Origin of the sequence: Tsukamurella spumae, assembly GCF_012396015.1 — a bacterium.
Lineage (GTDB): Bacteria > Actinomycetota > Actinomycetes > Mycobacteriales > Mycobacteriaceae > Tsukamurella > Tsukamurella spumae.
Genome location: NZ_JAAXOQ010000001.1, coordinates 55,549 through 113,219, shown reverse-complemented (window position 1 = coordinate 113,219; position 57,671 = coordinate 55,549). Strand labels below are relative to the sequence as shown.

At 71.4% G+C, this 57,671-nt stretch carries 50 protein-coding genes and 2 pseudogenes (2 of these 52 only partly in view); 20 read left to right on the top strand and 32 right to left on the bottom strand.

All coding sequences use genetic code 11. The features are described 5' to 3' along the window. From HF999_RS23215 to HF999_RS00535, 4 genes and pseudogenes are all read right to left on the bottom strand, one after another. Window positions 1-173 carry the start of a DUF1501 domain-containing protein gene (locus HF999_RS23215; protein ID WP_168543995.1) on the bottom strand. The gene continues 466 nt to the left of window position 1, outside the view, so only the first 173 of its 639 coding nucleotides appear in the window; the start codon lies at window positions 171-173; its stop codon lies off the left edge, out of view. After that, window positions 74-559: a DUF1501 domain-containing protein gene (locus tag HF999_RS23210; protein WP_168543993.1), complete on the bottom strand. Its 486-nt coding sequence runs from the start codon at window positions 557-559 to the stop codon at window positions 74-76. The genes HF999_RS23215 and HF999_RS23210 overlap by 100 nt, the downstream gene beginning before the upstream one ends. A gap of 10 nt (window positions 560-569) precedes the next feature. Further along, a pseudogene (locus HF999_RS00540) lies at window positions 570-1,886 on the bottom strand (DUF1800 domain-containing protein). Between the two features lie 129 nt (window positions 1,887-2,015). After that, on the bottom strand, window positions 2,016-2,747 hold the full coding sequence (locus HF999_RS00535) for an IclR family transcriptional regulator (protein WP_168543992.1): 732 nt from the start codon (window positions 2,745-2,747) through the stop codon (window positions 2,016-2,018). Between the two features lie 88 nt (window positions 2,748-2,835). On the opposite strand from HF999_RS00535, the gene HF999_RS00530 reads away from it, so the two are divergent. Continuing rightward, window positions 2,836-4,218: an MFS transporter gene (locus HF999_RS00530; RefSeq protein ID WP_168543991.1), complete on the top strand. Its 1,383-nt coding sequence runs from the start codon at window positions 2,836-2,838 to the stop codon at window positions 4,216-4,218. A gap of 31 nt (window positions 4,219-4,249) precedes the next feature. Continuing rightward, window positions 4,250-5,254: a dihydrodipicolinate synthase family protein gene (locus HF999_RS00525; protein WP_168543990.1), complete on the top strand. Its 1,005-nt coding sequence runs from the start codon at window positions 4,250-4,252 to the stop codon at window positions 5,252-5,254. An 88-nt stretch (window positions 5,255-5,342) separates the two neighbouring features. Here HF999_RS00525 and HF999_RS00520 read toward each other — a convergent pair whose 3' ends face one another. Further along, window positions 5,343-5,675 carry a DUF6054 family protein gene (locus HF999_RS00520; protein WP_168543989.1) on the bottom strand — a complete coding sequence of 111 codons (333 nt, stop codon included), beginning with the start codon at window positions 5,673-5,675 and terminating at the stop codon, window positions 5,343-5,345. A gap of 73 nt (window positions 5,676-5,748) precedes the next feature. On the opposite strand from HF999_RS00520, the pseudogene HF999_RS00515 reads away from it, so the two are divergent. From HF999_RS00515 to HF999_RS00505, 3 genes and pseudogenes are all read left to right on the top strand, one after another. After that, window positions 5,749-7,750, top strand: a pseudogene (locus tag HF999_RS00515) (S9 family peptidase). Window positions 7,751-7,802: 52 nt separating this feature from the next. After that, entirely contained in the window at window positions 7,803-8,060 is a 258-nt protein-coding gene (locus HF999_RS00510) for a type II toxin-antitoxin system Phd/YefM family antitoxin (RefSeq protein ID WP_168544153.1), read from the top strand. Beyond that, the gene (locus HF999_RS00505; protein WP_168543988.1) at window positions 8,057-8,317 is read left to right on the top strand and encodes a Txe/YoeB family addiction module toxin; all 261 of its coding nucleotides are present in this window, start codon (window positions 8,057-8,059) and stop codon (window positions 8,315-8,317) included. The genes HF999_RS00510 and HF999_RS00505 overlap by 4 nt, the downstream gene beginning before the upstream one ends. A gap of 18 nt (window positions 8,318-8,335) precedes the next feature. Here the strand turns inward: HF999_RS00505 and ilvA are convergent, their stop codons facing one another. Continuing rightward, window positions 8,336-9,658, bottom strand: coding sequence for a threonine ammonia-lyase IlvA (ilvA, locus tag HF999_RS00500; RefSeq protein ID WP_376766464.1), 1,323 nt, complete (start codon window positions 9,656-9,658; stop codon window positions 8,336-8,338). A 118-nt stretch (window positions 9,659-9,776) separates the two neighbouring features. Between ilvA and HF999_RS00495 the strand changes: the two genes are divergently transcribed. Genes HF999_RS00495 through HF999_RS00470 form a run of 6 tightly spaced genes read left to right on the top strand, consistent with a single transcriptional unit; the run spans window position 9,777 to window position 15,341 of the window. Next, window positions 9,777-10,889: a sensor histidine kinase gene (locus tag HF999_RS00495; protein WP_168543985.1), complete on the top strand. Its 1,113-nt coding sequence runs from the start codon at window positions 9,777-9,779 to the stop codon at window positions 10,887-10,889. Beyond that, window positions 10,890-11,570, top strand: coding sequence for a response regulator transcription factor (locus HF999_RS00490; RefSeq protein ID WP_312853959.1), 681 nt, complete (start codon window positions 10,890-10,892; stop codon window positions 11,568-11,570). A 42-nt stretch (window positions 11,571-11,612) separates the two neighbouring features. Then, complete coding sequence (locus tag HF999_RS00485) at window positions 11,613-12,605, top strand: amino acid ABC transporter permease (RefSeq protein ID WP_168543983.1); 993 nt, start codon at window positions 11,613-11,615, stop codon at window positions 12,603-12,605. Beyond that, window positions 12,602-13,372 carry an amino acid ABC transporter ATP-binding protein gene (locus tag HF999_RS00480; protein ID WP_168543982.1) on the top strand — a complete coding sequence of 257 codons (771 nt, stop codon included), beginning with the start codon at window positions 12,602-12,604 and terminating at the stop codon, window positions 13,370-13,372. The genes HF999_RS00485 and HF999_RS00480 overlap by 4 nt, the downstream gene beginning before the upstream one ends. Window positions 13,373-13,419: 47 nt before the next feature. After that, the gene (locus tag HF999_RS00475) at window positions 13,420-14,337 is read left to right on the top strand and encodes an ABC transporter substrate-binding protein (RefSeq protein WP_168543980.1); all 918 of its coding nucleotides are present in this window, start codon (window positions 13,420-13,422) and stop codon (window positions 14,335-14,337) included. Beyond that, complete coding sequence (locus tag HF999_RS00470; protein ID WP_168543979.1) at window positions 14,337-15,341, top strand: LLM class flavin-dependent oxidoreductase; 1,005 nt, start codon at window positions 14,337-14,339, stop codon at window positions 15,339-15,341. The genes HF999_RS00475 and HF999_RS00470 overlap by 1 nt, the downstream gene beginning before the upstream one ends. Here the strand turns inward: HF999_RS00470 and HF999_RS00465 are convergent. From HF999_RS00465 to HF999_RS00450, 4 genes are read right to left on the bottom strand one after another with little or no spacing between them, the layout of a single operon-like run. Further along, window positions 15,338-16,963 carry a class I adenylate-forming enzyme family protein gene (locus tag HF999_RS00465; RefSeq protein WP_168543978.1) on the bottom strand — a complete coding sequence of 542 codons (1,626 nt, stop codon included), beginning with the start codon at window positions 16,961-16,963 and terminating at the stop codon, window positions 15,338-15,340. The two genes, HF999_RS00470 and HF999_RS00465, sit on opposite strands and share 4 nt — an antisense overlap. A 54-nt stretch (window positions 16,964-17,017) precedes the next feature. Further along, a complete protein-coding gene (locus HF999_RS00460) occupies window positions 17,018-18,370 on the bottom strand; it encodes an NtaA/DmoA family FMN-dependent monooxygenase (protein ID WP_168543977.1) in 1,353 nt (450 codons plus the stop codon). Next, complete coding sequence (locus HF999_RS00455; protein ID WP_168543976.1) at window positions 18,355-19,383, bottom strand: MsnO8 family LLM class oxidoreductase; 1,029 nt, start codon at window positions 19,381-19,383, stop codon at window positions 18,355-18,357. Before HF999_RS00455 ends, HF999_RS00460 begins: the two co-directional genes overlap by 16 nt. Further along, window positions 19,383-20,477 carry an LLM class flavin-dependent oxidoreductase gene (locus HF999_RS00450; protein WP_168543975.1) on the bottom strand — a complete coding sequence of 365 codons (1,095 nt, stop codon included), beginning with the start codon at window positions 20,475-20,477 and terminating at the stop codon, window positions 19,383-19,385. The genes HF999_RS00455 and HF999_RS00450 overlap by 1 nt, the downstream gene beginning before the upstream one ends. Window positions 20,478-20,683: 206 nt before the next feature. On the opposite strand from HF999_RS00450, the gene HF999_RS22130 reads away from it, so the two are divergent. After that, window positions 20,684-21,115, top strand: a complete 432-nt coding sequence (locus tag HF999_RS22130; RefSeq protein ID WP_210733312.1) for a hypothetical protein — start codon at window positions 20,684-20,686, stop codon at window positions 21,113-21,115. 68 nt (window positions 21,116-21,183) lie between these two features. Here the strand turns inward: HF999_RS22130 and HF999_RS00440 are convergent, their stop codons facing one another. Further along, entirely contained in the window at window positions 21,184-22,854 is a 1,671-nt protein-coding gene (locus HF999_RS00440; protein WP_312853958.1) for an alpha/beta hydrolase, read from the bottom strand. 219 nt (window positions 22,855-23,073) lie between these two features. On the opposite strand from HF999_RS00440, the gene HF999_RS00435 reads away from it, so the two are divergent. Beyond that, window positions 23,074-24,423: a DUF2252 domain-containing protein gene (locus HF999_RS00435; protein ID WP_168543974.1), complete on the top strand. Its 1,350-nt coding sequence runs from the start codon at window positions 23,074-23,076 to the stop codon at window positions 24,421-24,423. Window positions 24,424-24,436: 13 nt separating this feature from the next. Here HF999_RS00435 and HF999_RS00430 read toward each other — a convergent pair whose 3' ends face one another. Genes HF999_RS00430 through aspS form a run of 12 tightly spaced genes read right to left on the bottom strand, consistent with a single transcriptional unit; the run spans window position 24,437 to window position 41,902 of the window. Continuing rightward, on the bottom strand, window positions 24,437-24,907 hold the full coding sequence (locus HF999_RS00430; RefSeq protein ID WP_312853957.1) for a prepilin peptidase: 471 nt from the start codon (window positions 24,905-24,907) through the stop codon (window positions 24,437-24,439). A gap of 12 nt (window positions 24,908-24,919) precedes the next feature. After that, the gene (locus HF999_RS00425; RefSeq protein WP_168543973.1) at window positions 24,920-25,330 is read right to left on the bottom strand and encodes an acyl-CoA thioesterase; all 411 of its coding nucleotides are present in this window, start codon (window positions 25,328-25,330) and stop codon (window positions 24,920-24,922) included. Next, window positions 25,327-26,148 (bottom strand): shikimate dehydrogenase, encoded by an 822-nt coding sequence (locus tag HF999_RS00420; protein WP_168543972.1) that lies wholly within the window; start codon window positions 26,146-26,148, stop codon window positions 25,327-25,329. The genes HF999_RS00425 and HF999_RS00420 overlap by 4 nt, the downstream gene beginning before the upstream one ends. Next, window positions 26,145-27,401 carry an endolytic transglycosylase MltG gene (locus HF999_RS00415; protein ID WP_168543971.1) on the bottom strand — a complete coding sequence of 419 codons (1,257 nt, stop codon included), beginning with the start codon at window positions 27,399-27,401 and terminating at the stop codon, window positions 26,145-26,147. Before HF999_RS00415 ends, HF999_RS00420 begins: the two co-directional genes overlap by 4 nt. Further along, a complete protein-coding gene (gene ruvX / locus HF999_RS00410; RefSeq protein ID WP_168543970.1) occupies window positions 27,398-27,886 on the bottom strand; it encodes a Holliday junction resolvase RuvX in 489 nt (162 codons plus the stop codon). Before ruvX ends, HF999_RS00415 begins: the two co-directional genes overlap by 4 nt. A gap of 2 nt (window positions 27,887-27,888) precedes the next feature. Further along, on the bottom strand, window positions 27,889-30,561 hold the full coding sequence (alaS, locus tag HF999_RS00405; protein ID WP_168543969.1) for an alanine--tRNA ligase: 2,673 nt from the start codon (window positions 30,559-30,561) through the stop codon (window positions 27,889-27,891). Window positions 30,562-30,604: 43 nt separating this feature from the next. Next, on the bottom strand, window positions 30,605-31,975 hold the full coding sequence (locus HF999_RS00400) for a replication-associated recombination protein A (RefSeq protein ID WP_168543968.1): 1,371 nt from the start codon (window positions 31,973-31,975) through the stop codon (window positions 30,605-30,607). Window positions 31,976-32,000: 25 nt separating this feature from the next. Next, the gene (locus HF999_RS00395; protein WP_168543967.1) at window positions 32,001-33,107 is read right to left on the bottom strand and encodes a hypothetical protein; all 1,107 of its coding nucleotides are present in this window, start codon (window positions 33,105-33,107) and stop codon (window positions 32,001-32,003) included. Window positions 33,108-33,122: 15 nt separating this feature from the next. Further along, window positions 33,123-34,040, bottom strand: a complete 918-nt coding sequence (locus HF999_RS00390; RefSeq protein WP_168543966.1) for a transglutaminase family protein — start codon at window positions 34,038-34,040, stop codon at window positions 33,123-33,125. A gap of 2 nt (window positions 34,041-34,042) precedes the next feature. Then, window positions 34,043-36,613, bottom strand: a complete 2,571-nt coding sequence (locus tag HF999_RS00385; RefSeq protein ID WP_168543965.1) for a circularly permuted type 2 ATP-grasp protein — start codon at window positions 36,611-36,613, stop codon at window positions 34,043-34,045. Next, window positions 36,610-40,056, bottom strand: coding sequence for a transglutaminase family protein (locus HF999_RS00380; protein ID WP_168543964.1), 3,447 nt, complete (start codon window positions 40,054-40,056; stop codon window positions 36,610-36,612). The genes HF999_RS00385 and HF999_RS00380 overlap by 4 nt, the downstream gene beginning before the upstream one ends. A gap of 49 nt (window positions 40,057-40,105) precedes the next feature. Next, the gene (gene aspS / locus HF999_RS00375) at window positions 40,106-41,902 is read right to left on the bottom strand and encodes an aspartate--tRNA ligase (protein ID WP_168543963.1); all 1,797 of its coding nucleotides are present in this window, start codon (window positions 41,900-41,902) and stop codon (window positions 40,106-40,108) included. A 96-nt stretch (window positions 41,903-41,998) separates the two neighbouring features. Here aspS and ypfJ point away from each other — a divergent pair, with 96 nt between their 5' ends. From ypfJ to HF999_RS00360, 3 genes are read left to right on the top strand one after another with little or no spacing between them, the layout of a single operon-like run. Beyond that, window positions 41,999-42,904, top strand: coding sequence for a KPN_02809 family neutral zinc metallopeptidase (gene ypfJ, locus HF999_RS00370; RefSeq protein WP_168543962.1), 906 nt, complete (start codon window positions 41,999-42,001; stop codon window positions 42,902-42,904). 4 nt (window positions 42,905-42,908) lie between these two features. Continuing rightward, entirely contained in the window at window positions 42,909-43,382 is a 474-nt protein-coding gene (locus tag HF999_RS00365; RefSeq protein WP_168543961.1) for a hypothetical protein, read from the top strand. A gap of 10 nt (window positions 43,383-43,392) precedes the next feature. Beyond that, window positions 43,393-45,048: a DUF885 domain-containing protein gene (locus HF999_RS00360; protein ID WP_168543960.1), complete on the top strand. Its 1,656-nt coding sequence runs from the start codon at window positions 43,393-43,395 to the stop codon at window positions 45,046-45,048. 32 nt (window positions 45,049-45,080) lie between these two features. Here the strand turns inward: HF999_RS00360 and HF999_RS00355 are convergent, their stop codons facing one another. The 3 genes from HF999_RS00355 to HF999_RS00345 all read right to left on the bottom strand — a co-directional run bounded on the left by HF999_RS00355 (window position 45,081) and on the right by HF999_RS00345 (window position 48,272). Further along, window positions 45,081-45,593 carry a hypothetical protein gene (locus tag HF999_RS00355; RefSeq protein WP_168543959.1) on the bottom strand — a complete coding sequence of 171 codons (513 nt, stop codon included), beginning with the start codon at window positions 45,591-45,593 and terminating at the stop codon, window positions 45,081-45,083. Between the two features lie 202 nt (window positions 45,594-45,795). Further along, window positions 45,796-46,686: a diacylglycerol/lipid kinase family protein gene (locus tag HF999_RS22900; protein ID WP_168543958.1), complete on the bottom strand. Its 891-nt coding sequence runs from the start codon at window positions 46,684-46,686 to the stop codon at window positions 45,796-45,798. Further along, entirely contained in the window at window positions 46,683-48,272 is a 1,590-nt protein-coding gene (locus HF999_RS00345) for an FAD-binding oxidoreductase (protein WP_168543957.1), read from the bottom strand. Before HF999_RS00345 ends, HF999_RS22900 begins: the two co-directional genes overlap by 4 nt. A gap of 15 nt (window positions 48,273-48,287) precedes the next feature. Between HF999_RS00345 and HF999_RS00340 the strand changes: the two genes are divergently transcribed. Both HF999_RS00340 and HF999_RS00335 read left to right on the top strand, forming a co-directional pair. Continuing rightward, on the top strand, window positions 48,288-48,896 hold the full coding sequence (locus HF999_RS00340; protein WP_168543956.1) for a TetR/AcrR family transcriptional regulator: 609 nt from the start codon (window positions 48,288-48,290) through the stop codon (window positions 48,894-48,896). After that, entirely contained in the window at window positions 48,893-50,446 is a 1,554-nt protein-coding gene (locus HF999_RS00335; RefSeq protein ID WP_312853956.1) for a glycerol-3-phosphate dehydrogenase/oxidase, read from the top strand. The genes HF999_RS00340 and HF999_RS00335 overlap by 4 nt, the downstream gene beginning before the upstream one ends. Here the strand turns inward: HF999_RS00335 and HF999_RS00330 are convergent. The 5 genes from HF999_RS00330 to HF999_RS00310 all read right to left on the bottom strand — a co-directional run bounded on the left by HF999_RS00330 (window position 50,440) and on the right by HF999_RS00310 (window position 55,523). Further along, complete coding sequence (locus tag HF999_RS00330) at window positions 50,440-51,594, bottom strand: GTP-binding protein (RefSeq protein ID WP_168543955.1); 1,155 nt, start codon at window positions 51,592-51,594, stop codon at window positions 50,440-50,442. The genes HF999_RS00335 and HF999_RS00330 overlap by 7 nt on opposite strands. Before the next feature lie 80 nt (window positions 51,595-51,674). Continuing rightward, window positions 51,675-52,718, bottom strand: coding sequence for an Rv2578c family radical SAM protein (locus HF999_RS00325; protein WP_168543954.1), 1,044 nt, complete (start codon window positions 52,716-52,718; stop codon window positions 51,675-51,677). 54 nt (window positions 52,719-52,772) lie between these two features. Beyond that, window positions 52,773-53,465, bottom strand: a complete 693-nt coding sequence (locus HF999_RS00320; protein ID WP_168543953.1) for a hypothetical protein — start codon at window positions 53,463-53,465, stop codon at window positions 52,773-52,775. 7 nt (window positions 53,466-53,472) lie between these two features. Continuing rightward, entirely contained in the window at window positions 53,473-54,789 is a 1,317-nt protein-coding gene (hisS, locus tag HF999_RS00315; protein WP_168543952.1) for a histidine--tRNA ligase, read from the bottom strand. Further along, window positions 54,786-55,523: an MBL fold metallo-hydrolase gene (locus HF999_RS00310; protein WP_168543951.1), complete on the bottom strand. Its 738-nt coding sequence runs from the start codon at window positions 55,521-55,523 to the stop codon at window positions 54,786-54,788. The genes hisS and HF999_RS00310 overlap by 4 nt, the downstream gene beginning before the upstream one ends. A gap of 108 nt (window positions 55,524-55,631) precedes the next feature. Here HF999_RS00310 and HF999_RS00305 point away from each other — a divergent pair, with 108 nt between their 5' ends. Both HF999_RS00305 and HF999_RS00300 read left to right on the top strand, forming a co-directional pair. Beyond that, entirely contained in the window at window positions 55,632-56,759 is a 1,128-nt protein-coding gene (locus HF999_RS00305; RefSeq protein WP_168543950.1) for a peptidylprolyl isomerase, read from the top strand. A gap of 1 nt (window position 56,760) precedes the next feature. Continuing rightward, the gene (locus tag HF999_RS00300; protein ID WP_168543899.1) at window positions 56,761-56,901 is read left to right on the top strand and encodes a hypothetical protein; all 141 of its coding nucleotides are present in this window, start codon (window positions 56,761-56,763) and stop codon (window positions 56,899-56,901) included. A 40-nt stretch (window positions 56,902-56,941) separates the two neighbouring features. Here the strand turns inward: HF999_RS00300 and HF999_RS00295 are convergent, their stop codons facing one another. After that, window positions 56,942-57,671: the 3' end of a RelA/SpoT family protein gene (locus tag HF999_RS00295; protein ID WP_168543949.1), read on the bottom strand. 1,604 nt of this gene lie beyond the right edge of the window; 730 of the gene's 2,334 nt are visible here — the last part of the coding sequence; its start codon lies beyond the right edge, outside the window; it ends in the stop codon at window positions 56,942-56,944.

Here is a 57,671-nt window from a genome sequence, read left to right as displayed (position 1 = left end):
ATCCCGGCCAGCGACAACGCCGCGGCGGAGGCCTTCGCACCGACCGCGAGCGCGGGCACCGTCGCCCCGATGTTCACGGCGCGGACGGGATCGTCCCCGGTCGCGTCGAGCCATCGTCCGATCCACCCGGTCGGCACCGGCTCCGACGGGGAGGCGGTCTGCCAGATGTCCATCGACCGGAAGTGGGATCGGTCGGGGTTCGGTACCCGACGCCGCGCACGATCGCGAGCTTGTTCGCACGGAACAGTCCGGCGAGGCCCTTCATCTCCGGGTTGAGTCCGTATCGATTGTCCAGCCGCTGCACCTGGTCCGCGGTGAAGGCGAGTTCGGGGCGGGCGTCGTGGTACGCCGGGTCCGCGTACGGGACGAGGGTGGACAGGCCGTCGTTCCCGCCGTACAGCGTGACGATCACGACGGTGCCCGATCCCGCGTCCGGCGCGCGTTCCCCCGCCCGACGGTGCAGCTCGTCCCAGGTCAGTACCCCGGAGGCGGCGAGTCCGCCGACCGCGGCCACGGCCGTCCCGGAGACGAGCAGCGATCGTCTGGTCAGCTGCACCATGCGGAACCCTTCATGAGGTGAGGTACTCGGGGGTGAGGAGCGCGACGGCCACCAGCTTCTTCGGTTCGTCGGCGAAGGGCCGCAATGCGCCGGCGCTCACGTCCGACCACGCGCCGATGCCCAGGAGGTGACCCGCGGCGTCGATGCGGTCCGCGCGGGCCGCCTGCTCGACGGCGGAGATGTCGCCCGCCGCGGTCAGCGTCGTCGCCGCCGAGAGTCGGGCCGAGACCGCCGACGTCGAGGCCCACCCGAGACCACTGGGCCACCCGCCCACGTCGGGCGGAAAGAACGGACGCTGCCCGAGCGTGGCCAGGAGGGCCAGCGCACCGTCGACGGTGACGGGCGAGCCCTTCTTCCCCGTGTCCGCCGGGGAGATCCGAAGGGCGCGGAGCGCCCCGACCAGCCATTCGACCGGCCCGCTGACCACGCTCGCGCGACCGTCGAGGAACTCGGGATCGGTCCAGATCGCGGTGGTGAGCGCCCGGAGGTCGCGGCGAGCGCCGTACGCCGTGGTCAGGCGGGCGAGCGCGGCATCGCTGGGTGGGGTGTCGGACGCCAGGCCGTGCCACAGTCGCGTCGCGATGTACGACGGTGACCGCGGGTGCGCCAGGACGGCGTCGCAGAACCCCGTGACGTCCAGCGGTCCCTTCATCCCGAGCACCGTCTTCTCCCCGGTGTCGTGCCGGGAGGGCACGAACTTCGCGGCGCCGGTGTTGTCGATGGTTCAGCCGGTGAGCGCGCGGGCGCCCTGTTTGACGTCGTCCTCGGTGTAGCCGTTGCCGTGGCCGAGGGCGAAGAGCTCCAGGAACTCCCGCGCCAGGTTCTCGTTCGCGCCCTTCTTGGTGTTCTGCTGCGCGTCGAGCCAGTAGAGCATCGCCGGATCGGTGAGCATCCTGAGCGCGAGGGCTCGGAAGTCGCCGAGTGCTCCTGATCGCAGCGCCGCGTTCTGCCGCGCCATGGACTGCGCCTGCCGCACCTTGACCGCCGACGTCGCGAAGTGGTTGTGCCAGGTGAGCGTGAGCCGCTCGTGCACCGGCTCACGCACCGTGACCATGCGCGTGAGCCACCACTGGCTCAGGTCGGTCTGCTGCGCGGAAAGCTTCTGCTGGTAGGCCTTCCGCGCATCCGTCCCCGCCGCCTTGCCCGGGCCCGCGAGGTACGCGGCCGCCGGCGGCGCGGACGGGTCCGGCGCACTGGCCAGCCGCGCCGCGACCAGGTCCGGTATCGCCGTCCCGACGGTGGCGTCCACCTCCGGACCGGTGGCGCCGAAGCCCATGCGGCGCAACACCCTCGCGCGCTGGAGCCACTCGGCGGATTGGTTTCCCATGAGTTCAGCGTAGGAGCGGCGGCCCGGGTCACGCCGATATCGGCAGCGAACCCACAGGTACGAACCGTCTTTGCGAGGTATGTCCGGCTACCGCCCGTCCGGTGGGGGTCGTGCGATGGCGCGTTCGCCTCAGATGCGCTGTCGGTCCGCGGGAGTCAGGCTAGAGGAGATCTGCTTTGCGGCGGCCGCGACCTGGTCCGCGTAGCGCTCGGGGTGGGCGCCCTCGGGCGCGGCGACGACGACGACCGCGACGGGGCGGCCTTCGGGCGTACGGATCGCCGCACCCACGGCGGTGACGCCGCGCACCAGCTCGCCGTGGGAGATCGCGACGCCGGTGGCGCGCACCCGGTCGAGCTCCGCTTCCACCTCGTGATCGAGCGGCGCGCCGTCGATCACCGCGGCGACCTCGCCGGGGGGAAGCCAGGCGAGAGCGGCGCGGCCGATACCGAGGTGCAAGGGGATTCGGCTGCGCTTCGGGTAGCTGACGGCCAGGACGTCCGTGGGGGTGAGAACCAGGACGGGCGACAGCTCCGAGCCGCGCACCCGATGGATCACCGTCGATGCCCGAGTCCGGATCATCAGCTCCTGCGCGACCGGCCTGGATTTGGCGCGCAGCGGATTGCGGGTCTCTGCGAGCTCCCCGATCTCGATCAGGCGGCTACCGAGGTCGTAGGTCCCGCCGGGGCCGGGTTCGATGAGGTCGGCGCGGACGAGACTGGCGAGCAGTCGGCTCACTACTCGCCGCTCCAGTCCGGTCCGGGCGACGATATCGGTGAGTCGGCCGGCGCCCTCGTCCGCGATCGCGTCGAGCACCTCGAACGCGCGATCAGCGGTCTGTGCCGTACTCGGGGCAGGTGCCATGCTCTTGACTCCTCATGTGTCGCAGGTCATAGTGACTAGGCGAATATCATCCATTTAGGGGCGATTATAGCGCATCGAGGAGATCGACATGCGACCCACAGCAGACTCCGACCACGTCCTTGCCACCGGTTCCGCGGCGGCCGCGCCGAACGCGGACCGGGAGGCACGGAGGCGCCCGGCCGCGGTGATGGGCGCACTGTTCACCGTGGTCAGTGACAACTACGACATCGTCCTCCCGGTGATCGCGCTGGCGCCCGCTACGGCGTACTTCTACGCCGACGACTGGAGCGTGAGCACGCGGGCACTGATCTCGTCGTGGGTCTTCGTGGCGACCTTCCTCGGGCGCCCGATCGGTGCCATCGTCTTCGGCGTGCTCGCCGACTGGATCGGTCGCCGGCGTACGACGATCGCCGCAATAGCCGGCTTCGGCGTGACGACGGTGCTCATCGGGTTGCTTCCGGGCAACAGCACCTGGGGCATCGGGGCGCTCATCGCGCTCATCGCGCTTCGGTTCGTCGATGGGATCTTCTTGGGCGGCGGGTACACCGGTGCCAGCCCGTTGGCGATGGAAGCCTCTCCGCGGGAGCGCCGAGGCTTCTTCGGCGGCCTCATTCAGACCGGGAACAACATCGCCTTCGTCCTGGTGTGCCTGATCACTCTGCTCGTGCTGCAGATCGCCGAGCCGGGTGGCCCCGATGCCGCGTACTCGTTGTGGGGCTGGCGGATTCCCTTCCTGCTCTCGTCCGTCCTCACGATCGCGGCGCTGGTGCACTATCTCAAGAACGTCAAGGAATCGGAGGCGTGGAAGGACACCAAGAAGGATGCGTCCCGCACGCCCGGCGTGGGGATCTTCCATCCGACGCACCTCCGTGGACTGATCCAGGTGTTCATCTGGGCTACGGGAGTCTTCCTGGTGATCAACTGCGTCATCGCGTTGATGCCGGGCGTGCTGACGCAGCGAAGCGGTCTGAGCTGGACCACCAGCATCTGGGTCCTGGTGGCCGCGTACGGGCTCGGCGTGCTCTGGTACCCGACGCTGGGAGCGCTCAGCCAGCGGATCGGACGGCGCCGGTACATGATCGGGGTCGCGATCATCTGCGGGACCTGCGGGGCGGGCTGCTATTACCTACTGATCAGGGCCGGCGACAGTTCGGTCTGGACGGTCGCGCTGCTCGCGATCGTCACCAGCCTCCTGGTGACCGCCCCCGGCGCGATTCTCACCGTGTACATCACCGAGCGCTTCCCCACGGCGGTCCGCGGAGTCGGCTTCGGCATGGGGTACACCCTGGCGTTGTTGCCCGCGGCGTTCTACGCCAGCTACCAGCGTTGGCTCGGCGATCTGATCGACCCGGCGTACACCGTGGTCGCCCTCGTCGTCATCGGCGCGATCATCCAGGTGATCGGCGCCCTGATGGGGCCGGAGACATCGGTCCTGCATTTCGCCGACGAGGACGCGCGCGCGGCGGCGTGACCGCGCACCGTCACGTACTGAGAGGAAGACCATGACAACGGAATTCACCCCCTTCGGGAAGCTCTTCGTGACCCCCGTGCTGCCCTACCTGCCCGGCGCGGAGAGGGTCGACGAGGACGCCTACAGGAACCTGCTCCGCATGTTCCTCACGAAGGACAACATCGACGCCGGGCTCGGCATGATCGCCAATCCCGAGGCGAGCGAGATCTTCTACCTTGCGGAGGACGAGAAGGACCGCATCCTCGAGATCACACTCGAGGAGGTCGGTGGCCGCGTCCCGGTCCTCGCCGGCGTGGGCCATCCGACCACCGCGGGCACGGCCGCCGGCGCCGCCCGCGCGGCCGCCGCGGGAGCGGACGGGCTGTTCGTGATGCCGCCGATCGGAATGCTCGACGTGACGACGGCATGGGACGCGGACCGCTACCCGGAGGTCTTCGTGGACATGCTGCAGGCGGTCGCCCGGGTCGCGGATCTACCGATGGTCGTCCACCCGACCGCGGCACCCTCACCCGGGTACGGCATCGGGCTCCCGGGCGGGGCGACCCGGCGGATCATCGAGGACGTGCCGAACGTGGTGGGTTGGAAGATGACCTACAGCTACGACGGCTACCGCCGGATCGCGCGCCTGATCCGCGACTCCGGACGGTCGATAGATCTGCTGGGCGCCGCCGCCAAGTACTTTCACGAGAACCTCGCCTCGCAGGAACTGGACGGCACCGTGACGGGCGCACTGAACTACGCGCTCGAGCCGATGCTCGAGCACATCGCCGCGTGGCAGCGGGACGACCTCGATGCCGCACGTGCCGTGTGGGACGGTGGGCTCGACGCCCTGCAGGACTACATCTACAGCGAGTACTCGCGGCTGCACGTGCGCTACAAGGCGGCCGCATGGATCCGCGGCGCCATCCCCACACCCGAGCTCCGAGCACCGATCCCGCAGCCGCGCCGTGAGGAGGCCGACGAGATCCGGCGTCTTCTCAACGTGATGGGCCTCCCGGTGATCAGTCGGTCGGATCAGGACGCCTACTTCCGCTGAGCGGCGGCCGGGAGTGGGCCCGGTTCATGGTTCGCTCCACGGGCCGGCTCCGCTCACCGGACCCTGTGCGCTCGCAGCACTCCCATGCTCAGAACCTTCCGATCGCCCTCCGCAGCTTGTCGAGGAAGGCGTCCTCGCCGAAGGTGTTGATCTTGAAGAACATCGCCTGGCTTCCGCCGGAGGTGATGCCGCTCAGGTACAGCTGGTCGCCGTGGCCGATGAGGGTCAGGTTCAGGCTCACCCGATTCGACCCGACGTAGCTGTAGCGCTCGTACACCCGCACCGCCACCCGGCAGTCCCCCACCGTGACGTCGCTGCCGTCCTCGTACGTGGCCGACGCACTGCCGCCCACGATCTCGGTGTGGAGCGCCGCCAAGACGTGATCGAAATCCCCGACGAACCCGTGCTCCAATTTCGCCATCGTGCACCTCCTCGACTCATTGTGCACGCCGTGTCGCCCCACCCGGGGCGGAGGTTCGGGCAGACTCGGCGGGGTGGGAACCTTCACCGATCTTGCCGAGTACCTCGCCCTCCCCCGCACGAACGCCCTCGCGGTGTCGCCGGACGGGAAACGCCTCGTCGCCGCAGTCAGCGAATTGACCAAGGAGGGCGCGGAGTTCGCCGGCACGCTCTGGGAGATCGACCCCACCGGGGCGGAACCCGCCCGCCGGCTCACCGACCCCGCGCGCCCCGCATCGTCGCCGGCCTTCGACGGCGATACGCTCGTGTTCGTCCGCGAGCACGGCGACGGCGACGACGCGACCTCCGCGATCTGGGAGCTCCCGGTCACCGGCGAGCCGGTCCTGCGCGCGCAGGCCCCCGGCGGACTCTCGAGCCCCGTCGCCCGCGGTGGGGTCGTGCTCGCCGTGGGTCCGCGGTTCGCCGCGGACGACGATGCCGACGCCCGGATCCGCACCGCCCGCAAAGCCGGGAAGGTGTCAGCGATCCTGCACTCCGCCGCGGTCGTCCGCTACTGGGACACCGACCTCGGTCCGGCGCTCCCGTGGCTGTACCGGATCGACGACGACGGCGCGAAGCCGCTCGCACCCTTACCCTTCGGCGGCTTCAGCGAGCCCCATCCGTCGCTGTCGCCGGACGGCTCGTTCACGATCATCGAGGACGGCGCCGCCCGCGGCACCGCTGTGCGGTCGCGGCTTGTCCGGGTGGACACCACGACCGGCGACGCCCTGCCGATCGTCGACGACGAGGCCTTCGAGGCGCATGCGCCCGCGGTGTCGCCGGACGGCCGGCGCGTCGCCTACGTGCGGGAAGCGATCAGCACCCCGGAGCAGGCCCCGACCATGACCCTGTGGGTCCACGACCTCGCCACCGGCGAGGACACGCGGTGGGCCGAACAGTGGGACCGCTGGCCCGGGGCGCCGGTCTGGATGCCCGACGGCGAGGCCGTCCTCCTCGCAGCCGACGACGACGGCCGTGCCCCGATCTTCCGCGTCGAGGCTGCGGGAGCCACCCGACTCACCGACGACGCCGGCGCGTACTCCTCGCTCCAGATCGCCGACGGCGGAACGGCGTTCGCACTCCGATCGTCGTACCTCGCACCGCCCCACCCGGTCCGGCTGGACGGGGGCACCGTCGTCGACCTCCCGCCCGTCGCGGCTGCGCCGGACCTGCCGGGCACACTGACGGAACTCACGTCCACCGGCCCCGACGGTGCCCGTACCCGGTCCTGGCTCGCCCTGCCGGACGGCGCGGACGCGGAGCACCCCGCGCCGCTGCTGCTCTGGGTGCACGGCGGCCCGCTGGGCAGTTGGAACGCCTGGCAGTGGCGGTGGAATCCGTGGCTGCTCGCGGCGCGCGGGTACGCGGTACTGCTCCCGGATCCGGCGCTATCCACCGGCTACGGGCAGGAACTCGTCCAACGGGGCTGGGGCCGCTGGGGCGGGCCCGTGTTCACCGACCTCATGGCAGCGGTCGATGCCGCCGAGGTCCGCGAGGACATCGACGAGACGCGCACCGCCGCGATGGGCGGCAGCTTCGGCGGCTACATGGCGAACTGGATCGCCGGGCACACGGACCGGTTCGACGCCGTCGTCTCCCACGCCGGGCTGTGGGAGCTCCCCGGCTTCGGTACCACGACCGACGCCCCGTTCTACTGGCGCACCGAGATGACACCGGCGATGGCCGAAGCGAATTCGCCGCACCACGCCGTCGCGGACATCCGCACGCCGATGCTGGTGATCCACGGCGACAAGGACTACCCGGGTCCCGATCTCGGAGGCGCTGTCGCTCTGGACGCAGCTCCTCGCGGACTCCGGGCTACCGGCCGCCCCGGACGGCTCCACGGAGCACCGGTTCCTCTACTTCCCCGACGAGAACCACTGGATCCGCAAGCCCGGCAACGTCGCCGTCTGGTACGAGACCGTGATCGCCTTCCTGGCCGAGCACGTCCTCGCCGAGTCACGGGACATGCCCGAAGTACTCGCCTCCGGCCCCGGAATCTCGGCGCATGACGACGTGGAATCCCTCCTCACGTAGACACCACCTCCCGGAAGACGTACAATATTACGTACGTCGATGGGAGGTCGAGATGAAGACGATGAGCTACTCGGAGTCGCGGAAGCACTACGCAGAGACTCTCGATGCCGTGGTCGACGACCGCGAGGAGGTCGTGATCACCCGCGCAGGGCATGAGCCCGTGGTGATCGTCTCGCTGGACGAGTATCAGTCACTCAAGGAAACCGCGTACCTCTTGCGAAGCCCCGAGAACGCCCGCCGGCTCCTCACTGCCATCGAGCGTCTGGAATCCGGTGACGGAGGGATTCACGCACTCCTCGAGGACGAATGAGCCTGATCTGGGATCCGTACGCGTGGGACGACTACGTCCGATGGCAGACCGAGGATCGGAAGGTCCTCAAGCGGATCAACACGCTGATCAGGGACATCGAGCGAAACGGGAACGAGGGCATCGGGAAGCCGGAGCCCCTCAAGCACGGATTCCAGGGCTACTGGTCACGCCGAATCACCGACGAACACCGGCTCGTCTACAAGGTCGTCGACGGCGACGTCCGCATCGCAGCGTGTCGGTACCACTACCGACGGTGACTGCGGCCGACCGCTCGACTACGTCAGGTAGCGATACGCCGGCGACCCGGGCTCGAGCCGCTCGCAGTGCAGCCGCGAGTCGTTCATCCGCTCCAGCAGCGCACCGAGATCGGCGGCGCGCCCCAACTCCACACCCACGAGCGCCTCGCCGGTGTCGCGGTTGTTGCGCTTGACGTACTCGAACAGGGTGATGTCGTCGTCCGGACCGAGCACCTCGTCGAGGAACCGACGCAGGGCGCCGGGCTCCTGCGGGAACGCCACCAGGAAGTAGTGCTTGAGGCCCTTGTGCACCAGTGAGCGCTCGATGACCTCGTTGTAGCGCGACACGTCGTTGTTACCGCCGGAGAGCAGGCACACGACGGTGGCGCCGGGCTCGAACCGCAGCTGCGCCAGCGCGGCCACGGACAGCGCGCCCGCGGGCTCCGCGATGACGCCCTCGTTCTGGTACAGGTCCAGCATCGCGGTGCAGACGGCGCCCTCGTCCACCTCGATGATGCCCAGTTCCCGAGCGGCGACGTCGTGCACGGAGTGCGCCGGCCACACGACCGCGCCCTCGGACACCGCGACCTCATAGCCGATCCGGCCGATCTTCTTGACCGCGGCACCGTCGACGAACGGGTCGATGGTGGGCAGGTCGACGGGGCCCCCGGCCTCGATCGCCCGGGCGAGCGACGGTGCGCCCGCGGGCTCCGCGCCCACGATGGTGGCGGCCGGGGACTGCGAGCGCAGGTAGCGGGTGACGCCGGCGAAGCAGCCGGCACCGCCGACGGGCATCACGGTCACGTCGGGCACGACGCCGCCGAGCTGCTCGACGAGCTCGACGCCGATCGTGCCCTGGCCGGCGGTGGTGCGGGGGTCGTCGAAGGCGTGCACCCAGGTGGCGCCCGTGGCCGCGACGTCCTCGAAGGCAGCGGCCGCGGCGGCGTCGTAGGTCTCACCGGTGGCGATCAGCTCCACGTAGCGTCCGCCGTGCGCGCGGATGCGGTCCCGCTTCTGCTTCGGCGTTGTCGTCGGCACGTAGATCCGGCCGTGTACCTCCATGGCCCGGCACGCGAACGCGACGCCCTGGGCGTGGTTGCCGGCCGACGCCGCGACCACTCCCGCGGCCTTCTCGGCGTCGGTCAGCTGCGCCATGAGGTTGTACGCACCGCGGATCTTGTAGGAGCGGACCACCTGTAGGTCCTCCCGCTTGAGGAAGACCTTCGCGCCGGTCAGCGCGGAGAGCCGCTCACAGGGCTGCAGCGGACTCACCGAGACCACCCCCGCGAGCCGCGCGCGGGCATCGATGATCGAGTGCACCGTCAGGTCGGCGGCGGCACTGGACATCGATGACGTAGACATGTGGGCCATTTTCCCACTCGCCCCGCGGCGCTGCGCACCCCGCCCTGGTGGGCGCCCATCCGACGCCCCACGCCGTCGGTCCGACGCACAGCGCACGATCGCGTGCCATCATTGCCGAGTGGCGGACGTCTACCGGATGCGGATCGCGATCACGATCGCGCTCGTGGGCATCGTCGTGGCCGCCGCGACCCTCGACTTCCACCGCGACCCGCCCTGGACGATCCTGCTCTTCGCCGCCGTGACCCTCGCCGCGCTGGTCCGGTTCCTTCCCCAGGAGCGGCTTCCCGTGCCCGCCCGGGTCGCGATCGAGGCGGTCTGCGCCGTCGCGGTCGGGATCCTGTTCGGGATCCAGCCGAACGCGGCGGTGGGCGTCCTGCTCTACGCCGGCACGGTCTACGCCGGTGGCGAGTTCCCCGTCCGCGCCTCGATCCCCCTGGCCCTGCTGGCGGCCACGACCGTCACGACGACCTCACTGCTGGTGGGTCAGGCCGAGTTCAACGCCCTCTGGATCGGCATCTCGGTGCTCGTCACCGTCTGGGCCGGTATCGCCGGGCGGGCCCGCCGTGAGCGCACCCGCGCGCTCGAACAGCTCGTGGAGCAGACCCGGCTCACGGCGGAGTCCGAGACCCGGAGCGGTGCGCTCGCCGAACGCGCCCGCATCGCCCGCGACCTGCACGACGTCCTCGCGCACACCCTCTCGGGCGCGGGCATGCAACTCGAACTCGCCGACGCCCTGCTCGAAGCCGGCCGCCCCGACGACGCCCGGGCCGCCGTCCAGCGCGCCCGGGGCGCCATCGCCGACGGCGTCACCGAGGCCCGCGGCGCCGTCCACGCCCTGCGCGAGGACACCGTCGACCTGCCCGCGACCCTCGCCGCGCTTGCGGACGGCCCCCGCGAGAGCGTCGCGACCGAGCCGGTCGAGCTGACCGATCCCCAGGCCCGTGCGGTACTGCGCGTCGCGCAGGAGGCCTTCACGAACGCCCGACGGTACGCGCCCGGCGCACCCGTCACGGCCCGCCTGGTCCGGGTGCCCGACGGTGCCGAACTCACGGTCGTCAACGGCCCGGGCGGTCCCGCCGACGGCGTCCGCGGTTCGGGGATGGGCCTGATCGGGATGCGCGAGCGCGCCGCGGAGATCGACGGCACGCTGCACGCGGGTCCGGACCACGACGGCGGGTGGACGGTGCGCCTGAGCGTTCCCCGGCCCGTCGTTCCGACGAAGGAGCTCTGAGTGAACGACATCCGAGTGGTCGTGGCCGACGACCAGGCGGCCGTCCGCGAGGCGCTGGCCGCGATGCTGGACCTCACCGCGGGCATCGAGGTCGTGGGGGCCGCAGCCGACGGGGTCGAGGCCGTGTCGCTCGTCCGCGAGCACCACCCGGACGTGCTGCTCACCGACCTCCGGATGCCGAACCTCGACGGTGCCGGGGCCACCGAGCGCGTGCTCGCCGAGGCCCCCGACACCGCCGTCGTCCTGCTCACCACCTACGACGACGAGGAGTCCATCCTCCTCGGCCTGCAGGCGGGAGCGCGCGGTTACCTGACGAAGAACGCGGGGCGCGCAGAGATCGCGGCGGCGATCACGGCCGCCGCGGCCGGGCAGTCCGTGCTCGACCCCCAGGTGCAGCAGCGGCTCGTCGCCTCCGCGACGGGCGGCGCGAGCGCACGGCCCGCACCGTCGGACCGGGCGGCGGCACCCGCCCCGGATCTGACGCCCCGCGAGCGGGAGGTGCTGCGCCTCATCGCCGACGGTCTGACGAACCGGGACATCGCGGGTCGGCTGTTCGTGAGCGAGTCGACGGTGAAGACGCACATCAACAATCTGTTCGCCAAGGCCCACCTGCGCGACCGCGCGCACGCCGTGCGGTACGCCTTCGAGACCGGGGTCGTGGCATCCGGTCAGGACGATTGAAACCCTTCTCCCCTGCGCGCCACCGGCTTACGGTCGGACATCATGGCGACAACGATCATCCCCCCGGCACGCGCCGTGCCGACCACGATGCAGGCGGGCACGACCTCCGTTCCGGTGCGGCTCGTCCCGCGCCGACGGCCCGGACGGTGGGCGGGCGCGGCCCTCGTCGTGCTGCTCGGCGCCATGCTGGTCAACACCGTGCTCACCAACGAGCGCTTCGAATGGCCCACCGTGGCGCACTACTTCACGCAGGCCACGGTCCTCAAGGGGCTGTGGCTCACGCTGTGGCTGACCGCCGTCACCTTCGCGGCGGGTTTCGTCCTGGGCATCGGGCTGGCGGCGATGCGGCTGTGGGGAGGGCCACTGCTGCGGGCCGTGTCCTTCGGCTTCGTCTGGCTCGTGCGGTCGGTGCCGCCACTGGTGCTGCTGCTCTTCTGGTTCCAGCTCGCGTCCTTGTACCCGCAGCTGTCGCTGGGGATCCCGTTCGGGCCCGAGTTCGTCACCTTCGACACCACGCATCTCATCAGCGGGATCGTGGCGGCCGTCATCGCACTCACGTTGGACGTGGCCGCGTTCGCCGCGGAGATCGTGCGCGGCGGCCTCGTCTCGGTGCCGCCGGGGCAGACCGAGGCCGCCCGGTCGCTCGGGCTCAGCCCGCGGCGCATCTTCCGGCGCGTCGTGCTGCCGCAGGCGATGCCGGCGATCGTCCCGGGTTCCGGCAACCTGTTGATCGGCCTGCTCAAGTCGACCTCGCTGGTCAGCGTGATCGCGGTGACCGACGTCCTGTACTCGGTGCAGCTGGTCTACAACCAGAACTTCAAGGTGATGCCGCTGCTGTTGGTGGCCACCATCTGGTACGTCGTGATCACCTCCGTCCTCGCCGTGGGCCAGTACTTCGTGGAGCGTCGGTTCAACCGCGGACGGCGCGACGCCCGGCCCTTCGGGGAGATCCTCCGCGACGCCGCACGCCTGCGTCCGCGACTCCCGCGCACCGCCGCGGGCCCCACGGTGCGGGCGGCGGGTGATCCCCGATGAGCGCCATCGAGATCCGGGGCCTGCGCAGGTCCTTCGGCGGCCGCGAGGTACTGCGCGAGGTGGACCTCGACGTCGCCCCCGGCGAGGTCGTCGTGATTCTCGGCCCGTCCGGATCCGGGAAGTCGACACTGCTGCGGTGCATCAACCACCTCGAGCGTCCCGACGCCGGTTACGTCCGCGTGGGCGGCGACCTGATCGGGTATCGCGACGACGGCACTCACCGCGGCGAGAAGGTACTGCGCGAGCTCCCTCCGCGCGAGGTCGCGCGCCAGCGCCGCCACATCGGCATGGTCTTCCAGCAGTTCAACCTGTTCCCGCACTTCACGGTCCTGGAGAACCTCACCGAGGGACAGCTCGCCGACGGTGTTCCGGCCGACGAGGCCGCCCGCCGCGGGCGGGAGTTGCTGGCGCGCGTCGGCCTGAACGGCCGGGAGGACTCGTACCCGTCGCAGCTCTCCGGCGGGCAGCAACAACGCGTGGCGATCGCGCGCACGCTGGCGATGCGCCCCGACGTCGTGCTGTTCGACGAACCCACCTCCGCGCTCGACCCGGAGCTCGTCGGTGAGGTCCTCGCCGTCATCCGCGATCTCGCCGAGTCGGGGATGACGCTCGTCGTCGTCACCCACGAGATCGGCTTCGCCCGCGATGTCGCCGACACCGTGATCTTCATGGACGACGGCCGCATCGTCGAGACCGGCCGGCCCGAGACGATCTTCGCCGACGCCGAACACCCCCGCACCCGCGAATTCCTCGCCGCGGTGCGCTGATCCAGCACACCCCACCATCCGATTCCCCCCTGCACCAGGAGACACCCATGCGCAGCCGCGCCCTGTTCGCCACCGTCGCCGTCACCGTCGCCACCGTGCTCGCGGCGTGCGGCGGACCGTCGGACCCCGCCACCGGGAGCTCCGCGTACCCCGTACCCACCCAGGACCTCGTGTCGGGCATCGCCGTCGATCCCGCCGCGCGGGCCCTGCTCCCAGCGGGGACCATGGAACTGACACTGGGCCTGACCCGGCAACCCGGCATCAACAACCTTCCGCACGCCGGCGAGGTCCCCGAGGGCACCCCCGTGGGCCTCGACGTGGACCTGCGCAATGCCGTGGCGAAGGCCCTGGGCGTCACGTGGAAGCAGGAGATCGGGACCTTCTCCACGATCATCCCCGGGGTGCAGAACGGCCGGTACCAGGTGGGGCAGGGCAACTTCGGCGTCACCGAGCCGCGGCTCGACGTGGTTGACTTCGCGACCTACCTCAACGACGGGCAGTCCTTCGTGGGGGCGTCCAAGTCCGGGCTGACGAGCGTGAAGACGCTCGAGGACCTGTGCGGCAAGAAGATCGTGACCGGGTCGGGCACCACCTTCCAGCAGATCCTGGAGAAGGGCGCGGTGCAGTGCACGTCGAAGGGTAAGCCCGCGTACACCGTGCAGTACCTCGACGACCAGGGTGCCGTCACCCTCAGCCTGCAGAACAACAAGGTGGACGCCTCCTTCGGGCCCACGCTGTCCCAGCGCTACCTCGTCGACAAGGTGCCCGGCACGACCTTCCTCGGCGAGTACTCCACCACCGTCGTCGGATTCGTGACGGCGAAGGGCTCGCCGATCGCTCCGGCGATCTCCCAGGCGATCAACACGCTCATCGCCCGCGGCGAGTACCAGAAGCTGTTCGACAAGTGGAAGGTTCCGACCTCGGCCCTGCCGAAGTCCGAGGTCAACCCGACGGCGGGATTCTGATGACGGTCGAGTCCCTGGCCTTCCTGACGCCCGGCAACTACGCCGACGACGACCCCGCCGCCGGCCTCGAGGACACCCTGCGGCTCATCGCCTTCGGCGAGGGGCTCGGCTATCGCGGCGCCTGGGTGCGCCAGCGCCACCTGGAGCACGGGATCTCCTCGGCCGCGGTCTTCCTCGGCGCGGCCTCCCAGCGCACCACGACGATCGAACTCGGCACGGCGGTCATCCCCATCGGCTACGAGAACCCCTTCCGGCTGGCGGAGGACCTCTCGCTCGCGGACGCCCTGTCGCGCGGCCGGATCCAGGCCGGCTTCTCGACCGGGATGCCGCACGCGGACCTGCTCGCCGACCTCGTCTTCGACGAGCCGCCGACCGAATCCGGATACTCGCGGGTGGCACGCACCGTCGAGCACCTGCGCGGCTCGTACCTCGGCGACGAGGGCACGCGGATCGAGTCGCCCGGGAACGTACAGCGGCCGCGGCTGCAGCCGCACTCCCCCGGCCTCGCGGACCGGTCCTGGTACGGCGGAACCTCGCTCGGCTCGTCGCGGTGGACCGGCGAGGCCGGCCTGCACCTGTTGACCGGGAACATCGTCTCGGCGGTGGGCATCGACTCCGAGGACTTCGGGACCGTGCAGGCCGGCCTCATCGACGCCTTCCGACGGGCCGGCGGCGGCGGGAAGCGGGTCGCCGTCGGGCGCGTGATCGTGCCGACGGACAGTGCGGACCGCGCGACCTCCGCGCGGTACCGGGAGTACGCGCGGTCGCGCTACGAGCGCACCCGGACGGCGCACGGCGACAGGCGGACCCTGTTCGCGGAGGACCTCGTGGGCCCGATCGCCGAGATCGCCGAGCGGCTCGCCGCGGACCCGGCGTTCGCTCCGGAGACGGGGCCGGTCACCGAGTTCCGCCTCGAGCTGCCCTACGAGTTCGACGTGCGGGACTACGAGCAGATCCTCACGGATGCGCTCGGCCTACTCCCGGCGCTCGCCTCCGCCGCCTAGGTTCGTGTCGCACGCAGGGTGCGAACGAGGTTCTTCTGGATCTTGCCGGTGGCGGTCTTGGGCAGCTCGTCGACGAAGACGATCTCCTTCGGCGCCTTGAACCCCGCGAGGTTCGCCCGGGCGTACTCGAGGAGGGCGTCACCGTCGGCCTCGCCCGACGGTGCGGTCACCACGAACGCCGTGACGGCCTCGCCCCAATGCTCGTGCGGGGTGCCGACGACCGCTACCTCGGCGACGGTGTCGTGGCCGAGCAGGACCCGTTCGACCTCGACGGAGGAGACGTTCTCGCCGCCCGACTTGATGATGTCCTTGGCCCGGTCGGTGAAGAAGACGACGCCCTCGTCGTCGATGTAGCCGATGTCGCCGCCGTGGAACCAGCCGTGGGCGAAGGACTCGGTGTTCGCGGCGGCGTTGTTCCAGTACCCCTCCATGAGCTGCGGCGAGCGGTACACGATCTCGCCGACCTCGCCGGGCGGGAGCAGGGCACCGTCGGCACCCATGATGGCGATGTCGGTGGAAACGGTGGCGGGGCCCCAGGAATCGTCCTTGACGCCCTGGTGGCCCGCCCACTGCAGCTCCGAGGCGGGTGTGGTCTCGGTCTGCCCGGACCCGAGAATGATGGCGGCGGAGGCGAACCGCGCCCGCAATGCGGCAAGCAACTCGGCCGGCATCGGCGCCATCGCGTACATCCCGGCGACCAGGGACGCGGTGTTCTCGTCGTTCAGCTCGGGTCGGGCCAGCAGCGCCGCCCACATCATCGGCAGCAGAGTGATGTGCGTGACCCGGTGGTCGACGAAGGCCCGCGCCAGCTTCTCGGGGTCGAATCCCCGCAGCAGCACGGCGGTTCCGCCGGTGATGAGGGTGGGCATGAGCAGCGCGTCGAGCGCGGTGACGTGGAAGAGCGGCAGCGCGAGCGGCTGGACCACGGGCTGCACGTCCGGCCGCAGGCCCAGGCCGAGCGCGGAGGACAGCGCCGAGATGTGCACCGCCACATGGCTGGTGACCACGCCCTTGGGCCGGGCCGTGGTGCCGGAGGTGTAGAGGCAGTGGAGCACGTCGCGGTCCTCCACGATCGTCTCGACGACGGAACCGTCGGGATCCACGACCTCCTGGAAGACGGTCGACGGTACGCCGCCCACCTCGGTCGGCGGCACGCCGTCGCTGTTGGCCACGACATACACCGCCTCCACCCCATTCTCCGCGGCGTCCAGCGCGGCAGTGAGTGCGGGCACGAAGACGTCCTCGGTGATGACGGCGCGGGCCCCGCTGTCCTGCAACTGGTAGGCGACGTCGCCGGGCGGGAGCAGCAGGTTCAACGGCATCGCCACCACCCCGAGCTTCGCGCACGCGAACAGCGAGACCACGAACTCCCAGCGGTTCTGCAGCTGCAGGGCGATGGCGTCGCCCCGACCGAAGCCGCGTGCCTGCAGACCGCGGGCGAGCGCGTTGGATCGGCGCTCCAGTTCGCGGTAGCTGACCTCGTGCTCGCCGTCGACGATCGCGATCCGATCGCCGAAGGTCCGGGCAGCGCGGGTGGGCAGGTCACCCACGCAGACGCGGTGGGTGAGGTTCACCGCCAGGGCGTCGATACCGGACATATCGGGGCGCATCGCTCGGCTCATGGCGGCACCGTAGCCCGTCCGTGCCGGTCGTGCGCGACAAACGGGTCAAGAGCGCTAACCGACGCGGCGGGCGGTCTCGTCGGCCCCGGGAACCGGGAGCCCGAGGTGCTCGCGGAGCGTCGTGCCCGTGTACTCGGACCGGAATGCGCCCCGCTCCTGCAACAGCGGAACCACATCGTCGACGAACTCGTCCAGGCCGGTCGGGGTGAGGTGCGGCACCAGGATGAAGCCGTCGGCCGCATCGGCCTGGACGTAGGTGTCGATCTCGTCCGCGACCTGCTCCGCGGTCCCCACGAACTGTGGCCGGGTGTTGAGCTCGATCACCAGCTCGCGGATGGACAGCCCGCCCGCTTCGGCACGCGCCCGGTAGGTGGCCACGATCTCGCGCGGATCCGCGTGCAGGACCCGCCCCTTCACCGCCTGCTCCTCGAAGACCGGCTCGACATCGGGCAGCGGACCGTCGGGATCGAAGGACTGGAGTTCGCGTCCCCAGACCTGCTCGAGGAAGTTCAGCGCGGTCTGCGGGCCCACCTGGCTGCGGCGGATCTCACGGGCCTTCTCCGCGGCCTCGTCGGCGGTGGCCCCGATGACGGCGGCCGCCCCGGGAAAGACCTTGAGGTGGTCCGGGTTACGCCCGCGGTCCGCGGCGCGGCGCTTGACATCCGCGTAGAAGGCCCGGCCGCTCTCGAGCGAGCCGTGCCGCGTGAAGATGGCGTCGGCCCGCGCCGCCGCGAAGTCACGACCCTCCCCGGAGTCGCCCGCCTGCAACAGGACCGGGTGCCCCTGCGGTGACGGCGGCAGCGGCGACCCGCCCCGCACGTCGAACTGCCTACCGTGGTGCACGATCGGATCGCCGCCCCAGCCGTCCCAGAACCGCTGGGCGACGGTCACGAACTCGTCTGCGCGACGGTACCGGTCGGCGTGCGCCAGAAAGCCGCCGCGACGGAAGTTCTCGCCGGTGAACGCGTCGGAGCTGGTGACCATGTTCCAGGCGGCGCGGCCGGCGCTGAGGTGATCGAGGGTGGCGAACTGCCGCGCCACCTCGAAGGGCTCGTTGAAGGTCGTGTTGATCGTGCCCGCGAGACCGATGCGGTCGGTGACGGCCGCCAGCGCGGCGAGCACGGTGAAGGTGTCCGGTCTGCCGACGACGTCGAGATCGTGGATGCGCCCGAGGTGCTCGCGCAATCGGAGGCCCTCGGCGAGGAAGAAGAAGTCGAACCTCCCCCGCTCGGCGGCGCGGGCGAGGTGCACGAACGAGTCGAACTCCACCTGGCTCCGCGCGGACGGATCGGACCACACGGTGTTGTGGTTCACCCCGGGGAAATGCGCGGCGAGGTGGATCGGCTTGCGGTGCTCGCCCTCCCGCACCGCGATACCGGTGTTTGCGATGCTCACAGGAGTCCCCATTCCTTCGCCAGGAGTTCGTGGCTGCGCAGGCGCGCGAGGTGGTCGTGGGTGACCGAGGTGATGACGATCTCGTCGGCGTCCGTGCGCTCGGCGAGGGCCCGCAGCCCGTCGGCGACGCGCCCCGGATCGCCCACGAACTGCGTCTCGGTACGGTCGGCGACGGCTGCCCGCTCGGCGTCGGTCAGGGCCGCGCTGTCCCGCGGATAGGCGATCGCACCGGCGCCGTACCGGATCGAATGCACCCACGCGGGGAAGCCCGCGGCGAGCTCCCGGGCCTGCGCGTCGGTGTCGCCGACCACGACATCGGCGCTGACGACGACACGGGGCGCCGCGAGTCGCTCGGACGGACGGAAGGCCTCCCGGTAGGCGCGGACCGCGTCGAGAGTCGTTGCGGGGCTGACGTGGTAGTTCGCGACGAAGGGCAGACCGCGGCCACCGGCGACCTGCGCGCTCTCCCCGGCGCTGCTGCCGAACAGCCAGACCGGCGCGTCGTGGGCGGCCTCGGCGACGGGCGAACGCAGCGGGCGGCCGCCGGCGGTGAAGGTGCCGCCGATCAGCGCCAGCACGTCGTCGACCTGCTCCGCGAAGCCGGGCGGCTCCGCGTGCGGGTGATAGAGGGTCTCGTAGCCGGCCACGACGACCGGATTCGGCGCCGGCGCGCCGGGCGGCGGCGTCCGCAGCCGCTGCCCGGTGCGGCCCAGCCCGATGTCGACCCGGCCCGGGTGCAGCGCCGCCAGCACGCCGAAGGCGTCCGCGACCGCGGGTGCGGTGGTGAAACCCACGAGCACCGCCGCCGATCCGACGCGGATCCGGGTGGTGGCGGCGAGGATCTCCCCGATCAGGACCGCCGGGGCGGCGCTGGCGACGTGCGCGAAATGGTGTTCGGCCACCCAGTAGCGGCTGTAGCCCCAGTCCTCGGCGCGGCGCGCGAGCTCGAGGGTGTTGCGGAGCGCGGCCGCGGGGGTGGATCCGTCGGGGATCGGCGCCAGGTCGAGAACGTTCAGCGAGGTCATCAGGCACCCTTCACGGCGACGAAACGGTTGACGGCCGGCGCGAGGCCGAGGATCTCGCGCAGCGAGCCCGTGCGCGGCGAGCCGTGCAGGAGCGGAGTGACGGCGGATCGCAGTCGGGGAAGGTCGACGGCGTTGACGCCGGGGCGCAGACGGGCACCGTCGAAGCCGAGGGCCTGCCACCCGGCGACCGCACGGGCGAGGGACTCCCCCGTCCCGGCGAAGACGAGGGTGTCGTCGTCCGCCGGCTCACGGCGGTCCAGCTTCTCGATCCGGCGCCGCGCGGTCCGTTCGGAATCCGCGAGGTGGACGGTGACGTCGACGAGGACGCGGGCCACCCCTGCGGCGCGGAGCCGGGACACCGTCTCCACCAGGGACTCATCGACCGCGGCGGGCACGATCGCCACGTCCGCGCGGGCGGCGAGCGCCTCGGTCTGAGCGCCGGTGACCCGGACGATCACCGGCGGGCTCCCCTGCGGCGGCCGCGGCGTGATCGACGGTCCCTTGACCGAGAAGTACTCCCCCCGGAAGTCGATGTAGTGCAGGCGGTCCCGGTCGATGAAGCGGCCGGTGGCGCGGTCCTTGATGATCGCGTCGTCCTCCCAGCTGTCCCAGAGATCGCGCAGCACCTCGATGTACTCGCGCGCCTCCTCGGCGCGGGACGCGGGTGTCTGCGGGCCCTTACGCCCGACGAGCGCTGCATCGTCTGCGGCGCCCGTGGTGGCGGCGAGCACACCCGCGCGGCCACCGCTCACGTAGTCGAGCGTCGCGACCGCCTTGGAGGCGTGGAAGGGCTCGGTGTGCGTGGTGGTGATCGTGGGCACCAGCCCGATCCGCGGCACCGACGGCGCCAGCCGCGCCGCCAGCAGCGTCGCGTCGAAGCGGCCGCTCAACCGGTCGCGGGCGGTGAGCGTGAACGAGTCCTCGAAGGTCACGAGGTCGGCGGCGGTCACCTCCGCGGAGCGGGCCAGCCCAACCCAATGCTCCGCGGAGGTGGCCTCCAGTGGGTCCGCGCCGACCTCCGCGAACGCTGCGGGATGCCAGCCGAACGGCTCCAGGGCGATCCCGAGGATAGGGCGAGAGGTTGTCGCAGTCACGGATTCGACGGTAGGCCGCGGGGATTCGCCTGTGACCCCTTGCGCTCACCGTGGATCGAAGGGAATCGAGCCGGCTCGGCCGCAGGCAACGCACACCCCTTCGCGATCTCACAACCTGAGATCCGAACCGCCCAGAACGGTACATACGGCTGCAAACCTGAGTCCCGACTGAACATCACGTGAGAATCTTCGCTAGGTTCAGGCCCATGTCGATGAAGAAGCTCGTCGCGGGCGTCGCCGCGGCCGTCGCGATCACCACCCTCGTCCCCGGCGTCGCGGGGGCCGAGCCCGCCAACGGCCGGTTCTGCGCCAAGGCCGATGCGGGCAAGACCGCTGTGCACAACGGGACGAACCTCACGTGCGTACAGGACGGCAATCGCTACCGCTGGCGGCCCACGAACGGCGCGACCCCCGCCAAGCCCGCCACCCCGGCCGCCAAGCCCGCCACCCCGGCCGCGAAGCCCGCCACCCCGGCGGCGAAGCCCGCCACCCCGGCCGCGAAGCCGACGACGCCCGCAGCGGCGACGACGACCACCACGAAGCCGGCCACCCCCGCCGCGAAGCCCGCAGCCAAGCCTGCTGCGAAGCCCGCCACCCCCGCGGCGGCCACGACGACCACGGCCAAGCCCGCCGCCTGATCGACCCGTAGTCCGACCGCACCCCCGAGGCCGCCCCGCCTCGGGGGTGTCGTCGTCTCCAGCGCCGGTCAGCGACCGTTCATCGTGTCCTCGATCCGCTGGACCACCGGGTGCGGCAGGTCCGAGGCGAGGATGTCGCGCCACAGCCACACCGCATCCGGACCGAAGGAGTGACCGAACCCGTCCGGCACATCGGCGGAGAACACCATGTCCATCGTGACCTGCCAGAAGGTCACCACCGGCAACCAACGCATCAGCGGATCGACATCCGGGCCGAGCGGCTCGCGCAACCAGTCCGGCCGTTGGTACGCCAGCTCCCGGTTCCACCACGTGATCGGGTCACTGGCGTGCTGCCAGTACACGACCCGCGGGAACGACCACGCGGTCGCCGGCTGGTGCACGTCCTGGATCCGCGACGCGAACCGGATGTTGCGGCCACCGTCGACCACCGGCAGCCGCTCCGGCGAACCCGCATCCCGCGCGTCGGTGAGCCCACGCCAGGGTTGCGCGAAGTTCGGCGTGCCGACCAACAGCGCACCGTCGACCTGGGCCAGCATGTCGGGCGCGTCGCGGAAGGCACCCTGGCCGCCGTAGCTGCCGAGACTCTCGCCGAACACCACGAGCTTCGGCCGCGCGCCCTCGGGCAACCGCGACCAGCGATCGCGCACCGCGGTGAACAGCGCCTTCCCCGCGTCGAGCGGCGGCTGTCGGTCCGCGACGAAGGACAGGGCGCTCGGCAGGAACGAGTACTGCATCGCCGCGATCGCGGTATCCCCGCCGTTGATGTACTCGAACGACGACGCCACGTTCGGATTGATCCAGCCGCGGCCGGTCGTGGTGACGACGGCGAGCACCCTGCGCTCGAACGCGTGCGTGCGCTCGAGCTCAGCGACCACGCGCTGCGCGACCCCGTCCACGGAATCGGCGGACACCCGGCCGGCGTACACCCGGATCGGCGTCCTGGCGGGCACGCCCAGGACCTGCGCGATCCGGTCGGCCGACGGTCCGCCGGCGACGAACGTGCGCCCCTCACGGCCGAGTGAATCCCATGCCTCCGCCGACGCCGGCGACCCACTGCGTTCAGGGGCCCTCGGCTGCTCGACGCCGGGCGCGGTGCTCTTGTCCGTCAGTTCCGCGGTGGCCGACGCCGTGCCGATGATCCCGCGGTCGACGACCCCGGAGACCGCCAGGCCGAGTACGACCGCCACCACGACGACCGTGGCGACTCCGGCGACGACCGGCGGCACCACCCGAAGCAGGCCCCGGCGCACCCACCGCGCCAGAACGAGGATCCCCCTACCGATCTGCACCACGATCAGCGCGACGACCACCGACACCAGGACCACCACCGAGTAGAGCGGAGCCGGTTCGCGCGGCACCCCCATGAGATCGCGCACCTCCTGCTGCCAGTGGTGACCGATCACCGTGAACACGGGGATCACGACCACCGCCGCCACCGCGAGCGCCCACCATCCGGTGCGGCGCAATCGGTCCGAGTACACGGGCCGGAAGCCGCCGAGGCGCGCGAGGACGGCGAGGCCGGTCCCGATCCCATAGCCGACCGCGACGGACAGGCCGGTGGCCGCCGACTGCAGGAACCACGGGCGCGGCAGCAGCGAGGGCGTCATCGACCAGGCGAAGAACACGAGCGCGATGACCAGACCCGCCGCGGAGAATCGACCGACCCACCGACGGAGCGCTGCCACCGCCCCGCGCCGAGCGGCCGCACCGTCGCTCACGACATCCATCATCATCACTCACCCCACGGCTCGAGCGCGGACGCCGGAAACCCGGCGTCGGAAAGGCGAACGGTAGCACGCCCGGAGCTCCACCGAGAATGGTGCGATTGCGAATTCTCGAGCCTTCCGTCTCCCATTTTTCGGCAATGCCGTGGGCCGGCGATCGACATTTCTCGAATCGTCGGCACGGCGACATCCCGACTGGTCGATAATCGACCGATGGGCGAACCACGGACGACCGCCGATGCGAGCTCCGCCGTCGGCCGGGCCGCGCGCAAGCGAGTACCGCGAAGCACCATCGGAGACTGGGACCCCGCATCGCGGGGTCACGACGCACTCGAAACGATCCTGGCGCAGAACGATATCCGCGATGAGCGGCTCCTGCCCCTGCGGCACGGACGGATGGCCGCGACGCCGTGGACCTATTACCGCGGCGCCGCGGCGGTCATGGCCGCGGACCTCGCTTCGGCAGCGCACACCGACCTCACCGTGCAACTGTGCGGAGACGCGCACGTGTTGAACTTCGGATTGTGGCGCAGCCCCGAACGGAATCTTCTCTTCGATCTCCGGGATTTCGACGAAACACTACCGGGACCTTTCGAATGGGATCTCAAACGATTCCTCGCGAGTCTGGTCATTCTTGCCGAAACGAATGGATTGCCTCCCGGCGCCACGGCCGACGCGGTCCGGAGCGGGTTCCGCGGCTACCGCGACTGGATCGCGCGCTACGCGACGTGGTCCGAGCTCGACATCTGGTACGACAGCGTCGACATGACGCAGCTGATGGGCTACGTGGCGGCGGACGACGAGCAGCGGCTCGAGCGGTACATCGAGAAGCGGGCCGCCAAGCGCTCCCAGCGCGGTGCCCTCCGGAAGTTCACCCAGGTGGTCGACGGTGATCGCCAGCTCACGGAGGACCCGCCGTACCGCACGCACGCGCTGAGCCACTACGCCGAGCAACTCGACACCGTCTTCCGGCAGTACCGCGACAGCATCGCGGACCACATCGCGCACCTCTGGTCGCGCTACGACCTCGTGGACGCCGTGCAACAGGTCGTCGGCGTCGGCAGTGTGGGCATGCGCGTCTTCCTCACGTTGAGCGAGGAACGACGCACCAGCGACGCGCTGCTCCTGCAGGTCAAGCAAGCCGGGCCGTCCGTGTACGAGCAGTTCCTCGGCCCCAGCCGCTACGCCGCGCACGGCGAGCGGGTCGTCCAGGGGCAGCGACTCATCCAGGCCGCGACCGACATGTTCGTGGGCTGGACCTCCATCGACGGCATGGACTTCTACGTCCGGCAGTTCCGCGACGGCAAGGTCATCCCCGACGGGGACCTCGTCGCGCCGCGCCTGCCGGCGTTCGCCGAGGCCTGCGGACACGTCCTGGCCCGCGCCCACGCCCGCAGCGGCGACGCGACGAAGATCGACGGCTACCTCGGCGGAGCCGCGCGGGTCGAGGACGGCTTCGTCGACTTCGCCGTCGCGTACGCCGAACAGAACCGCCGCGACCACGCGCAACTGGTGGCCGCGATCGCCGCGGGAACCGTGCCCGCAGTGCCCGGATGGCCCTGATCCGCAGCGGATCTCACCCGAGGGCGGGGCCGATCGAGCCGACGACCGGGACGACGAGCGAGAGGCCGAGCACGCACCACGCGGCACCGATCATCGCCGGCCCGTGGGGCACCGTCCGGCGGCGGGCGAGCAGCGCCCACGCCACGGTGATCGCCTGCGCGGCGAGGACCGCGATGAGAACGCCCGGTACCCCGGCCGCTTCGCCGACGACGGCGCCGAGCGTGGGCGCCAGCTTCACATCGCCCGCGCCCATCCCGCGAGCGAGGAACGCCGCGCCGTTCACGGCGGTCCAGAGCGCCGCGCCGAGCAGTGCGGAGGGCGCACCGTCGAACGCCTGCCAGAGGGCGGCGACGAGGGCCAGCGCCGCGGCCGGCAGGGTCAGGACGTTCGGCAGGCGCCGCATCCGCAGGTCGAACCCGCACAGCGCGGCGCACCACGCACCGAACAGCGCCACGGCCGATCCCCCGAAGAGCCCCCACTCCACGGGCCCAGTGTGTCAGGCCTGCAGCGCCGCGCGCAGCACATCCGGGATCGGGACCGATCCCGAGCCGTCGGCGGCGATCACGGCGTACACGATCCGGCCCGAGACGGCCTCGGTCGGCTCGTCGGCGTCGAGGTCGGTGACGAAGACGAACTCGATCGTGAAGCTCTTGGTGCCGATCCGGCCGGTCCGCAGGACCAGCTCGACCTCGCGATCGTCGGTCAGGCCCGCGGCGTAGTCCATCTCGACGTGCACGACCTGGGTGTCGATGCCGGCGGCGAGTACCACCTCGTACGGCGTTCCGCGGTCCGCGTAGAACTCCGTCACCGCCGTGTCGACGTACCCCAGGTACCACATGTTGAACATCACGCCCTGGCGGTCGATCTCGTAGTACCGAGGCCGGAACCGATAGCGGAAGTCCGTCACCGTTGCTCCCGGGCGGTCGCCAGCGCAGCGGACATCGCGGCGCGCGGGGCCGGACGGCCGGTGAACCACTCCGCCTGGCGGTACGCCTGGGCGAGCAGCATCGTCAGGCCGCCCGCGGTCCGGGCGCCCTTCGACTCGGCGGCCGCCACGAGCAGCGTGGGCCACGGATCGTAGGCGACGTCCGCGACGGCGGGCGCCGCCGACGACAGGGCGTCCGCGAGCGGGAAGTCATCGGACTGGGCCGATCCCGGCACCGTCGACACCACCACGTCCGCCGGCGGCACGGAGTCCGCGGCGAGCGGCGCCCAGGACGCGGTGAGCCCGAACGACTCCGCGCACAGCAGGGCGTCCTGAGCCCGCGACTCCGAGCGGGCGAGCACCGTCGCCCTGCGGAAGCCGCGGTCGGCGAGCGCGGCGAACACCGGACGGGCCGTGCCGCCGGCGCCGACGACGACCGCCGACTCCCCCGCCGCGCCGCACTCGTCCAGGAGGCCGGCGGCACCGTCGATGTCCGTGCAGTCGGCCAGCCACCCGTCCTCGGTGCGCACCAGCGTGTTCGCGGAGCCGACGGTGACGGCACGCTCGGTCCGCTCGTCGGCGAGCGCCAGGGCGGCGAACTTCCCGGGCATGGTGACGGACAGGCCCACCCACTCCGGGCCCAGACCCGCGACGAGCCCGGCGAGTCCCTCGGCGTCGCATTCGATCCGCTCGTAGGTCCAGTCCAGCCCCAGCGCCCGGAACGCGGCGTTGTGCAGCACCGGCGAGAGCGAATGCGCGATCGGCCTCCCCACGACCGCCGCGCGGCGGGCCGAGGTCACTTGGCGCAGCCGACCGTGAGGAACTTGGTGTCGCAGGCCTTCTGACGGTTGCGCTCGTGCTGCGCGAAGTCGTCGGTGAACAGCGTCGTCCCCTGGCTGTCGACGGTGACGAAGTACAGCCACGGCCCGGGTGCGGGGTTCTCCGTCGCCACCAGGGCCGGGGACCCCACCGCGCCGATCGGCGTCGCGGGCAGGCCGGTCTTGGCGTAGGTGTTCCACTCGGTCTTCTTGAGCAGCTGCTCGCCCACCACGTCGATACCGGTCACGGCCTCGGTGTAGTTGACGGTCGAATCCATCTCGAGCTTCTGGTTCTTCGCGAGCCGGTTGAGGATCACCCGCGCGACCTTCGGGTAGTCGTCGGCCTGGTTCACCTCACGCTCGACGATCGACGCGGACACCAGCACCTGGTAGGGCGCGAGGTTCGCCGCGGACGAGCGGCTCGCGTCGAGGAGGCCCTGCGCCTCGTACTTCTTCGCCGACGCCGCGATGAGCTCCTTGAGGATCGACAGGGGCGTGCCCGACGGGTCGATCTGATCCCACACGCCCGGCGCGATGAGCCCCTCGATGCGGCGGTGATCACCCTTGAGCCGGTTCACGGTCGCGGCCGCCCAGTCCGGGACCCCGAGATCGGCGACACTCGCCGTCGAAGCCGCCTTGACGAAGTCGGCCTTGGCCGTCTGCTTCTTCACGCCGCCGTCCGTGTGGGCGGTGGCCGCGGACAGCTGACTGAAGATGCCCGGCGCGACCTTGTTGTCCTTGTTGCGCTTGTCGTCGAGGACCGCGCCGGGCGAGACGTTGAGCATGCCCACGCGGTGCGAGCGCGCCGGGTCCACCAGCATGGTGACGGCCTCGGACGCGGGCAGCGTCTTGCGCAGCTCGTAGTACCCCGCGGAGATCGGTTTGTCGCCCGCCGCCCGGTTGAAGGCACCGACCGACTTGACCACACCGGCGTCCACGAGGTTCTGCGCGAAGTCCGAGTTGTTCTCGCCGGTGATGTGCACGACGACCTCGGCGCCCGACTGACCCGACGCGAAGTCCTCGGGAGCGGCCGCGTCGCCGAACAGCGACCCGCGCACCGTCCACAGCACCACGCCGACCACCACGAGGAAGACCATCAGGATCGAGAGCAGCGCGACCCGGCGGCGCCGCTTCACCCGCGCCTGCCGGGCGGCCCTCCGGCGGTCCGCCCGGGTGGTCCGCTGCTCGCCGACCGCAACCGGTTCCGCGCGGTGCCTGTTCCACCCGTCGCTCACTCGCCGACCTCCTCGGGGCCGGGCACCGGCCTCTGCTCGTCGAGCCATCCCTGCAGGATGGCCACTGCGGCGGCCTGATCGATCACCGCTCGCTGCTCCTTCGCCCGCACCCCGTTGTCGCGCAGCGCGCGCTGCGCGGTGACCGTGGTGAAGCGCTCATCGAAAAAACATACCCGGGGCGGTGCGGGGTTCGCGGCACCGAGAACCCCGGCGAGCCGCCGCGCGAAGCCCTCGGCCATCTTCGCCGACGCTCCGTGCTCCCCGCGGAGGGTGCGCGGCATGCCGACCACGATCTCGACCGGCTCGTAGTCGACCACGAGCTGCGCGATCCGGCGCAGGTCGGAGCCGTCCTTCGCGGCGCGGACCGTCTCGACCGGCGTCGCGAGGATCCCGTCGGGGTCGCAGACGGCCACCCCGATGCGGGCCTTGCCCACGTCCAGGGCCAGCCGGCGGCCACGTTCCCACGCGGGCTGCGCGCCGCTCACCGTCAGGCGCCCACCGTCCGCGTGACCTCGGCCCGCACCGCGGCGATGCCGCCGTCGATGCCCGAGGCGTCCGACCCGGCGCCCTGGGCCAGGTCGGCCTTCCCGCCACCGCGACCGCCGACCGAGGGGGCCGCGGCCTTGACCACGTCGCCCGCCTTGACGCCCAGGTCCTGCGCCGCGTCGTTGGCCGCGACCACGAAGGGCACCTTGTCGCCGTCGACCGCGAACAGGGCGATGACGGCCGGCTCCGCGCCGAGGCGGCCCTTGAGCTGCGTGACCAGGCCGCGGAGCTCGCCCGCGGTGACCCCCTGCGGGGCCCTCGCGGCCACGAGGCGGACCGCGCCGACGCGCTCCGGCGACGCGGCCAGCTCGGCCAGCGCCGACAGGGCGGCCTGTGCGCGCAGCTTCTCGAGCTCCTTCTCGGCGTCCTTGAGGCGGGTGACCAGCGACTCGACGCGGGCGGGCACCTCGTCGGAGGGCACCTTGAGGGAGCTGGACAGCGCGGAGACGAGCGCGTGCTCCTTGGCGAGGTACTGCTGCGAGTCGAGGCCGACGTAGGCCTCGACGCGGCGCACGCCCGAGCCGACGGAGCTCTCCCCGAGGAGGGTGACGGGGCCGACGAGGCCCGAGCTGGCGACGTGCGTGCCGCCGCACAGCTCCATCGAGAAGGGCCCGCCGATCTCGACGACGCGCACCCGCTCGCCGTAGTTCTCGCCGAACAGCGCCATCGCGCCGCTCTTCTTCGCGGTCTCCAGATCGGTCACCTGGGTGTGCACCGCGTAGTCGGCCTGCACGGCCTCGTTGGTCACCCGCTCGATGTCGGCGCGCTGCTGCTCATTCAGGCCGCCCGACCAGCGGAAGTCGAAGCGCAGGTAGCCCGGCTTGTTCAGCGAGCCCGCCTGCACGGCGTTGGGGCCGAGCACCTGGTGCAGCGCGGCGTGCACCAGGTGGGTGCCCGAGTGCCCCTGGGTGCTGCCGTGCCGGTGCGCCGGGTCGACCGCGACGGAGACTGTGTCGCCCTCGGCGACCTCGCCCGCGGCGACGGTGCCCTGGTGCCGCCACACGGTCTTGGCGACGCGCTGCACGTCGGTCACGACGATCTGCGCACCGGCGGCGGTGGTGATGGTGCCGATGTCGGCGAGCTGGCCACCGGCCTCGGCGTAGAGGGGGCTGCGGTCCAGCACGATCTCGATGTCGTCGCCCTGGTGCGCGACGGGTACGCGGACACCGCCGGAGATCAGGCCGAGGACCTGCGCGTCGGAGACCAGCTCGTCGAAGCCGGTGAACTCCGTGGGGCCGCGGTCCACGAACTCGCGGAACACCGACAGGTCGGCGAGCGCCGACTTGCGCGAGTTCGCATCGTCCTTGGCGCGCTGGCGCTGCTCGGTCATGAGGGCGCGGAAGCCGTCCTCGTCGACCGACAGCCCCGCCTCGGACGCCATCTCCAGCGTGAGGTCGATCGGGAAGCCGTAGGTGTCGTGCAGCGTGAAGGCGTCGTCGCCCGAGAGCACCGTGCGGCCCGCGGACCTGGTCGAGTCCACGGCGTTGCCGAACAGCGTGGTGCCCTGCTCGAGGGTCTTGAGGAAGGCCTGCTCCTCGCCCGTGGCGACGGTGCGGATCCGCTTCGCGTCGTCCGCGAGAGACGGGTACGACGGCGTCATCGTCGCGATCACGGTGTCAACGAAGACGCCCATCGTCTCGCCGGTGGCACCGAGGAGGCGGGCCGAGCGGACGACGCGGCGCAGGAGGCGCCGCAGCACGTAGCCGCGGCCGTCGTTACCGGGATTGACGCCGTCCTCGATGAGCATCACGGCCGTGCGGGTGTGGTCGGCGATGACCCGGAAGAGCCGGTCGTGCTCCGCATCACCCGCGTTGTAGCGCTGTCCCGTGAGCTCCTGCGCACGGTCGATGACGGGGCGCAGCAGGTCGGTGTCGTAGACATTGTCGACGCCCTGCAGCAGGAAGGCGACTCGCTCGACGCCCATGCCGGTGTCGATGTTCTTCTTCGGCAGCTCGCCGAGGATCTCGAAGGACTCCTTGCCGGTGCCCTGCCCCCGCTCGTTCTGCATGAAGACGAGGTTCCAGATCTCGATGTACCGGTCCTCGTCGGCCTCCGGGCCGCCCTCGACACCGTACTCGGGCCCGCGGTCGAAGAAGATCTCCGAGCACGGACCGCACGGGCCGGGAATACCCATCGACCAGTAGTTGTCCTTCATGCCGCGACGCTGGATCCGCTCGGGCACCTGGCCGACCTCGAGCCACAGGTCACGGGCCTCGTCGTCGTCGAGGTAGACGGTGGACCACAGGCGCTCGGGGTCGAAGCCGAAGCCGCCCTCCTCGACGGGGTTCGTCAGCAGCGTCCACGCGAACCTGATCGCGTCGCGCTTGAAGTAATCGCCGAAGCTGAAGTTGCCGGCCATCTGGAAGAAGGTGTTGTGGCGCGTGGTGATGCCCACCTCCTCGATGTCGAGGGTGCGCACGCACTTCTGGATCGACGTGGCCCGGTCGTAGGGCGGCGTCTGCTGGCCCAGGAAGTACGGCACGAAGGGCACCATGCCGGCGATCACGAACAGCTGATTCGGGTCGTTCAGGACCAGCGACGCACTCGGCACCTGGGTGTGTCCGGCCTTGACGAAGTGGTCCGTGAACCGCTTCCGAATCTCATGGGTCTGCACAACGATCCTTCGTGTAAAAGATTTCGATCTCGACCTACGAACCTTACCGGCGACGCAGGATCCCGCGCAGCCGCGTTACCCGCGGGCCGATCTCCCGCTCGAAGCCGTGATCGGTGGGGGCGTAGTAGTCGACGCCCACCAGCTCGTCCGGAGGGTACTGCTGCGCGGCGACACCGCCGGGCACACCGTGCGGATACACGTACCCCTGTGCGTTGCCCAGCTTCTCCGCGCCCGCGTAGTGGCCGTCCCGCAGGTGCGGCGGTACCGCGCCCGCCTTGCCCGCACCGATGTCGCTCATGGCCGCGCCGATCGCGGAGACCACCCCGTCGGACTTGGGAGCGGTGGCCAGGTGGATCGTGGCCTGCGCCAGGGCGAGCCGCGCCTCCGGCATGCCGATCAACTGCACCGCCTGCGCCGCCGCGGTGGCCACGAGCAGCGCCTGCGGGTCGGCCATGCCGATGTCCTCCGACGCGTGCACCACGAGTCTGCGGGCGATGAACCGCGGGTCCTCCCCCGCGGAGATCATCCGCGCCAGGTAATGCAGCGCCGCATCGACATCGGAGCCGCGGATCGACTTGATGAAGGCGCTGATGACGTCGTAGTGCTGGTCCCCGGCGCGGTCGTACCGCACGGCGGCAGTGTCGATCGACGATTCGACGATCTCCAGGCCGATCTCGTCGACCTGCTCCCCCAGGGCGACGTCCGCGGCGGCCTCGAGCGCCGTCAACGAGCGGCGCGCGTCCCCGCCGGCCAGCCGCACCAGGTGCTCCCGGGCCTCGTCGGAGATGGTCAACGCACCGTCGTAGCCCCGCGGGTCCGTGAGGGCGCGGTCGATCAGCTCGGCGATGTGCCCGGGCTCCAGCGGACGCAGCTGCAGGATGAGCGAGCGCGAGAGCAGCGGCGAGACGACGGAGAAGCTCGGGTTCTCGGTGGTCGCCGCGACGAGCAGCACGACCCGGTTCTCCACCGCCGCCAGCAAGGCGTCCTGCTGCGCCTTGGAGAAGCGGTGCACCTCGTCGATGAACAGCACCGTCTGTTCGTCGACCAGCAGCCGGCGGCGCGCCATCTCGATGACCGCGCGCACGTCCTTGACCCCCGCGGACAGGGCCGAGAGCGCCTCGAACCGACGCCCCGTGGCACCGGAGATGAGCGAGGCGATGGTCGTCTTGCCGGTGCCCGGCGGGCCGTAGAGGATCACGCTCGCGGCGCCGGCACCGTCGATCAGCCGGCGCAGCGGCGTGCCCGGGCCGAGGAGGTGCTCCTGGCCGAGGACCTCCTCGAGGCCACGGGGTCGCAGTCGGACGGCCAGCGGCGTACCCGCGTGAGTGGGGACGAACTCGACCGGACCGCGGGCCGACGGTGCCTCCGGTGCCGCTCCGAGGTCCCCGTCGTCGCCGAACAGGGAGCCGGTCACCGGGCGGACACCACCGCGGGGCGGGTCACAGCGCGCGGACCTCCGCGGCGGCGGCGAGGGCGAAGTCGTGCATCCGCGGGTCGGCCGCCGCGAGCCGATCCCAGCGGGCGGCCAGATCGTCGTTCGACCAGGCCGCAAGGCTGTCGAGATGGCCGGCGTCGATGCGGCTGGCCGAGTCCAGGCCGAGCGCCCAGTAGGTCGCCAGCGTGAGCCACGCCGACTTGGCGGTCGTGACGTGGCGGCGCAGCGCCACATCGTCGGCCAGGCGGGGCCACAGCCGGACGACCTCGGACCGCCAGGCCTCGACGATCGCGGTGTCGTGCTCGGGCGAATGGCCGTCCGCGGTGCAGTCGGGATAGGTCAGCAGGACGTAGGCCACGTCGAGCGCGCCGTCGCGGAAGCCGGCCCATTCGTAGTCGAGGAACCGCACCGCACCGCCGACGACGTGCGTGTTGTCGGGCCCGACATCGGACGGGCTGAACGCCCGGAAGGGGCCCTCGGTGAACAGCGCGACCGCGGCGTCCAGGACCGATCGCGCCTCGTCGTCGATCCCGCCGATGGCGCGCGGAACCGCGAGCGCGGCCCGCGCCGCCTCCCCCGCGACCGGGTCGTGGCGGGAGTCGGTGTGTTCGCGCCGCGCCAGCACGGACAGGTCGCGTTCGCGGCCGTAGGTACCCGCGTGCATGCGCCCGAGCGCCTGGGCCCAGGCGGAGAGCACCGTCGCCGCGCCGGAGGACGTGGTGCGGCGCAACCGGTCCGCCATCGTCTCGCCCTCGCCGAGGTCCTGCAGGACGAGGATCCGCGCCTCGGGGTCGGAGGCGAGCAGCTGCGGGCCGGGGCGCGCGTCGACCGGCAGGGCCGTGGCGAACTTGTACGCGGCGCCCTCCCGGGCGAAGGCCTCGGAGTGATCGGCGTCCGAATGATCCGACGCCCGGAGCTGCTTGATGACGACGGTGCGCGGCAGCAGCGGATTGTTGTGCAGCACCCGTACCCGCATCACGCGGGTACGGCCCGAACCGCCCAGATCCTCCGGTTCACCCAGCTCGACGGGTGCGCCGACCCGACGACCGAGCAGACCCTCCACCGCGGTGAGGGCCGCCCCCGTCGTCTCGTACCCCAGCGCGGCAACCATCACCTCCAACCTACCTCAGTCCGGCAGGGGCGCGACGTCCACGGAGACATGGATCTTCGACCCCTTCGATTCGGTGTAGATGACCCCGCGCAGCGGTGGCACGTCCTCGTAATCGCGGCCCCATGCGACGGTCACGTGCCGTTCGTCGACGAACTTGTTGTTCGTCGGGTCGAAGGGCAGCCAGATGTCGCCGGGCAGCCACACCGCGGCCCACGCGTGGGTCGCTCCGGCGCCGACGACCCGGTCCTGACCGGGCGGCGGCTCGGTGGCGAGGTAGCCCGACACGTAGCGGGCCGCGAGGCCCTTGGACCGCAGGCAGGCGATCGCGACCCGCGCGAAGTCCTGGCACACCCCCTCGCGGCGCTCCATCACGTCGCCGACGCGCGTCGACACCGAGGTGGCTCCCGAGTGGTACTGGAAATCGGTGTAGATCCCCGTGGTCAGATCGCGGATCGCCTCCACCAGGGGCTTGCCCGGCGTGAAGATCGCGTCGGCGTACGCGCGCACCGAATCCGTGATCTCCGGCGGCTCGAGGTCGAGGCGGAACTGACTGGCGATTGCTCCGGCGGCACCGACCGGCCGGGCGAGCTCCCACGGCGCGATCGCCGCGCCCTCACCCGTGATCGCGCGGTCCAGCGGATCGACCTCGACGAGCGAGCTGCCGCGCACCACCAGTTCGGTGTGCGGCGTGGTGACGTGGAAGAAGGTGTCGATGTTGCCGAAGGCATCGACTCCCTCGGATCGGTCCGAGGGTTCGGGATCGATACTGATCTCGTGTTCGAGGACCCGTTGCCCCGGCATGTCCCTGGGGCTGAGGTAACACCGGCCGTACGACGAACTCACCGAATCGTCGTAGGTGTACTCCGTCGAGTGGACCACCCGGTAGGTCCGGGTCCGCGAGTCCGCCGTGCGTTCGCTGAACGTCAAAGCCATCGTCATTCACCTCCGACGGTGCCCGACCACAATGGCCTGGCCTGTGCGGGCGGTGCGAGCCGTGTCCGCTCCAAGACGTCCGATACCTCACGCAGGCCGCGCGCCACACCCGTGAGCAGCGTGTCCAGCACCTCGCGCCGGCCGTCGTCCTGGACATCGGTGTCGTCGGCGTCGAAGCGTCCGACCTGGGTGATCTGCTCCTCCACCAGCCGCTCCGCCGGCCCCGAGCGCAGCTCGTCCGGCAGCTGGGCGAGATCGTTGCGCAGTCGAGTGAGCTGGTAGATCAGTGACCGCGGGTTGGTGTCGTCGAAGAACATCAGCGCCAGGGCGGCACCGGCCCGGATCACCGCGCGATGGCGCCGCCGGTAGGTCACCGACGACTCGCCCGCCACGAGGTAGGACTCGATCATCACCGTGTCGGTCTCGGGATCCCGCGCCGGGACCAGCACCTGCCGGGTCAGATCGACCAGTTGCAGCGCGCGCTCGATCCTCCGGCCCACGTCCTGCATCAGCCAGCCCGGATCGCGGACCATCGACTCGCGTGCCAGCCCGGCGAACGCGAGCAGCGACACCAGCATATCGCCGAGGGTCTGGTCGAGCTGCGCGCCGTCGTCCTCGGGCGCTCGGTCCAACCGGAGCAGAGCCCGCTCGGCCCCGCCGAGCACGGTCCACGTGCCGGTCGACATCTGATCGCGGACCGCCCGGGTCGCCCGGATCATCGCCACCACCGAATGCGCGACGGTGCCCGGCAGGGCCGGGTCGACGGTCAGAGTCCGCAGCGCGGCGACGATCTCGGTCTCCCCGGATCCGGAGGCGCTCAGCGGCACCGCGTCGACGGTGCGCGACACCGCCCCCACCGCGTCGAGCCACGGCTGCAGTGACGCGGCACCCGCCAGCCACGGCCGGTCCCGGTATTCGGCGGTCCGGTCGCTCGCGACCGCCAGCACCCGGACCATCGCCTCGGCCCGCTCCGCGTAGCGGCCCATCCAGAACAGATCCGCCAGCACGCGCGGTGTGGAGACCGGCCCGCTCATGGGCACCGTCTGGCGCGGTCGCGGCGGCACGGTCGCGACGCGCACCCCGGCGCGGGTGTCCTCCGAGATCGGCACCCACACGTCCTTCGCGGCCACCGAGACCATCTGCCGGCCCGGCGCACCGTCGGCGAAGACCTGACCGAGGCCCCCGCTCATCACCGCGTACCCGGACTCCTGCGCCACGGAGAAGGTCCGCATCCCGAAGCCCCGCGGCGCCGGCACGCCGCCGTCGGCCCCGATGAGCGACGGCGCGGTCGAGAACTCGACCAGTTCCTGCGCGCACCACAGTTCGGGCTCGGCGGCGACCCGCGCGCGCAGGGCCTCCGCTCCGGCGGTGTCCAGGTCGGCGCCCACGACGCGCTCGCCGGACGCGAACCGGGTCAGCACCAGCGCGTCGAGTCGCTCCAGCGCCGCCTGCCCCGCGTCGGAGGCCGCGTAGTAGGTGGGGGTGGACGGAAGCTGCAGCTCCTCGTCGAGGAGGGCCCGGCACAGGTCCGGCAGGAACGGATGCAGCGCGGGACTCTCGAGCAGTCCGGATCCGAGCGTGTTGACCACGCTGACCGCTCCCCGGGTCACCAGCTCCACCAGACCCGCGACCCCGAGCTGCGAGTCGGTGCGCAGGTCGAGCGGATCGGAGAACTCGGAATCGACCCGCCGCAGCACCACGTCGACGCGCTTCATCCGGCCCAGGGCGCGCATGTAGAGGCCGCCGTCGCGCACCGTCAGGTCCCCGGCCTCCACCAGGGGCACCGCGAGTACCGAGGCCAGGTACGCCTGGTCGAAGGCCGTCTCCGAGAGCGAACCGGGACTGAGCACCACGATCGTCGGGTCCTCGACGCCGCTGGGAGCGACATCGGTGAGCGACCCGCGCAGCAGCTGCGCGAAGGCCAAGAGCGAACGGGGCGTCGCGGAGTGGTACATCCGAGGCAGCGCCCGGGCCATGATCCGGCGCCCGGCGAGCGCGTATCCCACGCCCGACGGTGCCTGCGTCCGGTCCGCGAAGACGGCGAACCCACCGTCGGCGGTGCGCCCGAGATCGACGGCGTGCAGGAACAGCGCCCTCGGGCCGGGGGCCGGCACGCCGACGGCGCGCCGCACGTATCCGCGGTTCCCGAACAGTACTGCGGGCGGAAGGATCTGCTCCTTGACCATGCGCTGCTCGCCGTAGCAGTCCCGTAGCACGGCGTCGAGCAGGAGCGAGCGCTGCGCGACGCCCCGCGCCACCCGGTCCCACTCGTCGGACTCGATGAGCATCGGCAGCGCGTCCAGCGGCCAGTGGCCGGCGTAGGCCTGCGTACCACCCGGCGCGGGCACCGGCGTGTAGGTGATGCCGTCGTCGTCGACCATGGCCCGCACCCGGTCGGCGATCTGCTGCATGGAGCCCGCCCGCAGGCCCTTGAGCCGGGACGCCATGGGACGCCATTGCGGCCGGAACTCACCGTCGGGGGCGACGAGTTCGTCGTGCTCACCCGCGCCGTACTCGTCGAAGATCGACGTCCGCTGCTGCTCGGCCGGTGGCGCGTCGCGTTCGACAGTCACCCGAGCACTGTACGTGCACGGCGCAGATCGAGAATTCCCGGCGCGCCGACGTCCGTCGCCGCGCGGGCGATCCGCTCGCGCAGCGCTGCGATGGCGATCGGGCCCGCGGTGTGCCCGAGTCGTTCGAAGCGTGCGCCCCGACGAGACTCGGCGGCAACGGAATTCACGGGAGGCGTGTCGAAGGCGCGGCCTCCCGGGTGCACGACGTGGTAGGTGGCGCCGCCGATCGACCGGCCCGCCGCGAGATCCACCAGGTCGAACACGAGCGGGGAGTCGACGGTGATCGTCGGGTGCAGCGCGCTTGGTGGCTGCCACGCGCGGAACCGGATGCCGGCGACCCGCAGGTCGGGGCGGTCCGTCGCCACCAGCGGCACGGGATGGCCGTTGCAGGTGAGCAGGTACCGCTGCGGATCGAGGCCGCGGGCCGTGACCTGGACCCGCTCGATCGACGAGTCCACGTAGCGGGCGGTGCCGCCCGCGGTGGCCTCCTCCCCCAGGACGTTCCACGGCTCGATGGCGCCGCGCAGCTCCAGCTCCACCGGCCCCACGTGCACGGTGCCGAGCCGCGGGAACCGGAATTCGGTGAACGGGGCGAGCCACGACAGTTCGAACTCGGCGCCGGACTCCCGCAGGTCCGCCACGACGCGCGCGATGTCCTCCTCGATGAAGTAGGGCAGTAACCACTTGCCGTGCAGGTTGGCGCCGTGCCGGATCAGCGGTTCGCGGTAGGGCACCCGCCAGAACCGGTCCACCAGACAGCGCACGAGCAACGACTGCACCAGCGCCATCTGCACGTGCGGGGGCATCTCGAACCCGCGCAGTTCGAGCAGGCCGAGGCGGCCGCGGGGCGAATCGGGGCTGTAGAGCTTGTCGATGCAGAATTCGGCGCGATGCGTGTTCCCCGTGATGTCGGTGAGCAGGTGCCGCAGGGCGCGGTCGGCCACCCACGGGGGCGAGTACTCGTCGTCGCCGCCATCGGCGACGGGCCAGCGGGCGTCGTCGCCGCGGGTGAGCCGGTCGATCTCCGCGAAGGCGATCTCCAGTTCGTAGAGCGCCGACTCGCGGCCCTCGTCCACGCGCGGCGCCTGGCTCGTCGTCCCGATGAACCGTCCGGAGAAGAGGTACGACAACGACGGGTGCCGCTGCCAGTAGGTGAGCAGCGAGACCAGCAGGTCGGGGCGCCGCAGCAGCGGCGAGTCGGCCGGGGTGGGGCCGCCGAGCGTGAGGTGATTGCCGCCGCCCGTGCCCCCGTGCGTGCCGTCCACGTCGAAGGTCTCGGTCCCCAGGCGCGCCTGCCGCGCGTCCTCGTAGAGCCCGCTGAGAACCTCGTGCTGTTCGGCGAACGACGAGGTGGGCTGGACGTTCACCTCGATCACCCCGGGATCGGGGGTGACGGTGACCGCGGACAACCGCCCATCGGCGGGCGGGCCGTAGCCCTCGATCACGACGGGCTCCCCGCACTCGCGCGCCGCGTGCTCGATCACCGCGATCAGCTCCACGAAGTCCTCCGCAGCGTGGGTCGGAGGCAGGAAGACGTGCATTACGCCGTACCGCACCTCCGCCACGATCGCGGTACGCGGCACCCAGCGCGGCCGGCCCTCCTCGTCGGTCTCGACCTCCTCGCGGACCACCCGCCGACGCGGGACGGCGCCGTCGGGCAGGGGTTCGGCCGGCCGCAGCGGATCGGCCTCGAACTCGAAGGGCTCCTCGCCCCAGGACAGCGACTCGAGCGGCAGTCGGAGCCCGGCGGGCGAGGATCCGGGGACGAGCACCAGGCGTCGGCGGCGCACCGTCCACCGGTTGCCGACCCAGCCCGTGTCGGCGTCGTTCCGGGAGATCGGAAGCACCTGGGCGGTGGCGTGATTGACGCCCTCCTCGAGCCGCGCGAGGAGCGCCGCCCGACGGTCCGGGCCGTCGGTCTCCGGGTCCAGGTCGCCCTCGAGCCCGACCGCTCCCGGCGGATCCCCGGCGGGCTTGCCGAGCCACGCCGCGTAGGCCGCGACGGGGTCCTCGAAGGCGGGCAGCACGAGCTCGGGCGGCAGCCGCAGCGCATCGGCCACGGCTCCCAGGAACGCGGCGGTCCGCCGGGCGTTGCGCGGCCGCGCGAAGCCGGTGGGCGCGTACGGCTCGAGCGAGGTCTCGGCGGCCTCCCGGTCGTTCCACGGGTCCGCGAGGAGCGCGGGATCGCGCCACAGCGGCCGCCCGTCCGTGCGCCACATCAGCTCGATCTGCCAGCGCGGGAGCGGCTCGCCCGGATACCACTTGCCCTGGCCCCGGCGGACGAGCCCGCCGGGGGCGTACCGCTCGTACAGCCGGGCCGCGAGATCCGAGGCGAGAACGCGCTTGTGCGCACCGTCGGCCTCGGTCGTCCACTCCGCGCCCGTCTGATCGTCGATGGAGACGAAGGTCGGCTCGCCGCCCACCGTCAACCGCACGTCGTGCTCGGCCATCGCGGCATCGACCCGCGCGCCGAGGTCCAGCACGCGCTGCCACTGGTCGGGGGTGTACGGGAGGGTCACGCGGGGATCCTCGTGGATCCGCGAGACGACATTGGCGAAGTCCATCGTGGCCAGGCACGGCTCCACGGCACCGGTGATCGGTGCGGCCGAGCCGGGGCTGGGCGTCGCGCAGAGCGGGATGTGTCCCTCCCCCGCGAACAGGCCCGACGTGGCGTCGAGCCCGACCCAGCCGGCACCGGGCAGGTACACCTCGGCCCACGCGTGCAGGTCGGTGAAATCCGCCTCGGGCCCCGACGGCCCGTCGAGCGCGGGCACGTCGGAGGCGAGCTGGACGAGGTAGCCCGAGACGAACCGCGCGGCGATCCCGAGCTGCCGGAAGACCGAGACGGACAGCCACGCCGAATCCCGGCACGATCCGATCGCCGACCGCAACGTGTGCTCCGGGGTCTGCACCCCGGCCTCCATGCGCACCGAGTACCCGACCGCCTCCTGCACCGCGCGGTTGATCCGCACCAGGTAGTCGATCATGCGCTCGTCCTGCGGGTCGCGGAACCGGTCGGCGAAGGCGGTCACGAGCGGGGCCGGCCCCGTGCCGACCCCGTCCTCACCGGTGTGATCATCGACGGGGCGCAGGTACGGCTCGAGATCGCGGCGCAGCTCCTCGTCGTACTCGAAGCCGGCGAACTCGGCGGAGTCGTCGATGAAGAAGTCGAACGGGTTGATCGACGCCAGGTCGGCGACCAGCCCGACCGTGAAGCTCAGCCGGCTCGTCGGCTCGGGGAACACCACGCGGGCAAGGTAATTGCCGTAGATGTCCTGCTGCCAGTTGATGAAGTGCTCGGCCGGCTCGATCGCGAGCGAGTACGCCTCGATCGGCGTGCGGGTGTGCGGCGCGGGGCGCAAGCGGATCACGTGCGGGAACACCTTCACCGGCCGGTCGAAGGTATAGCCGGTGCGATGCTCGAGGCCCACCTTGATCGTCATCAGCAGATCCCATCACGTCGCGCCGGTTCGCGCGACCCGAGCCGGCGGCCTACTCCGCGGGCGTCGTCGGCGCGGCCGCCTCCGGCTTCTTCGGCTTCGCGTCCATGCCGGATTCGCGGCGCTGCTGCACCGTGATGGCCGCGGGAGCGTCGGTCAGCGGGTCCACCCCGCCGCCCGACTTCGGGAAGGCGATGACCTCGCGGATCGACGGCGCGCCGGCGAGCAGCGAGACCACGCGGTCCCAGCCGAAGGCGATGCCGCCGTGCGGCGGGGCGCCGTACGAGAACGCGTCGAGCAGGAATCCGAACTTCTCGCGGGCCTGCTCCTCGTCGATGCCCATGACCGCGAAGACCCGCTCCTGCACGTCCTGCCGGTGGATACGGATCGAGCCGCCGCCGATCTCGTTGCCGTTGCAGACGATGTCATAGGCGTAGGCGAGCGCGCTGCCCGGATCGGTGTCGAAGGTATCGATCGACTCCGGCTTGGGGCTGGTGAAGGCGTGGTGCACGGCCGTCCAGGCGCCATCGCCCTCGGCGACATCGCCCGAGGCGGTCGCCTCGTCGGCGGGTTCGAACAGCGGGGCGTCGACGACCCAGGTGAAGGCCCAGTCACCGTCCTTGATCAGGCCGAGCTTGTCGGCGATCTCGCCGCGGGCGGCGCCGAGCAGGGCGCGCATCGCCTTGGTGGGGCCGGCCGCGAAGAAGACGCAGTCGCCCGGCTCGGCGTGCACGTGCGCCGCCAGACCGGCGCGCTCGTCGTCGGACAGGTTCTTGGCGACGGGGCCCGTGAGCTCGCCGTCCTCACCGATCAGCACGTACGCCAGTCCGCGGGCGCCGCGCTGCTTGGCCCACTCCTGCCAGGCGTCGAGCTGGCGACGGGGCTGGCTCGCGCCGCCCGGCATGACCACGGCGCCGACGTACTGCGACTGGAAGACGCGGAACGGGGTGTCCTTGAAGTACTCGGTGCACTCGACGAGCTCGAGCCCGAAGCGCAGGTCCGGCTTGTCCGAGCCGAAGCGGCGCATCGCCTCGGCGTAGGTCAGGCGCGGGATCGGCGTGGGGATCTCGTGGCCGATGAGCGACCACAGGGCCTTGACGATTTGCTCGCCGAGCGCGATCACGTCCTCCTGGTCCACGAAGCTCATCTCGATGTCGAGCTGGGTGAACTCGGGCTGGCGGTCGGCGCGGAAGTCCTCATCGCGGTAGCAGCGCGCGATCTGGTAGTACCGCTCCATGCCGGCGACCATGAGCAGCTGCTTGAACAGCTGCGGGCTCTGCGGCAGAGCGTAGAAGGTGCCGGGCCGCAGGCGCGCGGGCACCAGGAAGTCGCGGGCGCCCTCCGGGGTGGAGTGGGTGAGCGTCGGCGTCTCGATCTCGGTGAAGTCGTTCAGCGCGAGGATGTTGCGCGCGACGGCGTTGGCCTGGCTGCGCAGCTTGATCGCGGCGGCCGGACCCTCCCGACGCAGGTCGAGGTAGCGGTACTTCAGGCGGGCCTCCTCGCCCGGCTCCTCGTCGAGCTGGAAGGGCAGCGGCGCGGACTCGTTGAGCACCACCAGCTCGGAGACGTTGACCTCGATCGCGCCGGACGGCAGGTTCGGGTTCTCGCTGCCCTCCGGCCGCTTCTCGACGGTGCCGGTCACCAGCACGCAGTACTCCGAGCGCAGCCGGTGCGCCTGCTCGGCGACGTCCGACTCGCGGAACACCACCTGAGCGACGCCGGAGCTGTCGCGCAGGTCGATGAAGATGACACCGCCGTGGTCACGCCGGCGCGCGACCCAACCCGCGAGGGTGACGACGGTGCCGGCATCCTCCGCCCGCAACGATCCGGCCAGGTGGGTGCGCAGCACTTCGGGGTGTCCTTTCGACAGGGAAATCTCGACTCCGGACATGCTACGGGGAACTGTTGTACCCGCGGACACCCGTCTCATGGAATGCTGTTGCGCATGACCTTCCGGGATGACAGTGATCTCAGCGGCGGCAATGTCAGCGCAGGCGGCGGTGGCGGCGGCATGGGCCGCGGCATGATGATCGGCGGCGGCGGCCTCGGCGCTGTCGTCCTGGTCGTGCTCGGGCTCGTTTTCGGGGTGGATCTCACCGGCGGTGGATCGTCCAACTCGCAGCAGGGCCAGCAGGGTCCCGCCCAGGGCATCTCCGCTGGTCAGGAACAGGTCAACCGCGACCTCGCGGCCTGCAGGACGGGCGCCGACGCGAACAAGAACACCACCTGCCGGATCAAGGCCACCACGATCTCCCTCGATCGGGAATGGGCCAAGCTGGTCCGCGGCTACAAGCAGGTCCGCGAGACCAAGATCATGCCGACGGATGCCGCCGCCATCAACACCGGTTGCGGCGTCGCGGATGCCGGAACGGGCCCGTTCTACTGCCCGGCCGACAATGTCGCCGTGTTCCAGCTGGACTTCATGGACCGCGTGATCAAGAAGATGGGCGGCTCGAACGCGCCCTTCTCGCAGGAGTACATCGTCGCGCACGAATGGGGCCACCACATCCAGACCCTGCTCGGCGACATCAACAAGGCGCAGCAGGGTTCGGGTGCGCAGGGCGGATCGGTCCGCGTGGAGCTGCAGGCCGACTGCTACGCGGGAGTGTGGGCGTCGAAGGCAGATAAGGGCGCGGACGCGATGCTCAAGCCATTGACGCAGGAGGACATCACCGGCGCGATCCAGTCCGCGCAGGCGATCGGCGACGACACCATCCAGCGCAACGCCGGCCGCAATGTCAACCCGGAGGCCTTCTCGCACGGCACGTCCGCGCAGCGGGTGAAGTGGTTCTCGCAGGGCTACCAGACCGGCGACCCGGCGCAGTGCAACACCTTCACCGGCACCATCTGATCGCGTGCTCGAGACGGCGATCCGCTGGGTCGCGTTCTTCGGCGGGTGGCTGCTCGTCGCCGGGCCGCTGATCCAGGCCCGGCTCGAGCTCGAGGCCGAGGGGCAGGAGCTCAGCGGGATCCAATCGCTCCTCAGGGCGACACTGCCGCCGTCGCGACTCTCGCGCTGGTGGTGGCTCCTACCGCCCCTCGCCCTGTACCTCACGAGGCGGCGCCAGACCGCCTACCTCGCGACGCTGAACGAGAAGCTCACCCCGGAACAGCGCCACGGGCTGTGGCACTTCTTCGCGGTCGCTCGGGCCTGGATGATCGTGGCCTCGGGCGCCTTCCTGATCGCGCTCAAGGAGACCTACGAGCTGGCCCACCATCACCACTGGCCCGCGCCGGCGTTCTGGGGGCTGTGCGTGATCGGGATCTTCGGGGTCAACGCCGCGAACGCCGCGACGTGGAACACGCCGGGGCACCGCTCGCGCGCATAGGCTGGGGCGCATGGCTGAGAACACCCCTGCGGGCACCCCGATCGACGCACTGGCGGACCGTCTGGCCCGCCGACTCGCGGAGGCCGACCCGATCGAGGCCACCGCGGTCGGGATCACCGACTTCGACGACCGCCTCACCGACTTCTCCCCCGCCGGCGTCGCCGCCCGGGCCGCCGTGGCCCGCGAGACCCTCGCGGAGCTCGCCGGGCTCGCTCCCGAGAACGACGCGGACCGGGTGACCGCGGCCGCGCTCCGCGAGCGGCTCGGCGTGGCGGTCGAGATGGCCGACGCGGGCCACGACATGGGCGATCTCAACGTGATCGCCTCGCCCCTGCAGGCGATCCGGGACGTCTTCGACCTGATGCCCGACGGTGACCCGCGGCTCGCGGCCCGGCTCGCGGCGGTGCCGGCGGCGATCCAATCGGCGATCTCCGGTCTACGCGCACGCCTCGCCGACGGGTCCTGGCCGTTCCCCGAGCTGCAGGTCCGCGAGGTGCTCGCGCAGGCCCGGGAGGCCGGCGACCAGGTCGCGGCGAATGCGGCGCGGATCGGCGGAGGCGGCTCGGCGGCCGACGGTTCTGCTCAGCCGGGGCTGACCGACGCGATCCGGGCGGCGTTCGCGCGGTTCGCTGAGGTCCTCGAGAACGAGATCGCGCCGTCGGCGATCCCGGTGGATCGGCCCGGCGGGCTCGGCGTGGGGCGAGCGGCGTACCCCCTGTACTCGCGTCTGTTCCTCGGCACCGAGGTCGACCTCGAGGAGACCTATGCGTGGGGGCAGGAGCTGCTGGCGGCCATCGTCGCGGAGCAGCGGGAGGTCGCCGGCCGGCTGTACCCCGGCGCGTCGGTCGCGGAGACCCTCGCGCGGCTCGACACGGAGCCCCGGTACGCGCTGCACGGCACCGACGCGCTGCGGGAGTGGATGCAGCGCACCTCGGACGCGTCCGTGGCGGCGCTCGCGGGCACCCACTTCGACATCCCGGCGCAGCTGCACCACCTCGACTGCCGGATCGCGCCGAGCAGCAGCGGCGGCATCTACTACACGGGCCCGTCCGCGGACCTGACCCGGCCGGGCGCCATGTGGTGGTCGGTCCCCAAGGGGGTCAACGAGTTCCACACCTGGCAGGAGAAGACCACCGTCTACCACGAGGGCGTGCCGGGCCATCATCTGCAGATCGGGCAGGCCGTGATCGCGCCGCTCAACCGGTGGCGCAAGCTGTACTCGTTCACCTCCGGGCACGGCGAGGGGTGGGCGCTGTACGCGGAGCGACTCATGCGCGACCTCGGCTTCCTGGACGACGACGGCGACCTCATGGGCATGCTCGACTCGCAGCGGCTGCGGGCGGCCCGGGTGGTCCTGGACATCGGCGTGCACTGCGGCTTCGAGGCTCCAGCGGAGGTCGGCGGGGGTGAGTGGACCTACGACAAGGGGTGGGCCTTCCTGCGCTCGCACGTCGCCATGGCCGACGAGCAACTCCGCTTCGAGTACCACCGCTACCTCGGGTGGCCGGGGCAGGCACCGTCGTACTCGGTGGGCCAGCGCGTGTGGGAGCAGACCCGCGACGCGTACCTCGCCGCGCACCCCGGGTCGACGCTCAAGGACTTCCACCGCGACGCCCTCGCCCTCGGCGGCATGGGCCTGGACACCCTCCGCGCCGCGATCGTCTGAATCGCGCCACGTCATACCGGCGGGCGGATCGTTCAGAGCTTGCCGCAGCGGTACCTCGGCCGGGGCCCGATGAGAGCCAACAACCGCTGATGCAGTTCGGGCTCGGCGCCTTCGATCCAGCCGTAGTCGATGAGGTGAATGCCGCAGGACGAGATGACGGGGAAGGTGTCGCCGTTCCAGTCGCCCGCGGGCGCCGTGAAACCACAATTCCAACACGTCAGTGGCGGCTCCACACCTGTGTGGTACCACTCCGGGATGTACTCCAAGGGGTCTTCGGCGGTGCACTCCGGGCACTCCGGCGGGCGCATGTCCTGCATGGAGTATGCGCATGAGTTCTCACCGCCGAGCATCGCGAACTCCATGCCGAGTCGGTCGTCCTCGCCGGCCAGTGCGGCGCGGACGGCCGCATCGGCGTACTCGTCGGCCGAGGCCGCATTCGCCGGATCACCCCAGCGGAACACCTCAGCGAGCGCCGCGCGCACGCGGTCGGGAGCACCGTCGTCCTGTGGACCGAGCGAGACGTAGAACTGATGGAACTCCCCCATGCAGAACAGTGTATTCCCGTTGGGCCCTGCCCCTGCGATGCACATCATTCGAAGCGTTCTGCGACGAAAACCGCGATCCGAGTCGCAGAATGCTTCGAATGATGTTGTCCCCCATTGCACGCCGCCCGCGACACCGAGGTGATGCGCGGCGCGCATCACCCGGCGAGACGACCGCACCCCTCGCGTCGGTTCGGGCGAACGGTCAGCGGGGCACGAGGACCGGGAGCACGGCCTTGCGGATCCCGACTGTGACGGGCAGTTCCTGCAGGTAGTCGCCGTCGGCGTGGACGGGGACGGGCCGATCGGCGGAGACGGTGATCTCCTGACCGCTGAAGGTCAGCACCTCGGCCCGCGCGACATGGGCGCCGGTCTTCGCCTCCCCCATCGCACTGATGAGCCTGAGCTTGTTGCGGGCACCGTCGACGGCGAGCACGTCGATACGCCCGTTGTCCGCCGCGGCGGACGGAACCATGTGCAACCCGCTGCCGTACCAGCCCGAGTTCGCGACGACCACCATGTGCACCGGACCGGAGAAAACGGCACCGTCGACCTCGATCCGGAAGTCCGCGGGCTTCCAGCGCAGCGCCGCGACCGCGGGAGCGAGCCGGTACGCGAGCGGCCCCATCCAGCGCAGGCGGTTGATCAGCTCGGTGGCCACCGAGTCGAGGCCCATGTAGACATTGCCGACGGCGATCTCGTCGCCGATCGTGAGCACGTCGAGATCGCGCCGAAGGCCGTCGCACAGCACCTCCGCGACGGCCGCCGGATCATCGGGGAGGCGCAGGTGACGGGCCATGTCGTTGCCGCGGCCCGCGGTGACGATGCCCATCGGAGCGCCGGGGACGCGGAGCACGCCGGCCGCGACCTCGCGGATCTGGCCATCGCCGCCCACGGCGACGGTCAGCGCGCCCGACGCGGCGGCCTCCTCGGCGAGCCGGCGGGCCTGGGCGCCGGACTCGGACTCCTCGACGCGTGCGGTGACCTCGCGGCGGGCCAGTTCCTTCGCGACCGCCGCCCAGCGGGCCCGGGCGACCCCGCCGCCGGAGATCGGGTTGAGGACGGCGACCACATCGGGCGACGACGTGCCGCTCACGGGAGCAGGATCCCGGGATTGAGGACGCCCCGCGGGTCGAGTGCGGCCTTGACCGCCCGGAGCGCGGCCAGCTGGACCTCGCCGATCTCCTCGAGATAGGTGGACCGGTGGTCGGTGCCGACGGCGTGGTGGTGCGTGATCGACGCGCCCGCCGCGCGGATCGCGGTGTTCGCGGCCTCCTTGGCCCGCAACCATTGCGCGAGCGGATCCTCGAGCGCCTTCGCGATCACCGTGAAGTACAGCGACGCGCCGGTCGGGTAGACGTGCGAGATGTGGCACATGACCACGGCGGGTGTGCCCTGGTCGCCGAGGGCCCCGGTGATCGCGGCGGTGACATCGGCCTTGAGCCGCTCGACGTTGGACCAGAAGGTGACCGTCTCGAGCGTCTCGACCAGCGCCCCGGCGTCGAGGAGCGGATCCCGCAGATACGGTCCCCGGAACCGGCCGACGCGCCAGGCCTCCCCCGGGCCCTCGCCGAGGAACCGGCCGCCCAGCTCGGCGAGCCGAGCCGAGACGTAGCCGTCGCGGCAGTCGACATCTCTCTCGTCGCCCTCGAAGCCGACGATCATCATGACGCCGCCGGCGGCGGCCTCGCCCGCGGCGCTGGGATCGGCCAGGTTGAGCGCGGTCTCCACCTCGTCGGACAGGCGCAGCACCGTCGGGCGGACCGATCCCTGGGCGAGCACTCGCATGGCGTACGCCCCGGATGCGAAGTCCGCGAAGTGCCAGCCGTAGAAGCGGCGCACCGTCGGAACCGGGTGCACGCGCACGCGCACGGCCGTGACCACGCCGAATGCGCCCTCCGAGCCGAGGAAGAGCTGCCGCAGGTCGGGGCCGGCGGCCGATTTGGGGGCGGTCCCGATCTCGGCGACGCCCTGCGGGGTGGCGACGGTGAGGCCCACGACCATCTCGTCGAACCGGCCGTATCCGATGGAGGACTGCCCGGCGGAGCGGGTCACGGCGCAGCCGCCGACGGTCGCGCCCTCGTAGGACTGCGGGAAGTGCCCCAGCTCGTAGCCCTGCTCGGCCAGCAGCCGCTCGGCCTCGGGCAGGCGCGTCCCGGCGGCCAGCGTCGCGACCTGCGAGACGGCGTCGAGCGCGATCAGGCCCGTCAGGGCGCGCAGGTCCAGCGCGACGACGGGGCGGGCGCGCTCGGGCGCGAGGCCGCCGGTCACCGAGGTACCGCCGGCGAACGGGCTCAGCGTGAGATCCTTCGCCGCGCACACCGCGAGCACCTCGCCGACCTGCTCCGCGGTCGACGGGGTGACCACGACGTCCGGCGCGTCGGAGGTGTCGCCGGCGCGGTACTTGAGCAGGTCCGGCGTGGAGTAGCCGCGAAGGTGGGCCAGCCGCGTGGCGTCGTCGGCAGCGACGGCGGCACCCGTCTTCTGCAGGGCCGACAGCGCTCGGCCGGACACCCTCGACGGCATGAGGAACAGCTCGGCGCCGGGCCCGGGGCCGCCGTCGATACCGAGCATCGTGAGCGCGCCGAGCACCGACTCGGACAGGTGCATCGGGGCGCCGGGGTCGCCCCAGCGACCGGGCTCGAAGGCGACGACGGGCAGATCCACCTCGGACGATGTCATGATACATTTGTACACATGATGTCGCAGGATCTCAATCGTCGGGGTGCAGCCGCACGGGGCCCCGCCAACGCCGTCGACGACGAGACGATCCTCGACGCGGCGCGCGACCTGATGTCGACCATCGGGATCCGCCGCACCACCATGGCCGATGTCGCCCGCACCGCGAAGGTCTCCCGCGCCACGCTCTACCGCCGCTACCCCAACGTGCAGGCCCTCGCCGCCGCGGTCACGACGCGCGAGTTCGTCGCGGCACTGACCACCGTCGGGCTGTTCGACGGTGCCACGGGTCGCGAGGCGATCGCCCGCACCGTCGCCCACGTGACCTCCGCGGCCCGGTCGCATCCGCTACTGCGCCGGATCGTGGAGCTCGATCCCGAGTTCCTCATGCCGTACCTGCTGCATCGCACCGGACGCACGTCCCGGGCCCAACTCGAAGCGCTCACCGACAGGATCGCTGCGGGCCAGGCCGACGGCAGCGTCCGGGACGGCGCTCCGGAGGAGCACGCCGCGGTCGTCCTGCAGCTGGCGTGGTCCTCGGCGCTCACCGGACCGGTCTTCACCGAGTCCGCCGACCTGCTCGACGCCCAGTTGTTCGACCTCGTCGAGCGGTACCTGCGCCCGTGACCGCCGACGCGCTCGCCCACATCGCGCCCTCCTCCCGCCTGTCGGCCGCCCGACGGTCCGCCGACCTCGCCGCGCTCGCGGCCGATCCATCGGTCGACCTGCTGGTGATCGGCGGCGGCGTCACCGGGACCGGGGTCGCCCTCGACGCCGCGAGCCGCGGCCTGCGCGTCGCCCTCGTCGACAAGCACGACCTCGCGTTCGGCACCAGCCGCTGGTCCAGCAAGCTCGTGCACGGCGGCCTGCGCTACCTCGCGTCCGGCGCGGTCGGCATCGCGTACGAGAGCGCCGTCGAGCGCGACGCGCTGATCCGCGTGATCGCGCCGCACCTGACCCGCCCGCTGCCCCAGGTGGTGCCCCTCCTCGACGGCGTCTCCCGCAGGGACGCCGCGCTCACCCGCGTCGGCTTCCTCGCCGGCGACGCACTGCGGATCGCCGCCCGCACCCCCGGCTCCGAGCTCGCCCGGTCCCGGCGCATCTCCCCCACCGAGGTGATCGCGATGGCGCCCACCGTGAAACGGACGGGGCTGCGCGGCGGCCTGCTGAACTGGGACGGCCAGCTCACCGACGACGCGCGACTGACCGTCGGTATCGCTCGCACCGCCGCGGCACACGGCGCGACGATTCTCACGCACTGCGCCGCCTCGCAGGTCACGGGCACCGGTGCCGTGCTCACCGATGAGCTGTCCGGAGACGCGATCACGCTGCGCGCCAAGACCGTCGTCAACGCGACCGGTGTCTGGGCCGGCACCGTCGACGCCGCTGTCACCCTGCGGCCCAGCCGCGGCACCCACCTGGTGTTCCGGCAGGCGAGCTTCGGCGGGCTCACCGCGGGCCTGACGGTGCCCGTCCCCGGCTCGTTCGGCCGGTACGTCTTCGCCCTGCCGCAGCCCGATGGGCGCGTGTACGTGGGCCTCACGGACGAGGAGGTCGACGGTCCGCTGCCGGAGGTCCCGACACCGTCGGACGACGAGATCGACTTCCTGCTCGCGACGGTGAGTCTCGCCCTCGGCACCCCGTTGACCCACGAGGACGTGGTGGGCACCTTCGCCGGCCTGCGCCCGCTCCTCGATTCGGGCGCGGGTCGGACCGCGGACGTCTCCCGCAAGCACGCGGTGCTCACCCGCGACGACGGCCTCGTGACGGTCGTCGGCGGCAAGCTCACCACCTACCGGCGGATGGCGCAGGACACCGTCGACGCCGCGCTCGCCACGTCGGGGCTCTCCGCCGGTCCGTGCACCACGCGGACCCTGCCGCTCGTCGGCGCGGCCCCGCGGCACGGCCTACGCCGGATCGCCGCGCCCGAGCGGCTCGTCCGCGCCTACGGCACCGAGGCGCCGGCCGTCGTCGCGCTCGGCGGCGCCGACCCGGCGCTGGCCCGTCCGGTCGCGGACGGCACGGCGGTCACGGGCGCGGAGCTCGTCTTCGGCGCGCTGGCCGAAGGCGCGGTCACGACCGCCGACCTGCTCGAGCGTCGCACGCGCCTCTCCCTGATCCCCGGCGTCGCCGAGGCGGCCGCGGACGCCGCGAGGTCCGCCCTCGACGGTCAATGACGGTGCGCCGGCACGTTCCACGCCGGTAGCCGGTCCGGGTAGTCCACCCACGCCGCCGGGCCCTCCGCGACCTCGTCATCGGTGAGTAGGGCGCGGTCGAGCAGCCCGTGCATCGTGGCGGCGTCGAGCCGCACGCCGATGAAGACCAGCTCCTGCTGCGGCGCACCGTCGACCTGCGACCAGTAGGCCGCGGGCTCGATCGTGAGGTTCGGGCCCGCCTGCGACCAGACGCCGACGAGGTCGGGACGGCTCGCGATCCAGCAGAACCCCTTGCTGCGCAGCACCGCCCGGACCTCGGCCAGCGACTCGAGGAGCCGCTGCGGGTGGAACGGGCGATCGGCGCGGTAGGTCGTCGACGAGATCCCGTACTCCTCCGTCTCGGGGACGTGTCCGCCGATCACCTCGTCGTCCCAGCCCGCGACCGAGGCCGCGGCGTCGTGGTCGAACAGGCCGGTCCCGATCACCTCGGACAGCGCGATCTCGCCCCGCGGAAGCGGACTGACGCGGGCGCGCGGATTGAGCCTGCGCACGGCCGCCTCGACGGCCCCACCCGCGGCCGCGGACACCAGGTCGAGCTTGCTCAGGAGCACCACGTCGGCGAATTCGACCTGGTCGACGAGCAGGTCGGCGATGGACCTCTCGTCACCGGGGGCGGCGCCGAGCCCGCGGCGCGCGAGGCTCTGTCCCCGCGCGATCTCGCCGAGGAAGGTGCTCGCGTCGACGACGGTGACCATGGTGTCCAGCGCGGCGATGTCGCCGAGCCGGGTCCCGTCGTCGAAGGTCCAGTCGAAGGTCGCCGCGACGGGCATGGGCTCGGAGATGCCGGTGGACTCGATGACCAGATGGTCGAAGCGCGGCCCGCCGTCGGGCGTGCGCTGGCGCGCGATGGCGCCCACGGCGTCGACGAGGTCCTCCCGCAGCGTGCAGCAGATGCAGCCGTTGCTGAGCTCGACGAGCTTCTCCTGCGTCCGGTCGAAACCGCCGAGGCCGACGAGGGACGCGTCGACGTTCACCTCGCTCATGTCGTTGACGATCACCGCGATGCGCAGCCCGTCGCGGTTGGCGAGCAGGTGGTTGAGCAGGGTGGTCTTGCCGGCGCCGAGGAAGCCGGACAGGACGGTGACGGGGAGCGGGGATTCGGGTTCCATGCCGCTAATAGTAACCATTTCCATTAACGGCCGGATGAGGCGCCCGAGGCGCCGCCGTAGCGGTCGGACGTGAGGCCTCGTCAGAACAGCGATTCCTGCAGGTCCGGAGCCGCGGACCCGCGGATCCGGGGCGCGCGCGGCGGTGGACTGACGTACGGATCCTCCGCCCGGACGAGCCCGTGCTCCTCGAGCATCGGGGTGACGCGGGCGCGCAGATGGGCGCGATAGTCGGCGGACACCCGTCCGGTGGATCCGTAGAGCTGGCGGTAGCGCCGCACCAGCATGGGGTGATTCTCGGACAGCCAGCCCAGGAACCAATCCCGGTACCGCCCGGTCAGGTTCAGCGCCATGACCGAGGCGCTCGCCGCCCCCGCGTCCGCGAGTGCGGCGATGAGGGCGCGCAGCGAGGCGGCGTCGTCCGTCAGGTACGGAACGACCGGCGCGACCATCACGTGGCAGTCGAAGCCCGCCTCCGCGATCGCCCGGATGAGCTCGAGCCGCGCCTCGGGCTTCGGCGCACCCGGCTCGAGCGAGCGCTGCAACGCCGGATCGAGGAGCGCGAGCGAGACCGACAGCTGCACGGGCACGGTGGTCGCCGCGGTGACCAGTAGCGGCAGGTCGCGCCGCAGCAACGTGCCCTTCGTGAGGATCGAGATCGGCGACCCTGCGCCCGCGAGCGCGCCGATCACGCCCGGCATGAGCCGGTACCGCCCCTCGGCCCGCTGATACGGATCCGTGTTCGTCCCGAGCGCCACCGGATCGCCGTGCCACGAGGACCGGCGGAGCTCCTTCTTGAGCACCGAGACCAGATTGGTCTTGACGACGATCTGGCTGTCGAAATCACCACCCGCATCGAACTCGAGGTACTCGTGGCTCGAGCGGGCGAAGCAGTACGTGCACGCATGAGTGCAGCCGCGATACGGATTGATCGTCCAGGTGAAGGGCATCGCCGAGGACTCGGGAAGCTTGTTGAGCGCGCTCTTGCACAGCACCTCGTGGAAGGTGATCCCCTCGAACTCCGGCGTCGTGACCGTGCGCCCGTAGCCCTCCAGGCCCGGCAGCGCGCGCACCCCCGACCCCGCTTCGGCGGAGCCCTCGCCCAACAACTGACCATTCCATCGCACACGAACAGTCGAACACGTCGTTCGAGTCGAGTCAAGCATTCGAACAGCGCGTCGCTACCAGAACGGTCGGGCGATCTCCTCGACCTCGTCGGCGGAGAACACCAGCTCCTCGCCGCCGCCGAGCTCCCGCGCGATCCCCGCGGCGCGGAACAGCGGCCGGTCCCGCATCGGCGTCGACGTGGACTGGGCGCGCGCCTGCTCCGCGAGCACCCGCGCGATATCGCCGACCTCCGGCCGGCGATTGCGTTCCAGCGCCTCGGCCAGCCGGCGCGTGCCCAGCATCGGCAGCTCCCGGCCCCGCACGCGCCCGCGCCCCGGCGCGTCGTACAGCGCGATCGGGAGGCGCACCGTCGTCCGCCCCTGCCGCAGGCGCAAGGACACCTGGGCCAGCTTCGCGACCTCGGCGACGAGATCGACCTCCTCGGCGTCCATCAGGTTCACCCGAACGGTCCGCAGGGTGCGGCGGGTGAGCACGCGATGGTCCAGGCTGACCCGCCGTCGGGCGACCCCGAGGTAGCCTCCGACGCCGGGCGCCGCTCCGGCGATCAGTACGGCCGTTCCCCAGAGCGGACCCGCCAGCACGGCCGTGACCAGCCCGATCAGCACCGTCACCGCGAGCCCGAAGGCCAGCGCGCGGCGGACCTTGGGCAGCACCACCCGCGGCGGGATGAGGTCCACATCGACGGCGTCCTCCGCGCTCAGCTCCCGCGGGTCGCGGGCGCCGGGCTCGGCAGGACTCGAGGACATGGGCGTGCTACCCGGAACTCTCGGGGCTCTCGACGCGCTCGGCGCTCTGGGTGACGATCACGTCCACGACGGTATCGATCGGCACGGCCCGTTGTTCGCCCTTCGCCAGATCCTTGAGCATCACGACGCCCTGCTCGAGCTCCGAATCGCCCAGGATCAGGGCGAATCGGGCGCCCGATCGGTCCGCGGCCTTCATGGCGCCCTTCATGGCGCGGTTGCCGTAGGCCATGTCGGACCGCACTCCGGCGGCCCGCAGGCGGCCCAGCAGCGGCACCATCGCATCGCGCGCCGCGTCGCCGAGTGGGACGCCGAAGGCCGTGACCCGGGGCGCCGACGGTGCGCGCTTGCCCTCCGCGGCGAGCGCCAGGAGCGTGCGGTCCACGCCGAGCCCGAAGCCCACTCCCGTCACGCCCTCGCGGCCGCCCAGCTGCTCGACGAGGCCGTCGTACCGGCCGCCGCCGCCGATGCCGGACTGCGCGCCCAGGCCGTCGTGGACGAACTCGAAGCAGGTCTTGGTGTAGTAGTCGAGACCACGCACGAGCCGCGGGTTCACCACGTACGGCACTCCGAGCGCGTCGAGGTAGCCGAGCACCTTCTCGAAGTGCTCTTTCGGCTCCGGCGTCAGGCTGTCGATCATGAGCGGCGCGTCGGCCGTCATGGCCCGCACCTCGGGACGCTTGTCGTCGAGCACGCGCAGCGGGTTGATCTCGGCGCGGCGCCGCGTCTCCTCGTCCAGGTCGAGCGCGAAGAGGAACTCCTGCAGCTTCTCCCGGTACTGCGGGCGGCAGGTCGCGTCGCCCAGCGAGGAGATCTCCAGGCGGAAGCCGTCGAGTCCGACGCTGCGGTAGGCGCGGTCGGCGACCGCGATCACCTCGGCGTCCAGTGCCGGATCGTCCACGCCGATGGCCTCGATGCCGACCTGCTGCAGCTGCCGGTAGCGGCCCTCCTGGGGACGCTCGTAGCGGAAGAACGGCCCCGCGTAGGCGGCCTTGACGGGCAGTTGGCCGCGATCGAGGCCGTGCTGCAGGACGGCGCGCACGACGCCCGCCGTGCCCTCGGGGCGCAGCGTGACCGATCGGTCGCCGCGGTCGGCGAAGGTGTACATCTCCTTCGCCACCACATCGGTCGACTCGCCCACACCGCGCGCGAAGAGCGTGGTGTCCTCGAAGATCGGCAGCTCGATGTAGCCGTACCCCGCCTCGGCGGTCGCCCGCAGCAGCGCGGTGCGCACGGCGAGGAAATCGGCGGAGCTGTTCTTCTCCCCCGACGGGACCGGGATGTAGTCGGGAATGCCCTTGGGAGCCTGGAAGCTACCGGCGCTCACAGTCCGAATCGTCCTTTCCGCTCACCCGGCGTCTGCGTGCCGGTGAGGCCCTGCAGGAACGGGTTCGACGCCCGCTCCCGACCGATGGTGGTGGCCGGGCCGTGCCCGGGCAGGACGACGGTGTCGTCCCGCAGGGGCAGCAGCTTCTCGGCGATCGAGCGCAGGAGCCGCTCGTGGCTGCCGCCCGGCAGATCGGTGCGCCCGATGGAGCCCTGGAAGAGCACGTCGCCCGCGAGCGCCACGGTGACCGACTCGCCCTCGACGGGGGCGCCGTCACCGTCGACCGCCGGGGCGGCGACGGTGAACACGATCGACCCCGCGGAGTGGCCCGGCGCGTGGTCCACGCCGAAGGTGATCCCGGCGAGCTCCACCGGCTCACCGTCGACGAGTTCGACGACCTTCTGCGGCTCGACGAACTCCTGGCCCCCGATCATCGCGCCGAGGGCGGCGCCGATGCCGACGGCGGGGTCGGCGAGCATCGGCCGGTCCTCGTCGTGGATGTAGACGGGGATGCCGTACTCGTCCGCGAAGGGCTGCGCCGTCCACGTGTGATCGAGGTGACCGTGGGTGAGCAGCACCGCCACGGGATTGAGGCGGTGCTCCGCCAAGAGCTGCTTGAGCGGCCCCACGGCGTCCTGACCGGGGTCGATGACGACGGCGTCGGCGCCCGGACCCGCTGCGACGACGTAGCAGTTGGTCTGGAACACCCCCGCCGGGAATCCGGTGATCAGCATCCTTCCATTGTGGCACCAGACCCGGTGGCGGCATCCATCAGGTTTAACTGGCAGACTTGGCGATCAGTTGTGCCAGCCGGATGTCGGTAATGAGGAGGTCGTCACACCGTGCCGAGCAATGAGGAACGCCGTCAGGCAGCGCGCGAGAAGCTCGCCAAGCAGAACGAGCGGCGTGAAGCAGACGCGCGCAAGCGCAAGATCAAGGCCGGTGCGATCGCCGGCGTGGTCGTCGTCGCGCTCGTCGCCGCCGGTTGCTACATCTGGCTGCCGCAGGGCCCGCGCGGGCCCCTGCGAGTGGCGGCCGAGAACAAGTTCAAGTCGGAGCACGTCACCTGCGACTTCCAAGATCGTGATCCCGTCGCGGACACGCACAAGAACCTGCCCGCGCAGAAGCAGCAGATCGCGGCACGGCGAACGCAGGTGACCGATGCGCAGAAGCAGCTCGCCACCATGACCGGCGATCAGAAGACCGCCGGCGAGGCGCAGATCAAGGCGTTCTCGGAGCAGACCGACAAGCTCGAGCGCCAGGTCGCTCGGACCGAGAAGGCACTCCCCGATATCGACAAGCTGACCGCGCGCAACAAGACCGTGAGCAAGCCGAGCGGCACGGATGTACCTAACTCCGGCACCCTGACCGGCACGTTGACCACCAACTCCGGTCCAATCGGATTCGAGCTGGACCGATCGAAGGCGCCGTGCAACGTCGAGACCTTCGCCACGCTCATCGCGGCCAAGTACTTCGACAACACCCCGTGCGTGCGCGAGACCGGCGGCTCCCCGACGGCCGCCAGTGGGCTCTTCGTGCTGCAGTGCGGCGACCCCTCAGGCTCCGGCGTCGGCGGTCCGGGGTGGACCTCGCCCGATGAGAACCCCTCGTTCCTCAAGGTCGCATCGCCCGCGAACCCCATGACGGGCGGCACGGGCACGTCGATCTACCCTGCGGGGACGATCGCTGTTGCGAACGCCAACCAGCAGGCGGATCCGCAGTCCGGATCGGCCGGCGTGTCGAACACCGGTGCCAGCCAGTTCTTCCTCGTCTACAAGGACTCGACGCTGCCGCCCAACTACGCCGTCATCGGGAAGATGGACGACGCCGGCCTCACCCTGCTCAAGCAGATCGCCGCTAAGGGCATCGCACCCAACGACGGTGAGCCGGCCGCGACCCCCGCCGCGCCGGTGACCGACGGCAAGCCCAAGGAGCCGGTGACCATCACCAGCATGGCGCTCGCCTCCTGACATGACGGAGCCGCCGTCCGGGTCCACCGGCCCGCAGGCCACGATCGGCGGCTACACCGTCCTGCGCCGGCTGGGCGCGGGTGGCATGGGCGAGGTGTGTACCTCGTCCACCATCCGCGCCTACCGCGGCACGATGCGCTGAAGCTGCTCGGGAGCGGGGTCGTCTCTCGCCCGAGCCGCGGTCACTGGGCGGAGGTCACCCGGTAGACGTCGTAGACGCCCTCCACGTTCCGCACCACGTTGAGCACGTGCCCGAGGTGCTTCGGGTCGCCCATCTCGAAAGTGAAGCGCGACACCGCGACCCGGTCGCGCGAGGTGGTGACCGACGCGGAGAGGATGTTCACCTTCTCGTCGGCGAGCACCTTCGTCACGTCCGAGAGCAGCCGGTGCCGGTCCAGCGCCTCCACCTGGATCGCCACCAGGAACACCGACGACGCGGACGGCGCCCACTTGACGTCGAGGAAGCGTTCCGGCTCCTTGCGCAGCTCCGCGACATTGGTGCAGTCGGTGCGATGCACGCTCACCCCGCCCCCGCGGGTGACGAAGCCGACGATCTCGTCGCCCGGCACCGGCGTGCAGCACTTGGCGAGCTTCGCGAGCACGCCCGGCTGATCGGTGACGAGCACGCCGACATCGGAGGCCGCCGTCGGGCCCGCGAAGGTCGACGGGGTGTTGCGCTCGGCCAGTTCCTCGGTCGCCTCCTCGATCCCACCGAGCTGCTCCAGCATCCGCTGAACCACGGTGTGCGCGGAGACCTGGTGCTCGCCGACGGCCGTGTACAGCGCGGAGACGTCCGCGTACCGCAGCTCCTTGGCGATGCCCGCCATCGACTCGGCGTTGGTCAGGCGCTGCAGCGGCAGGCCCGAGCGGCGCACCTCCTTGGCGATCGCGTCGCGCCCGTTCTCGAGCGCC

What these genes read in the sequence shown, in the direction of transcription:
- HF999_RS23210 (WP_168543993.1), bottom strand. Translation starts at nt 559, where the DNA reads ATGGTGCAGCTGACCAGACGATCGCTGCTCGTCTCCGGGACGGCCGTG.
- HF999_RS00535 (WP_168543992.1), bottom strand. Translation starts at nt 2,747, where the DNA reads ATGGCACCTGCCCCGAGTACGGCACAGACCGCTGATCGCGCGTTCGAG.
- HF999_RS00530 (WP_168543991.1), top strand. Translation starts at nt 2,836, where the DNA reads ATGCGACCCACAGCAGACTCCGACCACGTCCTTGCCACCGGTTCCGCG.
- HF999_RS00525 (WP_168543990.1), top strand. Translation starts at nt 4,250, where the DNA reads ATGACAACGGAATTCACCCCCTTCGGGAAGCTCTTCGTGACCCCCGTG.
- HF999_RS00520 (WP_168543989.1), bottom strand. Translation starts at nt 5,675, where the DNA reads ATGGCGAAATTGGAGCACGGGTTCGTCGGGGATTTCGATCACGTCTTG.
- HF999_RS00510 (WP_168544153.1), top strand. Translation starts at nt 7,803, where the DNA reads ATGAAGACGATGAGCTACTCGGAGTCGCGGAAGCACTACGCAGAGACT.
- HF999_RS00505 (WP_168543988.1), top strand. Translation starts at nt 8,057, where the DNA reads ATGAGCCTGATCTGGGATCCGTACGCGTGGGACGACTACGTCCGATGG.
- ilvA (WP_376766464.1), bottom strand. Translation starts at nt 9,658, where the DNA reads ATGTCTACGTCATCGATGTCCAGTGCCGCCGCCGACCTGACGGTGCAC.
- HF999_RS00485 (WP_168543983.1), top strand. Translation starts at nt 11,613, where the DNA reads ATGGCGACAACGATCATCCCCCCGGCACGCGCCGTGCCGACCACGATG.
- HF999_RS00480 (WP_168543982.1), top strand. Translation starts at nt 12,602, where the DNA reads ATGAGCGCCATCGAGATCCGGGGCCTGCGCAGGTCCTTCGGCGGCCGC.
- HF999_RS00475 (WP_168543980.1), top strand. Translation starts at nt 13,420, where the DNA reads ATGCGCAGCCGCGCCCTGTTCGCCACCGTCGCCGTCACCGTCGCCACC.
- HF999_RS00470 (WP_168543979.1), top strand. Translation starts at nt 14,337, where the DNA reads ATGACGGTCGAGTCCCTGGCCTTCCTGACGCCCGGCAACTACGCCGAC.
- HF999_RS00465 (WP_168543978.1), bottom strand. Translation starts at nt 16,963, where the DNA reads ATGAGCCGAGCGATGCGCCCCGATATGTCCGGTATCGACGCCCTGGCG.
- HF999_RS00460 (WP_168543977.1), bottom strand. Translation starts at nt 18,370, where the DNA reads ATGGGGACTCCTGTGAGCATCGCAAACACCGGTATCGCGGTGCGGGAG.
- HF999_RS00455 (WP_168543976.1), bottom strand. Translation starts at nt 19,383, where the DNA reads ATGACCTCGCTGAACGTTCTCGACCTGGCGCCGATCCCCGACGGATCC.
- HF999_RS22130 (WP_210733312.1), top strand. Translation starts at nt 20,684, where the DNA reads ATGTCGATGAAGAAGCTCGTCGCGGGCGTCGCCGCGGCCGTCGCGATC.
- HF999_RS00435 (WP_168543974.1), top strand. Translation starts at nt 23,074, where the DNA reads ATGGGCGAACCACGGACGACCGCCGATGCGAGCTCCGCCGTCGGCCGG.
- HF999_RS00395 (WP_168543967.1), bottom strand. Translation starts at nt 33,107, where the DNA reads ATGGTTGCCGCGCTGGGGTACGAGACGACGGGGGCGGCCCTCACCGCG.
- HF999_RS00390 (WP_168543966.1), bottom strand. Translation starts at nt 34,040, where the DNA reads ATGGCTTTGACGTTCAGCGAACGCACGGCGGACTCGCGGACCCGGACC.
- HF999_RS00380 (WP_168543964.1), bottom strand. Translation starts at nt 40,056, where the DNA reads ATGACGATCAAGGTGGGCCTCGAGCATCGCACCGGCTATACCTTCGAC.
- ypfJ (WP_168543962.1), top strand. Translation starts at nt 41,999, where the DNA reads ATGACCTTCCGGGATGACAGTGATCTCAGCGGCGGCAATGTCAGCGCA.
- HF999_RS00360 (WP_168543960.1), top strand. Translation starts at nt 43,393, where the DNA reads ATGGCTGAGAACACCCCTGCGGGCACCCCGATCGACGCACTGGCGGAC.
- HF999_RS00355 (WP_168543959.1), bottom strand. Translation starts at nt 45,593, where the DNA reads ATGGGGGAGTTCCATCAGTTCTACGTCTCGCTCGGTCCACAGGACGAC.
- HF999_RS00345 (WP_168543957.1), bottom strand. Translation starts at nt 48,272, where the DNA reads ATGACATCGTCCGAGGTGGATCTGCCCGTCGTCGCCTTCGAGCCCGGT.
- HF999_RS00340 (WP_168543956.1), top strand. Translation starts at nt 48,288, where the DNA reads ATGATGTCGCAGGATCTCAATCGTCGGGGTGCAGCCGCACGGGGCCCC.
- HF999_RS00330 (WP_168543955.1), bottom strand. Translation starts at nt 51,594, where the DNA reads ATGGAACCCGAATCCCCGCTCCCCGTCACCGTCCTGTCCGGCTTCCTC.
- HF999_RS00320 (WP_168543953.1), bottom strand. Translation starts at nt 53,465, where the DNA reads ATGTCCTCGAGTCCTGCCGAGCCCGGCGCCCGCGACCCGCGGGAGCTG.
- HF999_RS00310 (WP_168543951.1), bottom strand. Translation starts at nt 55,523, where the DNA reads ATGCTGATCACCGGATTCCCGGCGGGGGTGTTCCAGACCAACTGCTAC.
- HF999_RS00300 (WP_168543899.1), top strand. Translation starts at nt 56,761, where the DNA reads ATGACGGAGCCGCCGTCCGGGTCCACCGGCCCGCAGGCCACGATCGGC.